The organism is Kutzneria viridogrisea DSM 43870 (assembly GCF_000525635.1).
GTDB classification, from domain to species: Bacteria; Actinomycetota; Actinomycetes; order Mycobacteriales; family Pseudonocardiaceae; genus Kutzneria; species Kutzneria viridogrisea.
Genome location: NZ_CP007155.1, coordinates 1482227 through 1538331, shown reverse-complemented (window position 1 = coordinate 1538331; position 56105 = coordinate 1482227). Strand labels below are relative to the sequence as shown.

General features: G+C 71.5%; 58 protein-coding genes and 1 pseudogene (2 of these 59 running past the window's edge). 22 read left to right on the top strand and 37 right to left on the bottom strand.

Going from position 1 to position 56105, the window contains the following annotated elements; genetic code table 11:
* The 5 genes from KALB_RS07150 to KALB_RS43700 all read left to right on the top strand — a co-directional run.
* On the top strand, positions 1–1848 hold the 3' portion of the coding sequence (locus tag KALB_RS07150) for a putative bifunctional diguanylate cyclase/phosphodiesterase (protein ID WP_025355039.1). 231 nt of this gene lie to the left of the window's left edge; only the last 1848 of its 2079 coding nucleotides appear in the window; its start codon lies beyond the left edge, outside the window; it ends in the stop codon at positions 1846–1848.
* A gap of 117 nt (positions 1849–1965) precedes the next feature.
* The gene (locus KALB_RS07145) at positions 1966–2316 is read left to right on the top strand and encodes a hypothetical protein (protein ID WP_025355038.1); all 351 of its coding nucleotides are present in this window, start codon (positions 1966–1968) and stop codon (positions 2314–2316) included.
* The gene (locus KALB_RS43705; RefSeq protein ID WP_025355037.1) at positions 2313–2846 is read left to right on the top strand and encodes a DUF3558 family protein; all 534 of its coding nucleotides are present in this window, start codon (positions 2313–2315) and stop codon (positions 2844–2846) included. Before KALB_RS07145 ends, KALB_RS43705 begins: the two co-directional genes overlap by 4 nt.
* A gap of 19 nt (positions 2847–2865) precedes the next feature.
* A complete protein-coding gene (locus KALB_RS07135; protein ID WP_025355036.1) occupies positions 2866–4218 on the top strand; it encodes a hypothetical protein in 1353 nt (450 codons plus the stop codon).
* Positions 4219–4932, top strand: a complete 714-nt coding sequence (locus KALB_RS43700; protein WP_025355035.1) for an ESX secretion-associated protein EspG — start codon at positions 4219–4221, stop codon at positions 4930–4932.
* On the opposite strand, the gene KALB_RS07125 is transcribed toward KALB_RS43700, so the two are convergent.
* Both KALB_RS07125 and KALB_RS46330 read right to left on the bottom strand, forming a co-directional pair.
* Positions 4916–6157 (bottom strand): MFS transporter, encoded by a 1242-nt coding sequence (locus tag KALB_RS07125; RefSeq protein WP_052360435.1) that lies wholly within the window; start codon positions 6155–6157, stop codon positions 4916–4918. The two genes, KALB_RS43700 and KALB_RS07125, sit on opposite strands and share 17 nt — an antisense overlap.
* A complete protein-coding gene (locus tag KALB_RS46330) occupies positions 6154–6954 on the bottom strand; it encodes a hypothetical protein (protein ID WP_030108256.1) in 801 nt (266 codons plus the stop codon). Before KALB_RS46330 ends, KALB_RS07125 begins: the two co-directional genes overlap by 4 nt.
* A gap of 93 nt (positions 6955–7047) precedes the next feature.
* Here KALB_RS46330 and KALB_RS07115 point away from each other — a divergent pair, with 93 nt between their 5' ends.
* Positions 7048–7512: an Lrp/AsnC family transcriptional regulator gene (locus KALB_RS07115; RefSeq protein ID WP_030108257.1), complete on the top strand. Its 465-nt coding sequence runs from the start codon at positions 7048–7050 to the stop codon at positions 7510–7512.
* A 27-nt stretch (positions 7513–7539) separates the two neighbouring features.
* Here the strand turns inward: KALB_RS07115 and KALB_RS07110 are convergent, their stop codons facing one another.
* Entirely contained in the window at positions 7540–8442 is a 903-nt protein-coding gene (locus KALB_RS07110) for a CHRD domain-containing protein (RefSeq protein WP_025355033.1), read from the bottom strand.
* Between the two features lie 110 nt (positions 8443–8552).
* Here KALB_RS07110 and KALB_RS07105 point away from each other — a divergent pair, with 110 nt between their 5' ends.
* Together KALB_RS07105 and KALB_RS50035 are read left to right on the top strand one after the other, a co-directional pair.
* A complete protein-coding gene (locus KALB_RS07105; RefSeq protein ID WP_148309381.1) occupies positions 8553–9299 on the top strand; it encodes a hypothetical protein in 747 nt (248 codons plus the stop codon).
* A pseudogene (locus KALB_RS50035) lies at positions 9296–9508 on the top strand (GntR family transcriptional regulator); the annotation flags it as partial. The gene KALB_RS07105 and the pseudogene KALB_RS50035, both read left to right, overlap by 4 nt.
* 10 nt (positions 9509–9518) lie before the next feature.
* On the opposite strand, the gene erm reads toward KALB_RS50035, so the two are convergent.
* The 3 genes from erm to KALB_RS07090 form a co-directional block, all read right to left on the bottom strand.
* On the bottom strand, positions 9519–10403 hold the full coding sequence (gene erm / locus KALB_RS44795) for a 23S ribosomal RNA methyltransferase Erm (RefSeq protein ID WP_025355030.1): 885 nt from the start codon (positions 10401–10403) through the stop codon (positions 9519–9521).
* Between the two features lie 200 nt (positions 10404–10603).
* Positions 10604–11734 carry a hypothetical protein gene (locus KALB_RS07095; RefSeq protein ID WP_025355029.1) on the bottom strand — a complete coding sequence of 377 codons (1131 nt, stop codon included), beginning with the start codon at positions 11732–11734 and terminating at the stop codon, positions 10604–10606.
* Between the two features lie 90 nt (positions 11735–11824).
* The gene (locus tag KALB_RS07090) at positions 11825–13006 is read right to left on the bottom strand and encodes a cytochrome P450 (protein WP_025355028.1); all 1182 of its coding nucleotides are present in this window, start codon (positions 13004–13006) and stop codon (positions 11825–11827) included.
* An 86-nt stretch (positions 13007–13092) separates the two neighbouring features.
* Here KALB_RS07090 and KALB_RS07085 point away from each other — a divergent pair, with 86 nt between their 5' ends.
* Positions 13093–13710 (top strand): TetR/AcrR family transcriptional regulator, encoded by a 618-nt coding sequence (locus KALB_RS07085; protein ID WP_025355027.1) that lies wholly within the window; start codon positions 13093–13095, stop codon positions 13708–13710.
* Positions 13707–14771, top strand: coding sequence for a DUF7847 domain-containing protein (locus KALB_RS07080; protein WP_025355026.1), 1065 nt, complete (start codon positions 13707–13709; stop codon positions 14769–14771). Before KALB_RS07085 ends, KALB_RS07080 begins: the two co-directional genes overlap by 4 nt.
* A gap of 1 nt (position 14772) precedes the next feature.
* Here the strand turns inward: KALB_RS07080 and KALB_RS07075 are convergent, their stop codons facing one another.
* On the bottom strand, positions 14773–15135 hold the full coding sequence (locus KALB_RS07075) for an effector-associated constant component EACC1 (RefSeq protein WP_025355025.1): 363 nt from the start codon (positions 15133–15135) through the stop codon (positions 14773–14775).
* Positions 15136–15306: 171 nt separating this feature from the next.
* Positions 15307–18279 (bottom strand): glycine--tRNA ligase, encoded by a 2973-nt coding sequence (locus KALB_RS07070; RefSeq protein ID WP_042221786.1) that lies wholly within the window; start codon positions 18277–18279, stop codon positions 15307–15309.
* A 384-nt stretch (positions 18280–18663) separates the two neighbouring features.
* On the opposite strand from KALB_RS07070, the gene KALB_RS07065 reads away from it, so the two are divergent.
* Positions 18664–19140, top strand: a complete 477-nt coding sequence (locus KALB_RS07065; RefSeq protein WP_025355023.1) for a hypothetical protein — start codon at positions 18664–18666, stop codon at positions 19138–19140.
* 47 nt (positions 19141–19187) lie between these two features.
* On the opposite strand, the gene KALB_RS07060 is transcribed toward KALB_RS07065, so the two are convergent.
* Positions 19188–19943 (bottom strand): isocitrate lyase/PEP mutase family protein, encoded by a 756-nt coding sequence (locus tag KALB_RS07060; RefSeq protein ID WP_025355022.1) that lies wholly within the window; start codon positions 19941–19943, stop codon positions 19188–19190.
* Positions 19943–20416, bottom strand: a complete 474-nt coding sequence (locus tag KALB_RS07055) for a carboxymuconolactone decarboxylase family protein (protein ID WP_025355021.1) — start codon at positions 20414–20416, stop codon at positions 19943–19945. The genes KALB_RS07060 and KALB_RS07055 overlap by 1 nt, the downstream gene beginning before the upstream one ends.
* 46 nt (positions 20417–20462) lie before the next feature.
* Here KALB_RS07055 and pdxR point away from each other — a divergent pair, with 46 nt between their 5' ends.
* Positions 20463–21860 carry a MocR-like pyridoxine biosynthesis transcription factor PdxR gene (gene pdxR / locus KALB_RS07050; protein WP_025355020.1) on the top strand — a complete coding sequence of 466 codons (1398 nt, stop codon included), beginning with the start codon at positions 20463–20465 and terminating at the stop codon, positions 21858–21860.
* Positions 21861–21871: 11 nt separating this feature from the next.
* Here the strand turns inward: pdxR and KALB_RS46325 are convergent, their stop codons facing one another.
* The 11 genes from KALB_RS46325 to KALB_RS07000 form a co-directional block, all read right to left on the bottom strand.
* The gene (locus tag KALB_RS46325) at positions 21872–22108 is read right to left on the bottom strand and encodes a hypothetical protein (RefSeq protein WP_030108386.1); all 237 of its coding nucleotides are present in this window, start codon (positions 22106–22108) and stop codon (positions 21872–21874) included.
* A 92-nt stretch (positions 22109–22200) separates the two neighbouring features.
* On the bottom strand, positions 22201–22860 hold the full coding sequence (locus tag KALB_RS07045; RefSeq protein ID WP_148309380.1) for a SecDF P1 head subdomain-containing protein: 660 nt from the start codon (positions 22858–22860) through the stop codon (positions 22201–22203).
* Positions 22861–22949: 89 nt separating this feature from the next.
* On the bottom strand, positions 22950–23429 hold the full coding sequence (locus tag KALB_RS07040) for a hypothetical protein (protein WP_030108385.1): 480 nt from the start codon (positions 23427–23429) through the stop codon (positions 22950–22952).
* 22 nt (positions 23430–23451) lie between these two features.
* Positions 23452–24006, bottom strand: coding sequence for an NADPH-dependent FMN reductase (gene ssuE / locus KALB_RS07035; RefSeq protein ID WP_025355017.1), 555 nt, complete (start codon positions 24004–24006; stop codon positions 23452–23454).
* A gap of 163 nt (positions 24007–24169) precedes the next feature.
* Positions 24170–25036 (bottom strand): oxygenase MpaB family protein, encoded by an 867-nt coding sequence (locus tag KALB_RS07030; protein WP_236650195.1) that lies wholly within the window; start codon positions 25034–25036, stop codon positions 24170–24172.
* Positions 25037–25057: 21 nt separating this feature from the next.
* Positions 25058–26407: a carbohydrate-binding protein gene (locus tag KALB_RS07025; protein ID WP_030108384.1), complete on the bottom strand. Its 1350-nt coding sequence runs from the start codon at positions 26405–26407 to the stop codon at positions 25058–25060.
* Positions 26408–26550: 143 nt separating this feature from the next.
* Entirely contained in the window at positions 26551–27255 is a 705-nt protein-coding gene (locus KALB_RS07020; protein WP_025355014.1) for a FadR/GntR family transcriptional regulator, read from the bottom strand.
* Positions 27256–28023, bottom strand: a complete 768-nt coding sequence (locus KALB_RS07015) for a 3-oxoacyl-ACP reductase (RefSeq protein WP_025355013.1) — start codon at positions 28021–28023, stop codon at positions 27256–27258.
* Between the two features lie 4 nt (positions 28024–28027).
* Complete coding sequence (locus KALB_RS07010; RefSeq protein WP_025355012.1) at positions 28028–29389, bottom strand: aldehyde dehydrogenase family protein; 1362 nt, start codon at positions 29387–29389, stop codon at positions 28028–28030.
* Positions 29386–30123, bottom strand: a complete 738-nt coding sequence (locus KALB_RS07005) for a gamma-glutamyl-gamma-aminobutyrate hydrolase family protein (protein WP_025355011.1) — start codon at positions 30121–30123, stop codon at positions 29386–29388. Before KALB_RS07005 ends, KALB_RS07010 begins: the two co-directional genes overlap by 4 nt.
* Positions 30104–31468 (bottom strand): glutamine synthetase family protein, encoded by a 1365-nt coding sequence (locus tag KALB_RS07000; RefSeq protein ID WP_025355010.1) that lies wholly within the window; start codon positions 31466–31468, stop codon positions 30104–30106. The genes KALB_RS07005 and KALB_RS07000 overlap by 20 nt, the downstream gene beginning before the upstream one ends.
* Positions 31469–31746: 278 nt before the next feature.
* On the opposite strand from KALB_RS07000, the gene KALB_RS06995 reads away from it, so the two are divergent.
* On the top strand, positions 31747–32835 hold the full coding sequence (locus KALB_RS06995; protein WP_025355009.1) for a 3-deoxy-7-phosphoheptulonate synthase: 1089 nt from the start codon (positions 31747–31749) through the stop codon (positions 32833–32835).
* Between the two features lie 275 nt (positions 32836–33110).
* Here the strand turns inward: KALB_RS06995 and KALB_RS06990 are convergent, their stop codons facing one another.
* Positions 33111–33692 carry a VOC family protein gene (locus KALB_RS06990; protein ID WP_042220280.1) on the bottom strand — a complete coding sequence of 194 codons (582 nt, stop codon included), beginning with the start codon at positions 33690–33692 and terminating at the stop codon, positions 33111–33113.
* Between the two features lie 56 nt (positions 33693–33748).
* A complete protein-coding gene (locus KALB_RS43695; RefSeq protein ID WP_025355007.1) occupies positions 33749–34249 on the bottom strand; it encodes a hypothetical protein in 501 nt (166 codons plus the stop codon).
* Positions 34250–34374: 125 nt separating this feature from the next.
* Here KALB_RS43695 and KALB_RS06980 point away from each other — a divergent pair, with 125 nt between their 5' ends.
* The gene (locus tag KALB_RS06980; RefSeq protein ID WP_025355006.1) at positions 34375–35460 is read left to right on the top strand and encodes an acyltransferase family protein; all 1086 of its coding nucleotides are present in this window, start codon (positions 34375–34377) and stop codon (positions 35458–35460) included.
* Here KALB_RS06980 and KALB_RS06975 read toward each other — a convergent pair.
* The 3 genes from KALB_RS06975 to KALB_RS06965 all read right to left on the bottom strand — a co-directional run bounded on the left by KALB_RS06975 (position 35439) and on the right by KALB_RS06965 (position 38679).
* On the bottom strand, positions 35439–36425 hold the full coding sequence (locus KALB_RS06975) for a hypothetical protein (RefSeq protein ID WP_025355005.1): 987 nt from the start codon (positions 36423–36425) through the stop codon (positions 35439–35441). The genes KALB_RS06980 and KALB_RS06975 overlap by 22 nt on opposite strands.
* 82 nt (positions 36426–36507) lie before the next feature.
* On the bottom strand, positions 36508–37503 hold the full coding sequence (locus KALB_RS06970) for a 2-hydroxyacid dehydrogenase (protein WP_201771888.1): 996 nt from the start codon (positions 37501–37503) through the stop codon (positions 36508–36510).
* A gap of 12 nt (positions 37504–37515) precedes the next feature.
* On the bottom strand, positions 37516–38679 hold the full coding sequence (locus KALB_RS06965; protein ID WP_025355003.1) for a lactate 2-monooxygenase: 1164 nt from the start codon (positions 38677–38679) through the stop codon (positions 37516–37518).
* Positions 38680–38768: 89 nt separating this feature from the next.
* On the opposite strand from KALB_RS06965, the gene KALB_RS06960 reads away from it, so the two are divergent.
* Positions 38769–39899, top strand: a complete 1131-nt coding sequence (locus KALB_RS06960; protein WP_025355002.1) for a PucR family transcriptional regulator — start codon at positions 38769–38771, stop codon at positions 39897–39899.
* A gap of 146 nt (positions 39900–40045) precedes the next feature.
* Here KALB_RS06960 and KALB_RS06955 read toward each other — a convergent pair whose 3' ends face one another.
* The 4 genes from KALB_RS06955 to KALB_RS06940 all read right to left on the bottom strand — a co-directional run bounded on the left by KALB_RS06955 (position 40046) and on the right by KALB_RS06940 (position 44219).
* On the bottom strand, positions 40046–41380 hold the full coding sequence (locus KALB_RS06955; RefSeq protein ID WP_025355001.1) for a tetratricopeptide repeat protein: 1335 nt from the start codon (positions 41378–41380) through the stop codon (positions 40046–40048).
* Positions 41381–41484: 104 nt separating this feature from the next.
* Positions 41485–42423, bottom strand: coding sequence for a helix-turn-helix transcriptional regulator (locus tag KALB_RS47500; protein WP_025355000.1), 939 nt, complete (start codon positions 42421–42423; stop codon positions 41485–41487).
* Between the two features lie 161 nt (positions 42424–42584).
* Complete coding sequence (locus KALB_RS06945) at positions 42585–43595, bottom strand: tetratricopeptide repeat protein (protein WP_025354999.1); 1011 nt, start codon at positions 43593–43595, stop codon at positions 42585–42587.
* A 114-nt stretch (positions 43596–43709) separates the two neighbouring features.
* A complete protein-coding gene (locus KALB_RS06940) occupies positions 43710–44219 on the bottom strand; it encodes a GNAT family N-acetyltransferase (protein WP_030109674.1) in 510 nt (169 codons plus the stop codon).
* Positions 44220–44484: 265 nt separating this feature from the next.
* Here KALB_RS06940 and KALB_RS06935 point away from each other — a divergent pair, with 265 nt between their 5' ends.
* The 3 genes from KALB_RS06935 (at position 44485) to KALB_RS06925 (ending at position 47064) form a co-directional block, all read left to right on the top strand.
* Positions 44485–44910 carry an SsgA family sporulation/cell division regulator gene (locus KALB_RS06935; RefSeq protein WP_025354997.1) on the top strand — a complete coding sequence of 142 codons (426 nt, stop codon included), beginning with the start codon at positions 44485–44487 and terminating at the stop codon, positions 44908–44910.
* 117 nt (positions 44911–45027) lie between these two features.
* A complete protein-coding gene (locus KALB_RS06930; protein ID WP_236650193.1) occupies positions 45028–46428 on the top strand; it encodes an MDR family MFS transporter in 1401 nt (466 codons plus the stop codon).
* A gap of 9 nt (positions 46429–46437) precedes the next feature.
* Positions 46438–47064, top strand: coding sequence for a hypothetical protein (locus KALB_RS06925; RefSeq protein ID WP_025354995.1), 627 nt, complete (start codon positions 46438–46440; stop codon positions 47062–47064).
* 61 nt (positions 47065–47125) lie between these two features.
* Here KALB_RS06925 and KALB_RS06920 read toward each other — a convergent pair whose 3' ends face one another.
* Both KALB_RS06920 and KALB_RS06915 read right to left on the bottom strand, forming a co-directional pair.
* Complete coding sequence (locus KALB_RS06920; RefSeq protein ID WP_148309378.1) at positions 47126–48178, bottom strand: glycosyltransferase; 1053 nt, start codon at positions 48176–48178, stop codon at positions 47126–47128.
* Between the two features lie 47 nt (positions 48179–48225).
* Entirely contained in the window at positions 48226–49443 is a 1218-nt protein-coding gene (locus KALB_RS06915; RefSeq protein WP_025354993.1) for an NAD(P)/FAD-dependent oxidoreductase, read from the bottom strand.
* Positions 49444–49639: 196 nt separating this feature from the next.
* On the opposite strand from KALB_RS06915, the gene KALB_RS06910 reads away from it, so the two are divergent.
* Both KALB_RS06910 and KALB_RS06905 read left to right on the top strand, forming a co-directional pair.
* Positions 49640–49834: a hypothetical protein gene (locus KALB_RS06910; RefSeq protein WP_025354992.1), complete on the top strand. Its 195-nt coding sequence runs from the start codon at positions 49640–49642 to the stop codon at positions 49832–49834.
* An 11-nt stretch (positions 49835–49845) separates the two neighbouring features.
* Positions 49846–50340, top strand: a complete 495-nt coding sequence (locus tag KALB_RS06905; RefSeq protein ID WP_236650192.1) for a GNAT family N-acetyltransferase — start codon at positions 49846–49848, stop codon at positions 50338–50340.
* Here KALB_RS06905 and KALB_RS06900 read toward each other — a convergent pair.
* Positions 50313–50510 carry a hypothetical protein gene (locus KALB_RS06900; RefSeq protein ID WP_025354990.1) on the bottom strand — a complete coding sequence of 66 codons (198 nt, stop codon included), beginning with the start codon at positions 50508–50510 and terminating at the stop codon, positions 50313–50315. The two genes, KALB_RS06905 and KALB_RS06900, sit on opposite strands and share 28 nt — an antisense overlap.
* 135 nt (positions 50511–50645) lie before the next feature.
* Here KALB_RS06900 and KALB_RS06895 point away from each other — a divergent pair, with 135 nt between their 5' ends.
* Together KALB_RS06895 and KALB_RS06890 are read left to right on the top strand one after the other, a co-directional pair.
* Positions 50646–52541, top strand: coding sequence for an SDR family oxidoreductase (locus tag KALB_RS06895; RefSeq protein WP_025354989.1), 1896 nt, complete (start codon positions 50646–50648; stop codon positions 52539–52541).
* Positions 52538–54097 carry an AMP-binding protein gene (locus tag KALB_RS06890; protein WP_025354988.1) on the top strand — a complete coding sequence of 520 codons (1560 nt, stop codon included), beginning with the start codon at positions 52538–52540 and terminating at the stop codon, positions 54095–54097. Before KALB_RS06895 ends, KALB_RS06890 begins: the two co-directional genes overlap by 4 nt.
* On the opposite strand, the gene KALB_RS06885 is transcribed toward KALB_RS06890, so the two are convergent.
* The 4 genes in view from KALB_RS06885 to KALB_RS06870 are tightly spaced (at most 57 nt apart) and all read right to left on the bottom strand, a layout consistent with a single transcriptional unit that may run on beyond the window.
* The gene (locus tag KALB_RS06885) at positions 54098–54277 is read right to left on the bottom strand and encodes a DNA gyrase inhibitor YacG (protein ID WP_025354987.1); all 180 of its coding nucleotides are present in this window, start codon (positions 54275–54277) and stop codon (positions 54098–54100) included.
* A gap of 57 nt (positions 54278–54334) precedes the next feature.
* Positions 54335–54853: a peptide deformylase gene (gene def, locus KALB_RS06880; RefSeq protein ID WP_025354986.1), complete on the bottom strand. Its 519-nt coding sequence runs from the start codon at positions 54851–54853 to the stop codon at positions 54335–54337.
* Positions 54844–55374 (bottom strand): winged helix-turn-helix domain-containing protein, encoded by a 531-nt coding sequence (locus KALB_RS06875; RefSeq protein ID WP_042220278.1) that lies wholly within the window; start codon positions 55372–55374, stop codon positions 54844–54846. Before KALB_RS06875 ends, def begins: the two co-directional genes overlap by 10 nt.
* Positions 55375–55390: 16 nt before the next feature.
* A protein-coding gene (locus KALB_RS06870) for a helicase HerA-like domain-containing protein (protein ID WP_025354984.1) crosses the window boundary here: on the bottom strand, positions 55391–56105 show its end. 812 nt of this gene lie beyond the right edge of the window; 715 of the gene's 1527 nt are visible here — the last part of the coding sequence; its start codon lies off the right edge, out of view; it ends in the stop codon at positions 55391–55393.

The following is a 56105-nucleotide window of genomic DNA, read 5'->3' as shown; positions in this document are numbered from 1 at the left end:
AGGACCCTGCAACTGCTGGGCAGCTGGCTGATCAGGCCCGACGGGGACACCGACCGGGTGCTGCGCGTGCTGGGCACGCTCAGTTCCGGCTACTCCGAGGCGCTGCGCGAGCGGACCTTCGACGAGCAGGAGGTCATCAAGCAGGCCATGTGGATGGCCACCGACGTGGCCCAGCGGCGCTTGCAGGAGAGCGAGGCGCGCTTCCTCGCGGTGTTCGACTCGGCCGCGATGGGGCTGTCGATCGGGGACTTCGACGCCAACATCCTGGAGTCCAACCAGGCGCTGCAGAACCTGCTCGGCTACACCCGCGAGGAGCTGGGCAGGCTGACCGGCCCGGACATCGTGCACCCGGACGACATCCCCGACCTGCTGATGCGCTACGACCGGCTGTACCGGGGCGAGTTCGCCAGCTTCCGGGTACGCCAGCGGTTGCTGACCAAGGAGGGGGAGGTGCTCTGGGCCAACGTCACCATCTCCGCGATCCGCAACGCCGAGGGCGTGCCCACCTACCAGGTCGCGATGGTGGAGGACGCCACCGAGCTGTACTTCGCCAACCAGGCGATGGCCACGCTGGGCATGCACGACCCGCTGACCGGGCTGCCGACCAGGACCGCGTTCATGGCGAAGCTGGACAGCCTGCTGGGCAAGGTGGACCACCCCTCGCGGGTGGCGCTGTGCGTGTTCGGCATGGACGGCTTCGGCGCCATCACCGACGGGCTGGGCCCCGAGATCGGCGACGAGGTGCTGCTCAAGATCGGCACCAAGCTGAAGTACCACGCCGAGGACAACGGCATGCTCGCCGCGCGGCTGGGTGGGGACGAGTTCGCCCTGCTGGTGCCCGAGTCCGAGGGGACCAGGACGGTGACCCCGGTGGTGGACCAGGCGCTGCGGCTGATCAGCGAGCCGGTCACCGTGCTGGGGCACCGGCTGTCGGTGCACGCCAGCGCGGGCATCGTGGAACGCGCCGTGGGCTCGGAACTGCCCTCCCAGCTGCTGCGCGATGCCACCATGGCGCTGCACTGGGCCAAGCAGGGCGGCAAGGCGCAGTGGGAGCTGTTCGACGAGCAGCGCTGCGAGCAGGACCGCTCGGACCTGCAACTGACGCTCACCCTGCCCATCGCACTGGACAACGAGGAGTTCGTGCTCCAGTACCAGCCCGTCTACACGCTGTCCGGTGACCGGCTGCTGTTCGTCGAGGCGCAACTGCGCTGGGAGCACCCCGAGTTCGGCACGCTGCGGCCCGCCGAGTTCCTGCCGATGGCCGAGCGCACCGGGGTGGTGGTGCGCCTTGCCGAGTGGACCCTGTGGCAGGTGTGCCAGCAGGCCAGGGCCTGGCAGGACCGGTTCGGCGAGCGGGCACCCGTGGTGAGCCTGCGGCTGCCGACCCGGCAGGCCCGCGACCCCGACTTCCTGCCCAACGTGCTGCGCGTACTCACCGAAACGGGACTTCATGCGCGGTTGTTGCAACTGGAGTTCGGTTCCGACGCGCTGTCCACCGAATCCGATGCGCACGCCGACGACGTGGAGGTGCTCGCCGAACACGGCGTGCGATTCGCCGTTGACGGTTTTGACGGACGTGACCCCGGATTCGTCAACAGCATGCCGCTGCACGTACTCAAGAGCGGCAAGCTCATCGTCGAACCTGCCATGGGTGAGCGCGACCCGATCCGGGCGACCGTGGCGTCCAACCTCGTTTCCCTTGCACACCAGATGGATTTGACCGTCATCGCCGAGAATGTGTCCACTGTGGACGACGTGCGCTGGCTGAAGGAGATCGGTGCCGACGGCGGCCAGGGCCCCGCGCTGGGCGAGCCCCGGACGGCGCAGGACTTCGAATCCCTGATTTGAGGGACAACTACTTTTTCCCCCGACTGCGCACTTAAGTGCCGCTTCACCCAAATGCAGGTCCACGCGCCCTACGGCCGGTGCTAGCTTCACATTGAAGCAGCGACCTACGGGGGCATCGTGGCGCAGCAGGGGTTTGGCGACATCATCAGCGGGGGCTTTGCCGTGCACCCCGAGCTGGCACAACAGCTGAAAAACGTGATCACCAAGTCGATCGATCAGCTGGACAGCCAGCACGGCAAGGTCTGGGAGGTCCAGCAGCGGCCGCCACTGGGGACCAGCCCAGCGGGCCTGACAGTCTCCGGACACGACTACGAAGTGCTCGCCGGGCCGCAGTCCTTCCGCGACTACCTCACCGGGTTGCAGCGTGAGCTGTCCGCTCTGCTGCCCGCGCTCGACAAGGCCATGGCCGCCTACCGCGCCGCCGAGGAGCAGGGCACCCAGAACCTGAACCGAGCCGGTGGACGATGAGCCGCAAACTGGTCGCACTGTGCGCGGGCATCGCGGTGACCGCGGCCTCGGCGAGCGGGTGCAGTCAGGTCGTGCCCGGGGCCGCCGAGGCGGCCACACCGGGCAGGACCGCCCCTCCGCCCGCGGGACAGGACAAGGCCCGTGAGCTGACCGGCATCGACCCGTGCGGGCTGCTCACCGCGCAGGAGAGCGCGCAGTTCGGCAGTTCGACCCACGAACGCCAGGACTACGGTGGCGCCCACATCTGCCAGTGGTCCTTCCCCGGCAGTCACGCCCTGGACCTCGGCCTGGACGACCAGCGCGGGGTCAAGCAGCTCATCGTGGGCGAGGGCCGTCCCAGCACGATCACCGTCGGCCGCCACCAGGCCAGGCAGATCGCGGCCAACTTCGGTGACGGCAACTGCGTGGTCTCCCTGGCGATCACCGACTCCTCGCGGGTGGACGTGGTGGCCAACGCGAACGTGGACACTGCCAAGGCATGCGATCTGGCCCTGCGGACAGCCAAGATCGTGGAACCGAAGGTGCCGTGACGGGGATTGGGAACGGCTGATGGACGAGGACTCCAGATACGCCGAGGCGGTCGAGGCCGACTTCGACGCCGACGCACAACTGCCCAGGTGGGGCGGCGAGGAATCACCGCTGGCGCCGGGCCTGCAACGACGGGTGGACGCGGCACTCCGCGCCCAGGCCTACCTCGCGCGCAGGCGGGCGGAACGGGAACGAGACCTGGCGATGCGCACCCCGGTGTCGATGCCGGGGACGAACTACGCCAGCTACGAGCACGAAGACCTCAAGGCCATGGTCACCGAGAACATGGACCCGACGCAGGTCCACCACTTCGGACAGGTGTGCAACGAGGTAGGCGTCGTGTTGACCGACCTGCACGGCGAACTGGCCAAGGCAGTGGCCGCCAGCGCCAACTACTGGCAGGGCGAGGCAGCGGACCGGGCGCGCGCGGCCATCACGCGACTGGCTGACAGTGCACTGGAGAACGGGCACGCCGCGAAGTACGTGAGCGACAAGTTCGCCATGCAGGGCGAGGCCGCCGAGTTGGCGAAGAACGCCATGCCGGAAGTGGTGCAGTACAGCAATGCCGACGCACTGCGGGAGTTGCTGAGGGCGGACCCGTTCGAGATCGGCTCCACCGTGGCGGCCATCGAGCAGCGCTTCACCGCGAAGCAGAACGCCCGGCTGGAGGCGGCGCGGGTCATGTCCACAATGGAGGCCAGCCTGGGCGACAGCGTACGGGCCATGCCGCTGTTCCGGGCTCCCGAGCCCGCAGTGCAGGGCACGGGCGTCGTGGACCATTCCGGAACGACACCTGTTGTGCCGCAACCACAGCCCGTCCAGCCCAAGGTCACCGTGACCACCAGCGGAACAACTGAGCCACCGAGCAAATCCGTGCCCGACAGGTTATCGGAGCCAACGCCGAGCCAATTCCCAGTAACGACAACAGATACGCAAGGCTCCGAGGTTCCCGTCCCACCGGGAACCGCTGGCCTGCCGGGCACAACGGCACCGTCGAGCGCAGGATCCACCGGTCTGCCGACCACGATCGGACTGCCCGGCACGGCGGGCCTGCCCGGCAGCGGGACCGGTCTACCCGGTGCGACGGGCCTGCGCGGCGGCTCGACCGGCCGACCCGGCAGTACGGTCGGCCGACCCGGCGGCACCGGCTTACCGGGCTCGGTGACGGGCCGCCCCGGCGCCACCGCCCGGCCTGGGGCCGCGACCGGACCTGGCGGTGCGGCGGGACGGGACGGACTGCTGCCGCCGGTGGACAAGTCCAAGCGGGAACAGGATGGTGAGCACCGGCAGGCGCAGTTCCTCAAGCAGGAGCACGACGAGTTCTGGTTCGACGGCGTGCCGAGCACCGCGCCCCCGGTGATCGGCGAGGACTGAGTGGAGTCGTTCCGCCTGCACCTGACCGCGGTGGACCTGCTGTGGGAGCAGGCCGGGCTGGGTGCTCACCCGTTCCCGCTGGAGATCCCGTCCGCCGGGGCCGATCTGGCCCAGCGGGCGGTGATCCGCGAGCGGGTGTGGCGCGAGCTGGCCGAGCGCGAACTGCTGGACGGGCGAAGACGGGTCCTGCCCGAACTGGCGGACTCGCTGGCGCTGCTGGCCGGTGGCGAGCTGGCCGTGTCGACGATCGCGCTGCTCGACGTGTCCTCCGGGGAGCAGTTGGCGGCCCGTGCGGTGGCCGGGGCCGGGCGCGCGGTGCACGCGGTGCTGCGGGAGGACTGGCTCGTGCTGGACCAGATCCCGGTCGAGGACCTGGTGGACCGCGCTGTCGCGGCGATCCCGGACAACCGGGCCGCCCCCAACGGGGTGCTGACCGTGTCCCAGTCGGCCGGGCACGAGGACTTCCTGGAACCGGTCTCGGCGCGGTCCCACCGGCACCTGCTGCGCGGGGTCCGCAGCCGGGTCGGGCGGTTCGCGGTGCACGGCAGGCCGGACGGCCGCGGCTGGCGCGGCGGCGGCCCGCTGGGCTGGTTCGACGTGGCCGCGGGCCGCTACCGCTACGAGGTCCGGCACGGGCAGGGCACGGTGTTCACCCCGACCGACAGCGCGGGCATCACCCGGCGGCTGTGCCAGCTGCTCAGCGACCTGCGCTGAGCGAGGGCACCGGCAGCGGGGTGACCGGCGCGGCGGGCACCAGGGAGCGCAGGCTGAACCCAATCGCCAGGCAGCCCAGGGTCAGCGCCGCGGTGAACCCGGTGACGGCGAGCCAGCCGCCGCCGCTGAAGGCCAGGCCGCCGACCGAACCGCCCACGCTGCTGCCCAGGTAGTAGCAGAGCAGGTAGGCGGCGGAGGCCTGCGCGCGGTTGGCCTGCGCCCGCGCACCGACCCAGCCGCTGGCCACGGTGTGCGCGGCGAAGAAGCCCGCGGTGAGCACGAGCAGGCCGATCACCAGCAGCACCAGGTTGTCCGACAGCAGCAGCCCGAGCCCGGCGAGCATCACCACCGTGGTCAGCCAGAACACCTTGCGCCGCCCGAAGCGATCCACCAGCCGGCCCGCGGCCGGTGAGGAGGCGGTGCCCGCCAGGTAGGCCACCGAGATCAGGCCGACCACTGCCTGCGACAGCCAGAACGGGGCGCCCAGCAGTCGGAAGCCGAGGAAGTTGTAGATCGTGACGAAGCAGGCCATCAGCAGGAACCCGATGGTGTACAGCCTGCGCAGCCCGGAGTCGGCGACACTGCCCGCCACGCCACGGGCCAGCGCGCCCAGTCGCAGCGGCGCACGCCGGAAGTTGCCCGAGGCGGGGACCGCCAGCCGGAACAGCACCGCGCAGCCCAGGGAGACCAGTCCGACGGTGGCCAGCGCCCAGCGCCAGCCCGCGACATCGGTGACCAGCCCGGTGATCACCCGGCCGCCCATGCCGCCGATGCTGTTGCCCCCGACGTAGAGGCCCATGGCGAAACCGAGCGAGCCTCGGTGCACCTCCTCGGAGAGATAGGCCATGGCCACCGCGGGCAGCCCGGCCAGCGCGATGCCCTGCAGGCCGCGTGCCACCAGTAGCACGGGGAACGAGGGGCTCAGCGCCACCACGAGTTGCAGCGCCGCGGAGCAGAACAGGGAGGCCGTCATCACCGGGATCCGGCCCCATGCCTCGGACAGCGAGCTGAGCGGCAGGATCGCCAGTGCCAGCGTGCCGGTGCACACCGACACGGCGAGGCTGGCCTCGGCCGGGGTCAGCCGGTAGTCCTGGGCGAACAGCGGGAGCAGGGGTTGGGTGCAGTAGAGCACCATGAACGTGGCGAGCCCGGCGGCGAACAGGGCGAGTGCGATCCGCCGGAATTCCGGGCTGCCACGTCGATGCGCCTGGTCGGACGTGGTCATGAACGGGAAGCTAGTTCCGGCCGGGTCATGCGTCCAATACATGAACCAGCCGCTTTCGATCCACTGGTGAATGGCCCGACCAGCAGGTGAGCGAGCACCGTCACGACCAGCGCGAGCCCGAAGGCCCAGGCCGTGCCGAGTGCGGGCAAGGCGAGCAGCACCGTGAGGAAGAACACCGCCCCGGAGAACGCCGAGGTGACCGCGGCGCGCAGCACACCGAGCGCGGCGCTGGGTCCGACGCCCCGGTGCGTGCAGATCGTGAGCAGGCTGACGAAGACGGGGAACGGCGCGATCAGCCCGGCGACACGCGAACCCAGCAGCGCCGCCGACTCCGTGATCAGCAGCAGGAAGCTGACGGCCACCAGCACCCTGGCGACCAGTTCCCAGGCAGGGCCGGTGGGCAGGGTCTCGTCGGCGGGCACCAGCGGCCAGGCGAGCAGCGCCGTGGACAGACCGAGCGGAACCAGGGCCACGAGCAGGACGAGCGGCAGTTCCACCAGGTGCAGGGCGAGCGCGGTGATCGCGAAGCAGCAGCAGGCCACGCCCAGCGCGAGCGGCCAACCGTGGCGGGCCCCGGTGCGGGCGTAGCCGAGGCAGAACGCGGCCACGCACAGTTGGCCGCCCAGGGTGGCGGTGGCCGTGCGCACTGCGAACTCGGGGCCCTCGTCCAGGGTGAGCGCGAGCAGCAGCGGGGCGGAGGTGAGCGGCAGGCCGACCAGGCCCCAGCGACGCTGCACGAGTGAGGCGAGCACGATCAGGGTGGGGGTCAGCAGGAACTTCAGCAGCAACGAACCCATGACCTCGACCCTCTCAACGAAGCCGCCGAGAGTGGCGCGGAATTCTCAGCAGGCAAGCGCTTGCGGCTGCGCTAATCGCAGTAGAGTGCCGGAATGACCGTGAATCTTGACGCGGTGGACCGGGAGATCCTCACCGTGCTGCTGCACGAGGGCCGGATCACCTACCAGGACCTGGGCCGGTCGGTGCGGCTGAGCTCGAACGCCGCGGCCGACCGGGTACGGCGGATGGCCCGCGAGGGCGTGATCCGCGGCTACCGGGCGGACCTGGACTTCGCCGCGCTGGGCCGCCCGCTGGTGATGCTCAGCGATGTGCGCCTGCGCGACGGGGTGTCCGGGGCCGAGTTCGAGCGCGGGCTGCTGGGCTTCCCGCAGATCTTCTCCGCGGCGCACGTCACCGGGGAGTACGACTACCAGTTGCGCATGGCCTGTGTGGACACCGCCGAGTTCGAGGACCTGATCGACCAGCTCAAGCGCGAGCACGGGGTACGCGAACTGCGCAGCCGCCTGGTGCTGCGACAGATCCCACTGGACCCCGCGCGCGGGCTGGAACTGCCGTGACCGGGCCGCGCACCTGACCCCGTGCTTTCAGAAGCCGGGCAGATCCGAGTCGGCCTCGTCCACGTCGTAGAGCTGTCCGCGCACCGCACCGCCCGGGAACTCCGCGTTGTGCAGGTTCACGTAGTACTGCTCGGGCGAGTTCTCGATGCCGTGCGCGATGGCCTCGGGCACGCCGGTCACCGAGCCCGCCAGCCCGGTGATCGAGCCGGGTAAGCCGTTGGGCGCGGCGAACAGGTCGACCACCACGCCACCGTCGACCCCTGGGCCACCCTTGTGGATGTGCCCCTTGGTGGGCTGCCCGACGCCCGACCAGGTCAGCGAGTAGCGGACCGCGCCGCCCTCGGCGTCGAACTGCGCGGTGGCCCCGCCGTCCGGATCGCCCCCGGCCAGTTCCTGGTCCCCGCCGCCCTGCGCGGCGATCGATCCCACGCGCAGCACCTTGGCGAGGTCCACGGGGTGCTCCAGCCTGCGGAACTGGCCCCGCAGCGCCCCACTCGGGAACTCCGCGGTGTGCAGGTTCGCGTAGTGGCCCGCGGGATCGGTGCGCAGCGAGGTCAGCAGCGCCTTGTCCGGCACGGTGACGTGGCCGAGCACGGCGGTCACCCCGCTGGGGATGCCCGCACCGAAGAACGGCACCTCCACCGCCCCGTTGACCCCCTTGGCGCCCAGGTGCACGTGGCCCGCGGTGGGCGCGGTGACGCCGGTCCACTGGATCGCGTAGGAGACCTGGTCGCCCTGCACGCGCAGCACCGCCACGCCGCGTCCCCGCTTCGCCGCGGCGGGGACCTCGTTGGCGCCGCTGAGCTCGGCGGCCAGGTAGACCGCACCGGTGTCCCGCGGTGGGGTGCCCGCCCGCGCGGCGGTACCGGCCCCCACCACCAGACCGGCGGCCATGACCAGGCTGAACAGCGTCCTCGTGCGCTTCGACATCGTCTGTGGCCTCACTGTCGGTGGACTTGCCTCCCCTGACACGGCCCGGGTGCCGGGCCGGTTCACCTTGACTTTGTACCACGCTTTGTCTTAGATTGGCGACACAGTGCATGACACAAACGGGGGTCACCATGGGATACGCCAAGCAGTTCCGGAACAGGTACGGAGACGGGGACCTTGGCCCGCCCGAACTGCTGGCGAGCAGGCTGCGGGTGCGCCAGTGGACGCAGAACGCCTCGCTCGCGGTGTTCTCCGCGGTCCTGATCGTCTACGTCCTGTTGCGGGTGCCCGGTCGATCCGAACCGGACGATGTCATCTGGATGGCACTGCTCACGGCCGGGCTCGCGCTGCCCGCGTGGCTGGCGCTGATCGTGCAGCGCCTTGCCGAGCGGCGCATCGCGCGCGGCCTGGACCAGCGCGTTGCCCGCGAGACCGCGGTGAGCGTGTCCGCGGTGCTCGGCCGGTGGAGCGTGGCCTGCTGGCTGGCCACCTATCCGCTCGGTGTGGTGCTCGGGGTGCTGGCCGCGGTGTTCGCGCCCACCGCCGCCGACCGGTCGCTGGGCGTGGTGCTGCTGATCGCCGTGCTCGCGCTCGGCGCGCTGAGCGTGGCGGTGGGAGTGGACGTGACCCGGCGCCCCGCGATAGCGGTGGACGCGGGGTCGTTACGCGCTGACGACCTGTTCCGGACCGAGGACCTGCGCATGGCCGCGTTCCCCTACCCGCTGCTGATCGCCGCGGTCGCCGCGGTGAACTCGGCGAACCTGATGCCGCTGCTCGCCTGGTCGGCACTGCTGCTCCTGCTCACGGGCGCGGCCGCGATCAGCTGGCGGACACGGGGTACGGTCCCCCAGCGATGATCCGACTCGACACCACCTCACCCGTGCCGCCCTACGAACAGGTGCGGTCCCAGCTGGCGGCCCAGATCACCGACCGCGTACTGGCCGTGGGCACCCGCCTGCCCACGGTGCGCAAGCTCGCCGCCGACCTCGGGCTGGCCGTGAACACCGTGGCCAGGGCGTACCGGGAACTGGAGGAAGCGGGGCTGGTCCGCACCGAGGGCAGGGCGGGCACCTTCGTCAGCCCGGCGGGCGACCGCGGCCGGGCGCGCGCCGAGCAGGCCGCCCAGGTGTACGCGAGCAAGGCACTGGAACTGGGCCTGTCCCCGGAGGAGGCGCTGGAGATCGTGCGGGCCGCACTGGCCCACCGCTGATCCGCCACAGCCCGGCCCACTGGGCAGCGGTGAGGTCCCTGGGCAGGGCCTGCGGCGGCAGGTGCTCCGCGCGCAGCCAGTCCCGCAGGGCACGGCGCTCGACCCGTCCTGTCCTGGCCAGGACCTCATGCAGACCGCGACCTCGCCCGGTGAACACGGCCCGCACGAACTCCTGGTACGGCGCGCGGTCGGCCACGAGCGAGGTGGGACGCCGGGTCATGGTGAGCAGGCCACCGTCCACTGAGGGCTCAGGCCGGAACGCGCGAGCCGGAACCCGTTGGTGCAGCGCGAACTCGTACCAGGGCCACCAGCTGGCGGTCAGCAGGCTCGCCCCGCCCACACCGGCACGTCGGCGGGCGACCTCCCACTGCACCAACAGGATCGCGGACTGCCAGTGCTCGGCGGCGAGCAGCCGTTTGAGCACGGCGGTGGTGAGGTGGAAGGGCAGGTTGCCCACGACCACGTGCTGGTGGCGCGGAAACCGGTACCGCAACACGTCCTCGGTGAGCACGGTGACGTGCTCCGGTACACGCCGACCGAGGCGTCGCGCGCGCCTCGGGTCGAGTTCGACCGCGGTCAGGGCACGCCCCGAGCGGCTCAGCGGCAGGGTGAGGGCACCGTCTCCGGGGCCGATCTCCACGATCGGTCCGGTGGTGGTGGCGACCAGCGCCTCGATCGCGCCGATCACCGACCGGTCGACGAGGAAGTTCTGGCCGAGTTCGTGAGGTCCACCCGGGAAGGAGGAAGGCATGGCTGTGCTCCGCAAGGAATCGTCGGAGCCGGGCAGCGCGAACAGGCCGCACCGGCACAGGACCGAGATGCGGCGGAGCTGGTACGAGAGGAGGTCAGTCCGCCGCTACGCGCAGCGGAGCCGCACGTAGTACGCAGCGAACATGCAGGAACACATGGGTGGGCACGGTAACAACGAGCATGCCGCCGTGCCAGCGGTTTTCAGCCCGCCCAGGAACCGGCGACGATCGTGCACAACACACTGATCTGCACCGAGGCACCCAACATCAGCGCGGCGACGGTGGCCGGGCGCCAGGAGGGCCTGCGCTCCCACAACACCCCCAGCGCCACGTACATGCCCAGGCAGGGCACCAGGTCGCGGTGCACCGACACCACGTCGCTGTTCACCGCGACCACAACGAAGGAGGCGAGGCCGAACACGGCGAGCGGCACACCGGCGCTGCCCAGCGCACTGATCAGGTACACCGAGGCGACGGCCAGCAGCACCAGCCCGGCCAGGGGCACCACCTCCTCGCCGAAGCCCTGCCAGTGCCCGGCAGCGAACACCTCCCACGCGGAGCCGAGCTGGCGGCCCACCATGCCCAGGGCGTCCCCTGTGGACAGCGCGAGCCAAGCGGCGTATCCGGCGAATCCCAGGAAGCTCACCGGGAACCACAGCAGCCGCCGACTCAACAGGGCACGGGGCCGCCACCCGCACGCACGCCAGAACTCCAGGAAGCACAGGACCACGAACAGGACCGCGGTCAGCCGACAGGCGGTGAGCGGGATCAGGCACAGCGCCATCCGCGCCCACTGCCCGCGCAGGGCGAACAGGTAGGCCCAGAAGCCCAGGGCCACGAACAGCGCCTCGCTGGAGAACATGTGCAGGAAGAACGCACCCGGCACGGTCAGCAGACCGGCCACCACCAGCCACGGGGTGGCGGGCTGGGTGCAGAACCCGCGGGCGATCCGCAGCAGGGCGAGCACCGCGAGCCAGGTCGCCACCGTGTTCAGCAGCCAGGCCGCACCGAGCGCGTCGACCTGCCCCAGGCCCAGCAGGCGCACCAGGTCCACGCACAGCGGGAACAACGGGTAGAACGCCGAGATCCGCGGATCGCCCTGGTAGCCCTGGGTCAGGATGCGGTTGAACCACTCCGAGTCCCCGCGGAAGGTGTGGCCGAGCAGCCCGTCGACCAGCCAGTTGGCCGCGGCGGACCGGCCGGTGCCGGGGTCGAGCAACGCACCGCACAGGGTCATCGCCACCTGCCACAGCAGGACCACGGCCAGCACTTGCAAGTGGTCATCGCGCTGCACCGCGGGGGCCGCCGCGCGGCGGGGAGCCAGGATGTCCACGGCGCCCAGCTTCGCGGCGGCCCAGGTGAGGTCACCTCAGCCTGACGGCCGTTATCCGGCCCGGGTATCAGCCGATCGGCCGATACCGCCTCACCAGGCGACCGGTACCGAGACCAGCCCGCCGCCGAGCCTGCCGGTGCGCAGCTCCAGTTGGTCCACCGGCACGGCCAGCCGCAGGGTGGGGAACCGGCGCAGCAGTGCGGCGAACACCACCTGCAGCTCAATGCGAGCCAGGCTCGCACCGATGCAGTAGCGCGCCCCGTGCCCGAAGGCCAGGTGCTGGTTGCTCGCCCGGCCCGCGTCGAAGCGGGTGGGCTCGGGGAACGCCTGTGCGTCGTGGTTGGCGCCACCGATGCTGAGCAGCACTGCCTCGCCCGCCGCGATGGTCACGTCACCGACCTGGATGTCCTCGCGGGCGTACCGGGGCAGGCCACCGACACCGTTGCTGCTGCGGCGCAGCACCTCCTCCACGGTGGCCGCCAGCTCCGAGTCCCCGCGCAGTGCGGCCTCACGCTGGTCAGGGTTACTCAGCAGCAGCACGGTGCCGAAGTCGATGCGCACCAGGGTGGTCTCGTGCCCGGCGAACAGCAGCCCGGCGCCGAGAGCGGCCAGGTCCCTGTCGGCGACCTTGTCCCCGTGCGCGGCGATCAGGTCGGAGAGCAGGTCGTCACCGGGCTGGGTGCGCTTGCCCGCGATCAGCCCGGCCATGTACTCGACGAGCCCCTGCCAGGCGGTGGCCGAGGACTGGGCGTTGACGGTGTCGGCAGCGGCATCGGACAGCGCGCGGAACTCGGCCCGGTCGGCGTAGGGCACACCGAGCAGTTCGCAGATCACCAGCACGGGCAGCGGCTCGGCCAGTTCGGTGTGCAGGTCCACCGGCGGTTGCTTGGCCTGCATGGCGTCGAGCAGGTCCTCGACCAGGCGCTCGATCAGCGGGCGCATCGCGCGCATCCGGCGCGGGGAGAAGGCGGGCACCAGCATCGCCCGCATCGCGGCGTGGTCGTGGTCCTCGGTGTCGTAGTCCCCGCTGGCCCCGCCCAGGATCGCCGAGTTGGTGACCTTGGCCGCTTTCTCGGGTCGCGGATGCGAGCGCCCCAGCCGTTCGTCGGCGAACAGGGCCTTGACGTCCTCGTACCTGCTGACCAGCCAGGCCTCGTCGCCGGCCATGGTGCGCACCCGGCTGATCGGCGCGTTGTCCTGCAACCGCAACAACTCCGGTGGCAGGTCGAGCACGCCCGTGGTGGCGAACGGCAGGGACGGAAGGTCGGTCATGACTACCCCCTGGAGGTGAACCCCGATTTGTATACGCACGAATATACTCACCCGTGTCAACATGATAAGCCTGATAGGACGTACCCATGACCGAGCCGCACGGGGCGCGCCTGCCAAGGGCACAGCGCAGGGAGCAGATCCTCAGCGCGGCGACCAGGGCCTTCGCCAGAACCGGGTTCGCGGGCACCAGCCTGGACGACGTGGCACGGGAGGCCGGGATCAGCCGGATGATCGTGTACCGGCACTTCGACAGCAAGGCGGAGCTCTACCTGAGCGCGCTGGAACGCGTCGGCGAGCGGCTGCGGGAGGCCACCTACTCCCCCGAGTACACCATGGACAGCCTGCGCGGCCTGCTGCGTGCCGCGGGCGAGGACCCGGACGGGTTCCGGCTGCTGTTCCGGCACGCCGTGCGCGAACCGGAGTTCCGCGAACGGACCGAGCAGGCGCGCACCCGCATGTCCGAGGTGGCGCTGACCGCGGTGGCCGGGGAGATCAGCGACCCGCTGTGGGCCCGCTGGGCGGCCGGGTTCCTGCCGGTGGCGGTGATCGAGGCGGTGCTCGCCTGGCTGGACACCGGCCAGCCCGACCCCGGCGGCATGGCCGATCGCATCGCCACGGTCACAGCCGGGGTGATCGCCGCGGCCCGTCCGGTACCACGTGGCACGATGTGGTTCGACTGCTCAGACGAGGGAGATCAGCGGTGACCGAACCGCAGCCGTTCCAGTTCTACCAGGCGCCGGAGCCGGGCTGGCAGCACCAGCAGGCGGCCAAGCCGGGCACCATCCCGCTGCGCCCGCTGAGCGTCAGTGACATCCTCGGCGGCGCCGTGGCCACGATCCGCGGCAACTGGCAGGTCATGTTCCTGGTGCCGCTCGTGGTCGGCGTGGTCCTGCAGGCCGCGCAGATCCCGATCCTGCTCAGCTTCGCCACGGACTTCCCGAAGTTCGCGCCCACCGGCAACAGCCGCGCGGACAGCGCGCGGGTCGCCGAGCAGCTGGGCAGCTTCCTGTTGTCCTTCCTCGGCAAGATGGGGCTCTCGCTCGGCCTGGCCGCGGTGTTCAACCTGCTGCTGCTCGGCGTGCTGACCGTGACCGCCTGCCGGGCCGTGCTCGGTCAGAAGCTGAGCCTGCCGGAGGCGCTCAAGGCCGCGGGCCCGCGCTACCTGCCGCTGATCGGCCTGCTCGTGGTGATCGGCCTGATGCAGTCACTGGCCTTCGTCGTGCCCACCGGGATCGGCGTGCTGCTCGCCGCCTCCACACACAACCTGGGCGGCATCGCGTTCGTGTTCCTGTTCGCCCTGCTCGGCTTCGGCCTGTGGGCCTGGCTGTACGTGACCTTCGTGTTCGCGCCGACCGCCCTGCTGCTGGAGCCGCAGCCGATCGGTCGCGCCCTGTCGCGCTCCCGCTGGCTGGTGCGCGGGCAGTGGTGGCGGGTGTTCGGCGTCCTCGTGCTGGCCAACCTGATCGCGGGCGCGGTGGGCTACGTCGCCCAGCTGCCGGTGAGCGCGATCCAGGCGCTCACCATGACCACCTCGATCTCCGCGCGGATGAACCCCGACCCCGCAGTGCTCATGCAGCAGGCGATGAACCCGTCGGTGCTGATCGCCAGCGCGATCGTGGGCGCCGTGGTGGTCGCGCTGACCACCCCGTTCGTGATCTCGGTGAACGTGCTGCTCTACCACGACCAGCGCATCCGCAGTGAGCGCTTCGACATCCCGCTCGCGCAGATGACCGGGGTCGCACCGCCCCCGGTGCAGCCCCAGTAGCTCAGTCCTCGCCGGCGGCGCGGAAGAACGCCTCGATCACCTTGGCGTTGTCCGCGTCGTTGGCGCCGATGATCTCCAGGGAGCGCTTGCCCTCGCGCACGGTGATCCGCCGCGTGCTGCCGCGCCGCACCCAGTCCCGCAGCACGCGGCCCAACTGGATCAGCACGGGGGACCCGGTCACCGCGACGATCACCGTGTCGATGCCCGCCGGGTCCACCGCCCGGGTGCCCGCCGGTGCCCCTTCCGGGTCGGCGGCGAACTCCACCCGGTCCACGTCGAGGTGCAGCAGTTCCTCGCGGAGCAGGCGGACCTGCTCGTCCACCTCGTCGGGATCCCCGTGCAAGGTCAGCGAAACAGAGGTCACACCCCGACCCTATCCCCGCGAGTCCCGCCGTGGGGCACGCGAGTCCCGCCCACCAGCGCACGAATCCCGCCCAGCCGCACACGAATCCCGCTCACCGGCGCACGAATCCCGCTCACCGGCGCACGAATCCCGTGTTGCCGGGGACAGTTCGCCCCGGCAACACGGCAGCGACTACAGCGCGCGCCAGTCCAGCACGCCCTCGGCGAGCGAGTCGATCGTGGCCAGCAGACCGAGCCGGGCCCGGCGCAGCTGCTCGTCCTCGGCCATCACCAGCACGGCCTCGAAGAAGGCGTTCACCGGCGCGGCGAGTTCCCCGGCCACGGACAGGAACTCGGCCAGTCCGCCGGTGGCCCCGTCCAGCTGGGAACTGACCTTGCTCAGCACCTCGTGCAGCGCCAGCTCGGCGGGCTCGACCAGCTTGCCGGGGTCGTACTCGGAGTGCGTGCCAGCGGGCACGATGCGGCGCACCCGCTGGAGGGCGGCGGCCAGCTCGACGAATTCCGGGTCCTGCGCGCGACGGGTCAGCTCGGCGAGAGTGGTGTCGGCAGCGGCCGGGGTCTCGGCCAGCGGCAGCACCGCCTGCACGAGCCGGTGCTCGTGGCCGGCGTCGAGCAGGGACTGCTCGTAGCGGCGCACGCTGAACTCCAGCGCGTCGGCCAGCGCCGAGTCGGGCACCTCCACGCCCTGCTCGGTGACCTGCCGCGCCGCGGCGGCCAGGCCGCGGCTGAGCGTGACGGCGCCGAGCGCGGGGAAGGCCCGCAGGATGCCGACCACGCCGAGCGCGGCCCGCCGCAGGCCGAACGGGTCGGAGGAGCCGGTCGGGTTGGCGCCCACCGCGAACAGGCCCGCGAGCAGATCCAGCCGGTCGGCCAGGGCGAGCAGGGCACCCGCCGGGCTGGCGGGCAGCGCGTCCCCGGCGCTGCGGGGCTGCTCCATCTCGGCCAGGGCCTGGGCCACCTCGGGGGTCTCGCCCGCGCGCAGGGCGTACTCGCGCGCCATGGTGCCCGCCAGGCTGGACAGCTCGATGACCATCTTCGTGGCCAGGTCGAACTTGGCCAGGGCGCCCGCGCGGTCCAGGGTGGTGCGGTCGCCGCCGTCCAGGCCCACCACGTCGGCGAGCTCGGCGGCGACACCTGCGATGCGGTGCGCCCGGTCGGCGACCGAGCCGAGCCGCTCCTCGAAGGTGAGCTTGTCCAGGCCCGTCTTGTGCTGCTCGGGGCTGATCTTCAGGTCGGCCCGCCAGAAGAACGCGGCGTCCTCGTAGCGGGCGCGCAGCACGGACTCGTTGCCCGCACGGACCAGGTCCTGGTCGCAGTCCCCGTTGGCCACCGTGACGAAGTGCGGCAGCAGTTGCCCGTCGCGGCGGACCGGCAGGTAGCGCTGGTGCTTGCGCATGACGGTGGTGAGGATCTGCGTGGGCAGCTCCAGGTAGTCGGCGGCGAACCCGCCGAGGATCGCCGTCGGCCGCTCGACCAGGTTGGTGACCTCGTCCAGCAGGGCCGACTCGGCCGCGAAGTCCACGGTGCCGTCCACGCCCGCGGCCAGCTCGGTGGCCGCGGCGATGATCTGCTCGCGGCGCTGGGCGGCGTCGGCGACGATGCCGTGCCCGGCGAGGAACTCCAGGTAGCCGTCGGCGGAGGGCACCTGCACCTCGGGGGCCTGCGCGGTGCGGTACACGCGGGTGACCCGGCCGCTGGACAGCGAGGACACAGCCACCGGCACGACGGTCTCGCCGAGCAGGGCGACCAGCCAGCGCACCGGGCGGGTGAACGACAGCCCCGCGTCGCACCAGCGCATGTTCTTCTCGGCGCGCAGTTCGCCGACCAGCTGGGCGAGCAGCTCGCTGAGCACCTCGACGGCGCCGCGGCCCACATCGGTCTTCACCACGCCGACGTGCTGCACGCCGTCCACCTCGATGCGCAGCAGCTCGGCGGGGTCGACGCCCTGGCCGCGCGCGAAACCCTGCGCGGCCTTGGTCGGCACGCCCTCGGCGTCGAAGGCGGCGGTGACGCGCGGACCGCGCACGGTGCGCTCGGCGTCGGGCTCACGCGGCTGCACCTGGTCCACGACCAGGACGATGCGGCGCGGGGTGGCGTGCACGCTGACCTCGCCGTGCCCGAGCCGGGTGGCGGCCAGCTTGCCGGCGAGGGCCTCGCGCACCGCCTCGGCACTGCGGCTGACCTCGGCGTGCGGCATCTCCTCGACGCCGATCTCGAACAGCAGGGTGGCGGCGGTGTCGACCACCGGCAGTTGCGCGGGCAGCACGGCGGCGGCGGGCGGCTGGGCAACGCCGAGCTGGTGGCCCAGTTCCTCGCGGCGCTCGGTCCAGAGCTGGGCGGCCTGCCTGGTCAGCGTGCGCATCTGCGCGAACGCCTTGGCCCGCTCGGTGGTGCTGATCGCACCGCGCGCGTCGAGCACGTTGAAGGCGTGGCTGCACTTGAGCACGTACACGTACGCGGGCACCGGCAGCCGGGTCTCGATCATCCGGCGGGCCTCGGCGGCGTAGGTGTCGAACAGCAGCTTGTTGGCCTCGATGTCGGCGTCGTCGAGGTAGTACCGGCTCATCTCGTACTCGGACTGGCCGAACACCTCGCCGTAGGTGATTCCCGGGGCGTAGGCGATGTCCTTGAAGTGGGACACGCCCTGCAGGGCCATCAGGATGCGCTCGACCCCGTAGGTGATCTCCACCGAGACCGGGTCCAGGGTCATGCCGCCGACCTGCTGGAAGTAGGTGAACTGGGTGATCTCCAGTCCGTCCAGCCACACCTCCCAGCCCAGGCCCCAGGAGCCCAGCGCGGGCTGCGCCCAGTTGTCCTCCACGAACCGGATGTCGTGGGCGTGGATGTCCACCCCGAGCGCCTCCAGGCTGCCCAGGTACAGCTCCTGCGGGTTGCCCGGGTCCGGCTTGAGGATCACCTGGAACTGGGTGTGCATCTGCAGCCGGTTCGGGTTCTCCCCGTAGCGCGCGTCGTCCGGGCGCACACTGGGCTCCACGTAGCCCACGTGCCACGGCTCCGGACCCAGCACCCGCAGCGTGGTCGCAGGGTTGGCCGTACCGGCCCCGACCTCGGTGTTGAACGGCTGCACGACCATGCAGCCCCGGTCGGTCCAGTACTTCTGCAACGCGAGCAGCGCGTCCTGCATCGTCAACACGGGTGACCCTCTTGCCGTCCGTCACGAGCACTTGAGCTGGCGAAATCCACCACCAGGAGTGACCTCGATCCTAGGCTCCCCACGCGGTCGGACCGCCCTCGGGTGCGGGGGCCAGCACCGCGGCCGACCGGACATCCGGTCATCTCCCCGCCACCACAATTCACAGGTAACGGCTCACACGAACAGCCGTAGCGATCCGAACCCGGGCGGGTATCTAATCTGCACCGGCACGGGCACGTTGTGCAGAAATCCGGAACAATGCGCAATCGCCGACCGGACGTACGTTTCCCCACGTCTCCGGAATCAGCCCACTGCGCATATCGTCCTCGTCGATGTCCGTCGAACAAGGGAATTGATATGACCAGTAGCAGATCCATGGCAGCCCTGGTCGCGCTCATCACCTGCGGCCTGCTGTCGCCGACCGGGGCCGCGGCCTCGGCGACACCCGGGCAAGCCACTGCGCCACCTGCGGGAACGACCTACACGGCACGGGACTTCAGGAGCCAGCTACCGCCGCTGCCCTTCACGCTCGGCGGTGTCGGCGTGGCCAACGCCAACCTCTTCAACGCCGCGAACCAGCGCGTGGGCAACCTGTACCAGCAGTGCACCGTGGTCGAGACGAATCGAAACAGGACGACCTTGTTGTGCTCGATCTACCTGCGACTGCGCGATGGGGACATCGCGACCCAGGAAGTCGCCGACAGCAGCCTGCTGACGCCCGGACCAACCACCGTTGCCACCACCGGAGCAATAATCGGCGGCACCGGCGACAATTACCGGAACCTCCGGGGAGACGTCGCGATCTCGTCCAGCGTGGCGGGCAGCCTCACCCTCGTATTGAATCCGGTCTAGTCGGAACGGGTAGCCGGGGACTGGTTCCCGGCTACCCGCCCGAGTGCTCAGCGCAGCTCCGCCAGCCTGGCCCGCACGGCCTCCTGCGCGGCGCGCATCAGCCCGGTGGCAAGGCTGATCCGTGCCACCCCGAGTTCGGCGAGCTCGGCAGGGGGCGGGGCGATGGCACGCAGCGTGACGTTCACCGGGCAGTCCACGGCGGTCACGAACTCCCCGATCATCGCCCGGTCCGCGAGCAGGATCGGGTACACGCAGTCCGCCCCGGCGTCGCGGTAGCGCTTGGCGCGCTCCACCCCGTCGGTGAACTGCTCCCGGGTCGGGCCGTCCTCGGTCGTGTCGTGGAACACGTCCACCCGTGCGTTGATCACTACCGGCACGCCCGCGGCCTCGGCGGCCTCGCGGATGCCCGCGATGCGCACCGCCTGCGCCGCAGGGTCGCGCAGCCCGCCGTTGCCGTGGTCGGTGTCCTCGAAGTTGAGGCCGACCGCCCCCGCCTCCAGCAGACCGGCCACCAGTTCGTCGGCGGCCAGTCCGTAGCCGGACTCCAGGTCGGCGGTTACCGGCAGGTCCACCGCGCGGGCGATGCGCCGCACCGCGGCGAGCATCTGCACCGCCGGGGTCTGCTCCCCGTCGGCGAATCCCAGGCTCTGCGAGATCGAGTGGCTCGTGGTGGCCACGACCGGGAACCCGGCCTCGGCCACCAGCCGGGCGGTGGCCGCGTCCCAGGCGTTGGGCAGCAGCAGCGGGTCGCCGGGCCGGTGCAGCTCACGCAGGGTCTTGGCGTGGGCGGCGAGCCCGGTCATCAGGCCTCCTCGGCGGGCGGCTGCAGCCGGGTGCTGACCCCGATCCGGTTCCAGGCGTTGATGGTGGCGATCAGCAGCAGCAGGTTGGACAGCTCCTCCGGGGAGAAGTGCTTCTCCGCCTCGGCCCACACCTGGTCGGACACCCCGCCCTGGGAGACCAGGGTGACGGCCTCGGTCAGCTCCAGCGCGGCGCACTCGCGCGCGGTGTAGAAGGAGACCTCGCGGAAGGCGGGCAGCGCGTAGATGCGTCGCTCGGACTCCCCGGCCTTGCGGGCCTCGGTGGTGTGCATGTCGATGCAGAACCCGCAGCTGTTCAGCTGCGACGCACGGATCTTGACCAGTTCGGCCAGCTTGGGGTCCACCCCGTCGTGGACCGTCTTGTTCAGCAGCAGCAACGCCCGGTACGCGGAGGGCGCCTCCTTGGCGACGTTGAGCCGGGGCACGTGGGTCACGATCTGATCTGAGGAACTCACGAGTCGACCGTAGTCAGGATCTGGTCCATTCGTATGATCCAGCTTGATGGCGAATTCGTGGACCAGTGGCGGGCTGGAGCTGCACCTGGACCTGGACCCCGGTCTGGGCCGCCGGGTGGCGCTGGAGCGTGCGCTGCGCGAGGCGATCCGCTCCGGCCGGTTGACCGCGGGCGCGCAGCTGCCCTCCTCCCGGGCGCTGGCCCAGGACCTCGGGCTGGCCAGGGGCACCGTCGTGCAGGCGTACGAGCAGTTGCTCGCCGAGGGCTACCTGCTGAGCACCTCGCGGACCAGCACCGAGGTGGCGCCCGTGCCCGGTACGCCGCCCAGCCCGCCCGAGCCCGGCAAGCAGCGCGGGCAGGCACTGCACAACCTGGAGCCCGGCACGCCCGACGTCAGCGGCTTTCCCCGCACGCAGTGGGCCTCGGCGCTGCGGCACGCCGTGGCCACCGTGCCGGACGAGGACCTGCGCTACGGCGACCCGCGCGGGCACCCGGCACTGCGCCGTGCGCTGGCCGCCTACCTGGCCCGGGTGCGCGGGGTGCGGGTCAGCGAGCAGCAGTTGATCATCTGCTCGGGCTTCGCCCAGGGACTCGGGCTGGTGAGCGGGGCGCTGCGGGCACAGGGCGCGTCCACGATGGCCGTGGAGAACTACGGCCTGCGGTTCCACTACGAGATCGTCGAGGGCACCGGCCTGCGACTGCTGCCGGTGCCGATGGACGCCGACGGGCTCGTGGTCGAGCAGTTGCCCGCGGCCGACGGCGTGCTCGTCACGCCCTCGCACCAGATGCCCTCCGGCACGACCCTGCACCCGGCGCGACGCACGGCCCTGGTCGAGTGGGCGCGGGAACGCGGGGCGCTGGTGATCGAGGACGACTACGACGGAGAGTTCCGCTACGACCGCCAGCCGATCGGCGCCGTGCAGGGCCTCGCGCCGGAACAGGTCGTGTACGCCGGGACCGCCAGCAAGTCACTGGCACCGGCGATCCGGCTGGCCTGGCTGGCGGTGCCACACCGGCTGGTCGAGCCGATCGTGGCCGCGCGCAAGCTCGCCGAGCGGCACTGCCCCACCTTCGACCAGGTGGCGCTCGCGCACCTGCTCGACAGCGGCGGGCTCGACCGGCACCTGCGCCGGATGCGCGCGCACTACCGCAAGCGCCGTGACCTGTTGCTCGACGCACTGCGCGAGCGCGTGCCCCAGGTGCGGCCCACCGGAATCGCCGCCGGGCTGCACGTCACCCTGCTGCTGCCCGAGCAGGGTCCCGACCAGCGCGAGGTGGCTCGAATCCTGGCCGCGCGCGGGGTCGCCACGCACCCGTTGTCGTTCTACTCGCGACAGCCAATGGCCGAGCAGGGCTTGGTCATCGGCTACGCGACGCCCGCGGGCCACGCGTTCCAGCCCGCCGTCCGTGCACTGGTCGACGGCCTGTCCTCGGTCTACGACTGAAACAGCTCAGCTCATTCCGGATCCAGCAAGGTGCTTACGTCGGCTGGGATCTCGGCGAACTCGGCCGCCAGACCCAATTCCTCCAGGAGCTGCTCGAACAGCGGGGTGTCGGCCAGTGGTGCATTGGTAGGTGTGCTCATGGGCCAAGCGTTGCACATACCCCTGACAAGTGCGGTGCGGTTGATCGAGTTCAGTGCCAACCGGTCGCGCTGGGCCGCTGTTTCGGGCAACGACACCAGCGCTGGCACCGAATTCGTCAACGCAGAGTAGAAATGCCGACACCCTCTGGTGGTGTGGCGCGCCCAACCGTGATCGAGCCCAACCGTGATCGAGCAGACAGTCAGTGGTTGTTCAGCGCATCGGCCAGGTCCTGGGCGTCCTGCTCGGTGAAGTTGCCGCTGATCCGGGTCGCGCCGTTGATCCGCCCATTGATCATCGGCGCGGTCAGTACCTGGCCGTCCACAGTGAACGCGACCTGTTCGTTGAGGTGCTTGCCCGTGTACTGGGCCCAGGTCGCGGACGCGGCCGGGGTGAACTCCACCGTGATGACCCACTGGTCGGCCTGCTCGTCCCTGCTGGCCACCGCGGACTGGATCGCCTTGCCGTCCAGGAAGGTGGGGCCGAGCAGGTACTCGTACTTGTGCGTGGTGTCACAGGTGGCCAGTGGCAGGCCGGGATCGTCCTTGCCCGCCAGCGGATCGGGCTTGGCGCAGTCCACGGCGGCGAACGCCTTGGCGGCCAGTCCGGGCTGGGTGGCCAGTGCCGGGTCCTGGCGGATCGCCTTGGCGGCGTTGACATCCGACGGCGCGTCAGGGGCGGCCGACGCGGGAACGGACCGGGGCCCACCGGTCTGCGGGTCGCTCAGCACCGGGCGCATGTGCAACACCACGTGCCGCGTCGAGTGCGGCCGGGTAGTGGTGGGCACCGCAACGGGTGTCCCGGACTGACAACCGGCCACGCAGGCCAGCAGGGCAACGCCGAGGCAGAGACCGATTCTCACCAGTGGACCTTAGGGGTCGGCAGCCGACGTTGTCCTGGGGTTTCAGCAACCCCAGGCCGGGACTCGCGCTCCCCTGAGCGGGACTCGCGTCACCGAGAGCGGGACTCGCGCTTGGTGCGGTACTGGGCGTTGGTGGCGGGCAGCCACTGGAGGACCAGGGCGGCGAGCAGGGCGGCGGCCGAGAGCACGCCGAGGGTCTTGAGCAGGCCGGGGCCGAGGTCGGCGAGGTCGCGCAGGGCCAGCACGATCGCGGCCACGGCGAACACGGCGAGCCCGATCCGGGCCCAGCCCTGCCAGAGCCACACGAGCACGGTGGCGACCAGCGCGAAGCAGCCGAGCCCGAGCCACAACGTGGCGCGGCCGAAGAACAGGGTGTACGCGTCGTTGAGGAAGTCCTCGGGGTTGAGGACCCCGGTGCCGTCCAACTGCACGTCGATGAACTCGGCGATGACCGGGCGCAGCAGCTCCCGGCCGTCGGCGAGCACGAGCACGCCCCAGGCCAGCGCGGCGAGTGAGCCGAGCAGACCCAGGGCGCAGGCGACGGTCAGCAGCACGCCACGGGAAGCCATGGCACCACTGTACGAACCGGGCTCAGGCGGTCCGCTGGAAGGGCCGCGAGGTGATCAACGCGTGCCGGAACTCGTCGACGATCTCGGCGAGCGTGCGCTCGGTCTCGGGCTTGATGGCGAGCACCCCGGTTGGCGCGACCTCCAGGTGCTGGTCGAGCAGGAAGTAGCTCTGGATGACGTGCCGGGGCGCCAGCGACTGGAGCACCGGGCGCAGCCCGTAGTCCAGTGCGAGCACGTGGGCGATGGTGCCGCCGGTGGCGATGGGCAGCACGGTCTTGCCCGCGAGGCCGAACTGGGGCAGCAGGTCCAGGAACACCTTGAGCAGACCGGAGTAGGCGGCCTTGTAGGTGGGCGTGGCCAGCACGACCCCGTCGGCCTCGGCCAGGGCCTCGGTGACCTCGGCGATGCCGGGGTGCGCGGTGTCGGCGGCGAGCAGGGCCTCGGCGGGCAGTTCGCGCAGCCGGACGTGGCTGGCGCGCACCCCGCCGACACCGAGCCGGTCGACGATGTGGTCGCCGACGCGGGCGGTCTTGGAGGAACGGGACGGACTTCCGGACAGGACGAGCACGCTGGACACGGCTGACTCCCTGGCTAGGACTCGGGTGTGGTGGGGGCCGGGTCAGTCGGGACAGAGCGCGCTGGACATGTGGCAAAGGTCCACGTGCTGCCTCGTGCAGAGCAGATCCGCTTGCGCCATGTGATCGACGCTAGGCGAGGGCACCTGGACCGACAAGGCCGTCTCAGCACTCGGGCAGCAACCGGGCAGAGGGCCGCGCGTCCGGGCCGAGCCGGCGGATGGCCCGGGGCAGGTAGCCGGTGGGCGAGCGCCAGCGGATCGAGGCGGGGATCAGCAGGGCACCGGTGCGGGCGGCCCGCAGCATGGCGCTGGCGACCACCGGCGGGTAGGCGGGCTCGCCGTAGAGCCGGATCGCCCACGAGGGCAGCAGTGAGTACGCGAGGTGTGCCACGGCGGGCTCGTACACGGGCAGGCCGTGGCGCAGCGGGCCCTGCAACGGCGGCCGGTGCAGGAACCGGTACACCACGGCGGAGTTCTCGCCGTGTTTCAGCTCGGGCCTGGCCCGCCGGAAGTACCGGCTCATCTCCTCGGTGCTGCCCGGCACGTCCTCGGGGTGCAGGCCCACCAGGGCCGCCGAGGCGCGCTGCTCGCGCAGGTAACGGTCGGCCTGCGGCTTGCTCAGCCGCAACCCCGCGCGGTGCACCACGGTGAGGAAGGTCGACACCTCGGCGCAGTGCACCCACAGCAGCAGCTCGGGCTCGTCCACGCGGAACACCCGGCCGGTCTCCGGATCCTTGCCGCGCAGGGTCCGGTGCAGTGCGCGGACCCGCTCGGCGGCCTTGTGCACGTCCTGGGTGGGACCGTAGGTGCTCAGGCCGACGAACCGCGCGGTGCGCTCCAGCCTGCCCAGCGGGTCCTCGCGGAAGTTCGAGTTCTGCACCACGCCCGCGGCGGCCAGCGGGTGCAGGGCCTGTAGGAACAGGCTGGTGATCCCGGCCAGCCACATCGCCGGGTCGGCGTGCAGCTGCCAGGTCACCGAGCGCGGGCCGACCAGGCCCTGGTCGGCCACGCGCTGTTCGGTGGTGCTCACGCAGAAGAAGGTACGCCCGGATCAGTGCCCGAAGCCGAACGAATTGAGACTCACGAACGGGGCAGGCTGCCCGCTGGTGAAGGTGAGGTACACGTCGTGCACCCCGGTCACCGAGCTGATGTTGGCCGGGATCGTGCGCCAACTGTCCCAGCCCCCGGTGCTGGCTATGGCGAAACTGCCGATCGGCGCGTTGTCCCGGCTGTCCAGGCGCACCTCGACCAGGCCGCTGACCCCGCTGGCCGCGCCGGAGGCCGCCTGCGCGCGGAACTGGGTCGCCGGGGTGCTGCCGAAGTCCAGCGCCGGGTACTTGGCCCACGCCCCGTTGCCGAGCCGGTTCAGGTCCAGCCCGCCGCTGGCGTCGGCGTGCGCGCTGGCGGCGATCGTGTTGTACGCGGTGGAGCCGCCCGGCTGGCTGGTCGGCGGGTTCGTGGTGCCGCCGCTGCCGCCCTTGGTGGACACGGTCACGTAGTCGACCAGCATCGGCTCGCCGGACACGGTGGACCCGTTGGGGCCGCCGCCGAAGGCCGCCGGGAAGTCCCCGCCGATGGCCACGTTGAGGATGACGAAGAACCCGTGCTGGGTGGCGTTGTTCCAGGTGGTCGCGTCCACCTGGTTGGCGTTGATGGTGAAGAAGTTGTTGCCGTCCAGGTAGTAGCGCAGCTGCTGCGGGCTGGTGCCGTAGTCCAGTTCCACGGCGTAGGTGTGGAACCCGGTCTGGCAGCCGCCGCAGGGCCGCTCACCGCTGCCGAGGCCGGTGAACTCGTTGCAGGGCCCGCCGGGCGCGACCCCGCAGTGCAGGGTGGAGAACTCCGAGCTGCGCCCGTTGATGTCCTCCATGATGTCCAGCTCGCCGATGCCGGGCCAGTTCGTGTAGACCCCTCGGAACGGCGCGCCGAGCATCCAGAACGCGGGCCAGTACCCGGCTCCGTTGCCGGTGTTCACGTTGGGCTGTCGCAGGGAGCCCTCCACCCGCAGCACCCCGCCGGGCGGCGGCTGGAAGTCGGTGCGCTGGGTCTCGATGCGGCCGGAGGTCCAGTTGCCGTTGCCGTCGCGGATCGGCTTGATCGCCAGGTGACCGGCACCGTCCAGGTAGACGTTGCTGGTGGAGTCGGTCATCGTCTCGATCTCGTGGGTGCCCCACTGGGCGGCACCGCCGGGATAGCTGGTTCCGGTGTCGTACAGCCAGTTGGCGCCGTTGACCCGGGACCCGGCCTCGCCGCTGAAGTCCTCGGTCCACACCGTGGTGAAGCCTGGTGGTGGCGCGGGTGCGGCGGAGGCGGTCTGCTGGGCGGAGACGGTGATGGCCACGGCGGCGGGGAGCATGGCCAGGAAGGCGGCCGCGGCGGCGAGCAGGCGTGCACGGGCAGTCATCGGTGACCTCCTTGTCACGGCAGGGACCGCCGCCCCCGTCAAGGGGCCAGCGGCGGTGACCCCTTGATGAGAGCGCTTCCACCGGGGCCCGTCAACGCTTCCCGCGAGCAACGCGACTCGCCCGTTCGGCCCAGCAAAGCCTCTCAGCTGAGGAAGCCGCGCAGCAGGGCCGCCGTGCCGTCCAGGTGCTCGGTCATCGCCGAGCGCGCCGCGGCCGGGTCCCCGTCCAGCACCGCGGCCACGATCACCGCGTGCTGCTGGTTGGAGTGCTCGATGTTGCGGGGCAGCAACGGGATGCCGTCCAGCAGCTCGTTCAGCCGCATCCGCACGTCGGCCACCGCGGAGGTCAGCGAGGCCGAACCGGTCACCTCGGCGATGGCCAGGTGCAGCCGCGAGTCCTTGCGCCGGTAGTCGGTCAGCTCGGCCGACTCGCACTCGGCGAGGCGGGCGCGCAGGTGGTCCCGGTCGTAGCCGGACAGGACGCGCGCCGCCGCGGCCTCGGCGGCCCCGGCCTCCAGCGCGGTGCGCAGGGTCAGCGCGTCCTCCAGCGAGCCCACCGAGGGCGGCGGCACGGGACCGCCGCCCACCGGCAGGCTCGCGCTGATGAAGGTCCCGCCGTAGCGACCGCGGCGGGACTCCACGAAACCGGCCTCCTGCAACGCGTGCAGGGCCTCGCGCAGGGTGACGCGGCTGACCCCGAGGCGGGCGGCCAGCTCCCGTTCGGCGGGCAGCCGCTCCCCCGGCGGCACGACACCCAGCCGGATCGCCTGGAGCAGCCGTTCCACCGTCTCCTCGAACGCGTTGCCCGTCCGCACCGGGCGGAACAGCGCGTCACCCGCGGTGTCCACCTACAGCGGGGTGACGTACGCGCCGGAGATGCCGCCGTCGACCAGGAACTGCGAGGCGGTGATGAAGGAGGAGTCGTCGCTGGCCAGGAACGCCACGGCGCCCGCGATCTCCTCCGGCTCGGCGAACCGGCCCAGCGGCACGTGCACCAGGCGGCGCGCGGCCCGCTCCGGGTCCTTGGCGAACAACTCCTTGAGCAGCGGGGTGTTCACCGGGCCGGGGCACAGCGCGTTGACCCGGATGCCCTCGCGGGCGAACTGCACACCCAGCTCGCGGCTCATCGCCAGCACCCCGCCCTTGGAGGCGGTGTAGGAGATCTGCGAGGTGGCCGCGCCCATCACGGCCACGAACGAGGCCGTGTTGATGATCGAGCCCTTGCCCTGCCGCCGCATGTGCGGCAGCGCGTACTTGCAGCACAGGTACACCGAGGTCAGGTTGACCTGCTGCACCCGCTGCCACGCCTCGATGCCGGTGGTCAGGATCGAGTCGTCCTCGGGCGGGGAGATCCCGGCGTTGTTGAACGCGATGTCCAGCGAGCCGTAGCTGTCCACCGCCTTGTCGAACAGGGCCTGCACCTCGGCCTCGTCGGTGACGTCCACCTGCACGAACAGGCCGTCCACCTCCTTGGCCGCCGCCGAGCCGGACACCGCGTCGATGTCGGCGACCACGACCCGCGCCCCCTCTGCGGCCAGCCGCCGCACGGAGGCCAACCCGATGCCGCTGCCGCCGCCGGTGACGACGGCGACCCGACCGGCCAAACGCTCAGCCATATCCTCATTCCTCCGTGGAGATGAACACGTTCTTGGTCTCGGTGAAGGCCGCGACCGCGTCTGGACCGAGCTCGCGACCGAGCCCGGACTGCTTGAACCCGCCGAAGGGCGTCCAGTAGCGCACCGAGGAGTGCGAGTTGACCGACAGGTTCCCGGCCTCCACCCCGCGCGAGACGCGCAGAGCCCTCGCCACGTCACGGGTCCAGATCGAACCGGACAGCCCGTACTCGCTGTCGTTGGCGATGCGCACCGCGTCCGCCTCATCCTCGAACGGCAGCACCACGACCACCGGCCCGAAGATCTCCTCGACCACCGATCGGTCCTGTGTGGACGACGGGGTCAACACCGTTGGCGGGAACCAGAAGCCGGGGCCGTCCGGGGCGGTTCCCCGGAAGGCCACCGGCGCGTCCTCGGGCACGTAGGAGGCGACCTTCTCCTTGTGCGCGGCGGAGATCAGCGGTCCCATCTCGGAGTCCTCGCTGCCGGGATCGCCCACCTTGACGCCCTTGACCGCGGGCTCCAGCAGTTCCATGAACCGGTCGTACACGCTGCGCTGCACCAGGATCCGGGACCGCGCGCAGCAGTCCTGCCCCGCGTTGTCGAACACCCCGTACGGCGCGGTGGCGGCGGCCTTCTCCAGGTCCGCGTCGGCGAACACCAGGTTGGCGCTCTTGCCGCCCAGCTCCAGGGTCACCCGCTTCACCTGGTCCGCGCAGCCGGACATGATCTGCTTGCCCACGGTGGTGGACCCGGTGAACACTACCTTGCGCACCGCGGGGTGCGTCACGAAGCGCTGTCCCACAACGGATCCCTTACCGGGCAGCACCTGGAACACGTCCTCGGGAATGCCCGCCTGCCTGGCCAGCTCGGCCAGTCGCAACGCGGTCAGCGGGGTCAGCTCGGCGGGCTTGACCAGCACCGTGTTGCCCGCCGCCAGCGCCGGGGCGAAACCCCAGGCGGCGATGGGCATCGGGAAGTTCCACGGCACGATGACCCCGACCACGCCCAGCGGCTCGCTGAAGGTCACGTTGACCCCGCCCGCGACCGGGATCTGCCTGCCGAACAGGCGTTCCGGGGCCGCCGCGTAGTACTGCACCACGTCGCGCGCGTTGCCCGCCTCCCAGCGGGCGTTGCCGATGGTGTGCCCGGAGTTGGTGACCTCCAACTGGGCGAGGTGCTCGCGGTCGGCGTCAATGGCCTCGGCGAAGCGCCGCAGCAGGCGGGCCCGGTCCCCCGGCGCGACCGCACGCCACGCGGGCAGCGCGGCCTGGGCGCGGGCGATGGCCGCGTCGGTCTCGGCCAGCGTCGCCAGCTCGACGGTCCGGACCAACTCCTCGGTCGCGGGGTTGATCACGTCGAAACTCACCGGTCACTCCTCCTGGTGTTGTCCACCAAAGCCTTGAACAGCCGCACTTCCGCGTCCTGCTCGGGATGCCACTGCACGCCGAGCACGAAGTCCGCTGTGGACAGTTCCACCGCCTCGATCGTGCCGTCGGCCGCGGTGGCCGCCACGGTCAGGCCCGCGCCGAGCCGGTCGATCGCCTGGTGATGCGAGCAGGACACGACCGCGCTCGGCCCCAGGATCTCGGCGAGCCTGCTGCCGGGCACCAGCGACACGGGATTGTTCGCGAACTGGCCCACCGCTGGCTGGTGCGTGGTCGCGCCGGTCACGTCCGGCACGTGCTGCACGAGCGTGCCGCCGAGCACGGCGTTGAGCACCTGCATGCCACGGCACACCCCGATCATCGGCAGGCCCACCTCCAGCGCGGCCCGCGCCAGCGCGAACTCCGCCGCGTCGCGGTCCGGCCGCAGGTTACCGGTGCGCGGGTGCGGCCGCTGGCCGTAGCGGGCCGGGTCCACGTCGGCGCCACCGGCCAGCACCAGGCCGTCCAGGAAGGCCACGCTCTCGGCCTGCCAGTCGTCCAGCGGCGGCAGCAGCACGGGGTTGCCGCCCGCCGCGGCGACCACGTCCACGTAGGTGCGGGCCAGCACCGCGGCCTCGACATCCCAAGCGCCGTAACGGGTTCGCTCCAGATACGTGGTGACGCCGATGACCGGCCTGCGCCCGGAGCCGCTCGAATCAGAGCCGTTCGAAGCCACGGACCCGCTCCCAGTCGGTGACGGCGGACTCGAAGGCGGCCAGCTCCACCCGTGCCGCGTTGCCGTAGTGGGCGACCACGTCCTCGCCGAAGGCCGTGCGGGCCAACTCGCTGGCGGAGAACAGGTCGGCGGCCTCACGCAGGGTCGAGGGCACGGTCGGCGCCCCGGAGGTGTAGGCGTTGCCGGTCAGCTCCGGCTGGAGCTCCAGCTCGTTGTCGATGCCGTGCAGACCGGCCGCGATCAGTGCCGCCACCGCCAGGTAGGGGTTGACGTCCCCGCCGGGCACGCGGTTCTCCACGCGCAGGCCCGCCCCGTGGCCGACCAGTCGCAGGGCGCAGGTCCGGTTGTCCCGGCCCCAGGCCACGGCCGTCGGCGCGAAGCTTCCCGGCACGAAACGCTTGTACGAGTTGACGTTCGGCGCGAACAGCAGGGTCAGCTCGCGCAGGCAGGCGAGCTGCCCGGCGATGAACCGCTGCGCCTGCACGGACATGCCGTGCGGACCGTCCCCGGCGAAGGTCAGCTCCCCGTCGGTGCCGCGCAGGCTGAGGTGGATGTGGCAGGAGTTGCCCTCGCGCTCGTTGTACTTGGCCATGAAGGTCAGCGCGCGGCCCTCCTGCGCGGCGATCTCCTTGGCCCCGTTCTTGTAGAGGCTGTGACCGTCGCAGGTGGACAGTGCCTCGTCGTAGCGGAAGACGATCTCGTGCTGGCCGAGGTTGCACTCGCCCTTGGCCGACTCCACGACCATGCCCGCGCCCGCCATCTCGTTGCGGATGCGGCGCAGCAGCGGCTCGATGCGCGAGGTGCCCAGCAGGGAGTAGTCCACGTTGTACTGGTTGGCCGGGCGCAGGTCCCGGTAGCCCAGGTCGTGTGCCTGCTCGTAGCTGTCGTCGAAGACGATGAACTCCAGCTCGGTACCCACGAAGGCGGCCAGCCCGCGCTCGGCGAGCCGGTCGAGCTGGCGGCGCAGCACCTGGCGCGGCGAGACGGTGACCGGGCTGCCGTCCTCCCACTCCACGTCGCACATGACCAGGGCGGTGCCCGGCAGCCACGGGGTCAGCCGCAGGGTGGACAGGTCGGGGCGCATCACGAAGTCCCCGTAACCACGCTCCCAGGAGGACACCTGGTAGCCGCTGACGGTGTTCATCTCCACGTCCACCGCGAGCAGGTAGTTGCAGCCCTCGGTGGCGTGTTCCAGCACCGTGTCCAGGAAGTACTTCGCGGCGCAACGCTTGCCCTGCAACCTGCCCTGCATGTCGGCGATGGCCACCAGCACGGTGTCGACTGTGCCGTCGGCGACCAGCTCGCGCAGTTCGTCGACGGTGAGCAGACCTTCGCTTCGCGACATCCGGCCAGCCTTCCGCATCGGGGGTCCCGCTTCAATGGACTGATACTGACCCATTAAACCGGGGTCGTCAACATCGGGTATGCTCCACCTCGTGCGTCGTTATCCGTGGTTTAGCGAGCCGGCCCTGGGTGGGCCCGGCGGTGCGACCACGCGCTGACCGCGACAAGCCATCCAGAGCCGGCTCAGGCAGGGGTCCCACGACCTCTGCCTTTTTGTTTGCCCAGATACAGGCAGACCGGCGACGGAGTGGATCGGTCTGCGAGACGAGGAGCAGCACCGTGTCCAGTACCGACCAGGTCCACAACCAGCGCATCGCCGGGGTTCGCCCGATGGTGTCCCCCGCCCTGCTGCGCGACGAACTACCGCTTACCGACGCGGGCCGTGCCGTGGTGGTGCAGAGCCGCACCGCGGTCACCCGCGTGCTCGACGGCGCCGATGACCGACTACTCGTGGTGGTGGGCCCGTGCTCCGTGCACGATCCCGCCGCGGGCCTGGAGTACGCCCGCAGGCTCGCCGCGCTGTCCGCCGAGCTGTCCGAGGACCTGTGCGTGGTGATGCGGGTCTACTTCGAGAAGCCGCGCACCACCCTGGGCTGGAAGGGTTTGATCAACGACCCGAACCTGGACGGCAGCTTCGACGTCAACCACGGGCTGCGCGCCGCACGCGCCCTGCTGCTGGACATCCTCGCGCTGGGCCTGCCGGTGGGCTGCGAGTTCCTCGACCCGATCACCCCGCAGTACATCGCCGACACCGTCAGCTGGGGCTCCATCGGCGCCCGCACCGCGCAGAGCCAGGTGCACCGCCAGCTGTGCAGCGGGCTGTCCATGCCCATCGGTATCAAGAACTCCACCGAGGGCGACGTGCAGGCCGCCGTGGACGCCGTCAAGGCCGCCGCCAGCAGCCACGTGTTCCCCGGCGTCACCGACGACGGGCTCGCCGCGATCTTCTCCACCAGCGGCAACCCCGACTGCCACGTCATCCTGCGCGGCAGCTCCGCGGGCCCCAACTACGACCGGGCCAGCGTCGAGCACACCCTGGCACGGCTCGACTCCGCCGGGCTGCCCGGCCGGGTCATCGTCGACGGCAGCCACGGCAACAGCGGCAAGGACCACCTGCGCCAGCCCACCGTCGCCGCCGACATCGCCGCGCGCCTGGCCGCCGGGGAACGGGGCGTCGTCGGCCTCATGCTGGAGAGCTTCCTCGTGCCGGGCCGCCAGGAGCTCACCCTCGGCGAGGCCGCCTCGCTGACCTACGGGCAGAGCGTCACCGACGCGTGCATGGGTTGGGACGTCACGGTTTCCGTGCTGCGCGACCTGGCCGCCGCCGTGGCCTCGCGGCGCGCGGACTCGCTGAGCGGCGCCCGCTGACGGGGTGCCAATGCCATGAAGGTGCCCTTTGAGACGTTGGGTGTCGCAAAGGGCACCTTCGCGGCGGTGGGGCACGGGTCGCCGCCACACCTCGCACGCCATGAAGGTGCCGTTCAGGACACCCAACGTCGTCAAGGGCACCTTCGTGACACGACAGGACGGCTGCGTCGCGCGGCGGCTCGCTCGCCCCGCCGTCACATAGGTGCCCTTTGAGACGTTGACCGTCATGAAGGGCACCTAGGTGACGCGGCTGCGTCGCGAGCCGGCACACCCCCTCAGCGCAGTTCGACCTCACCCGAGGGCGTGGCGATCACGGCGGCCAGCCAGGGCTCGTCGGCGCGGACCAGGTCCAGGTCGGCGCCGACCTCGGTCAGGCGCGCGCGGACGAACTCCGGCTCGGGGTGGCCGCCGTGCAACCTGAGCAGGCGTGCGCCCGGCGCGGCCGTGGCGGAGGGGTGTTCGCTGGCGCCCCAGTCGATCAGGAACGGCACGAGCCCGTGCAGGCTGTCCTGCGGGAAGGCGAGCCGCCACGACAGGGTGACGCCGTCGGGCCGCTGGCGGGACATCGCGACGGGGTGGGCGGCGAGGCGGTCCAGGTCGGGCACGCGCACGGCCCAGGTCGCCAGGCGCGGGGCGGTCAGCTCGGCGATGCCGAAGGTCAGCGGCGGCCCGTCCTGCTCGGGGTCGGGGCCGATCACCTCCAGGTAGCGCCCTTCGCCGAGATCGGCGAGGTGGTTGCGGGTGCCCAGACCGGTGTGCGGCCCACCGGGGCTCAGTCGCAGCCCGCGCGCGGCCAGCTCGCGCAGGGTGCCGTCCAGGTCTGGGGTGGCGTACACGAGGTGGTCCACGGGGTTCACCGCCCGACCTTACCCGCGCGGGTGAGGGGCGCCCGGCGGACGCCCCTCACCACAGGTCAACCCGCCGCGCAGTCGTGCGCGTCGACCGACTGCAGCGCGAAGCCGACGACCTTGCCGTCGCGCAGGCCGAAGACGTACCGGTTGTCCGGGTTCTGCGGGGTGGGCGTTATGAACACCTCAACCCCGTTGCTCGCACTGGTGGTGGCCTTCGGGTATGCCGTGCGCACCTGCTCGGTGGTCGACCCGACCCGCACGCCCTCCGGGGTGTGGGCGTCCGGGGCCGAGCCGGCGACGGAGTACACGCCGAACTTGGCCGAGATGATCAACATCGGCCCCTCGGAGTAGGTCCAGTTGTAGCCGCGGCACAACTCGTTGCCACCGACCGCGTCGCGGACCTTGCCCGTGGCCTTGGCGTCGGCCAGGCTCATGCCGACCTTGAGCGGGCCGAAGCCGTCCGGGCCGATCACGGTGTCGTCATCGGCCGCCGAGGCGGGCCCGGCGACGGCGGTCAGTGCGAGTGCGGCGGCCGCGGCCGCACGCACCAGGGTGATGTGCATTCTCGTTCTCCCTGAAGTGGATCACTTCCGGCCGGGGAGACTCCGCATGGGCCTCACCGGTTGCCCAACGGTCACGGGCGCTAGCCTTCCCGGACCCGGGCCGGTCGGCAGCAAGGATGAACGACGTGGGCACAATTTCTGCGGCACTGCGGCACGGCAACGCGTTCGACCTGCTCCGACTGGTCGCGGCGCTGCTGGTGGTGTTCGGCCACAGCTGGGTGCTCACCGGGCACACCGACCCGCTGACCGCGCTGAGCGGCACCGATGCCGGGGCCGCGGGTGTCGGGGTGTTCTTCCTGCTCAGCGGCTACCTGGTGGCGGGCAGCTGGCTCAGCGACCCGTCCCCGCGCCGGTTCGCCGGGCGCCGCTTCCTGCGGATCTACCCCGCGTACGTGCTGGTGATCCTGGTGCTCGCGCTGGTGCTCGGCCCGCTGTGCACCCAGCTGAGCCTGCGCGACTACCTCGCCAACCCGGGGACGTGGAAGTTCCTGGGCGGCAACCTGTTGATCATCCCCATGCAGTACGACCTGCCGGGAGTGTTCGCGGGCAACCCGTTCCCCGGCGCGGTGGACGGTTCACTGTGGACGATCCGCGTCGAGGTGCTCTGCTACGTGGCGGTGGTCGTGCTCGGGCTGCTCGGGGCGCTGCGCCGCCGCTGGGTGCTCGCCACGATCGCGGTGGCCGCCTGTGTGGTCGCCACGGCCATCGAGGCCACCGGCTACACCGGCCCGCTGGTGCCCTTCCTGCTCGGCTGGGACACCGCGGTGCCGATCGCGTACTTCGCGCTGGGCATGGCCTTCCGGGCGTTCCGCGGCACGACCCCGCCGCCGTGGTGGGCGCTGGCCGCCGCGGCCGTGGTCTGGGCGGCGCTGTGGGTGACCCCGGCCGCCGTGCTCGGCTCGATCCTGTTCATCGCGGTGGCGACCTTCACCGTGGCCTTCCGCGCGCCTGCCGCCCTGCACCAGCCCACCAAGGGCTACGACCTGTCCTACGGCACCTACCTGCTCGGTTTCCCCGTGCAGCAGATCCTCGCCCAGGCGGGGCTGCTCAACCCGTGGCTCAACGCCCTGCTGACGGCCGTGATCGTGCTGGCGCTGGCGGCGGCGAGCTGGCGCTGGGTGGAGAAGCCCGCGCTGCGCCACAAGCCTGTCAAGCCGATCAAGCCTGCCGAACCGGTCGCCGCGGTGCGTCAGAACCCGGCGGCCTTGTAAGCGGAGAAGTCGGCGGGCGGGGCCACGTCCACCTGGTCGCACTGGGTGACGTTGGCCCGGGTCTTGGGCCACTGGGTGAGGTAGTAGATCTGCCGCCCGGTCTGCTTGCTGGCCTTGGCGAAGCCCTCGGCGGCGGCCTTGTCGTTGTAGAAGGACTCGCCGACGATGATCGGCTGAGTGGTGTAGCCCGCCTGCCGCAGGGCCGTGTCGGCGGCCAGGAACCGCTCGTACTCCTGGTCGTAGACGTGGATGTCGAACAGGGGCGGCGGGGTCGTCCCGTAGATCTGGCCCACGGAGCCGACCTGGTTGGGATCGTTGCTGTTGACCGAGAAGCCCACCGAGTCGTTGCGGCCGAACTTGGCCGTGTAGTCCTTCCAGAGCTGCTGGTCGTACTGGAGCACGACCTTCTGCCCCGCCGAGGCGGTCAGCTCGTTGCCCAGGTCCACGCGGTAGGGCAGGCCCGCGCCCGCGATCACCGGGTGCAGGTCCTGGATGAGCTGCCAGTTCTCCTGGTACAGGTCGGGCTGCCAGGACGACCACCCGCTGGGGCTGTTCGGGGACAGGCTGTTGAAGGCCACCGCGACCTCGGCGAAGCCCGCCTGCTTGACCGCGGCGAGCAGGTCGGTGAGGTTCCTGCGGTTCTGGTCGGACAGCTTGCCGCCGGTGGAGTCCATGATCGTGCCGGAGTCGGGGCCCCGGTGGTGGAAGATGCCGATGGTCAGCCTGCTCTGCCCGGCCTTGCGCATCTCCCCCAGCTGGTACCGGATGATGTCCGGCGCCCTGTTGAAGCCGTTGACCACGTGGTACGGCTCGCGGTAGCAGCCCTGGAGGTAGTAGAAGTCGTAGTTGGAACCGCCTGGCAGCGGCACGGGTGGCGGCGCCGGATCGGCCGCGGCCCCCGTCCCGCTCACGCCGAGCAACAGCACGGCAAGTACCAGGACCCGGCCCAGTCGCGTGGTGTGCACCGCGGTGACCTCCTGTCCGGTCCATCCCCCGCTCTGAGCGTGACACCGCAGCGGCGGGCGGACCGCACAAGATCAGCCTTTTTCACCGCTTTGGGTGGGTTTTCGCAGGTTGAACCCGCTGCACCGGGCTGTTCACCACATCCAGTGGCGGCTCACCCCCGGCGAAACGCCGCACGTTGACCAGCGCCGCGTTGGCGATGCGCAGGGTGGTCTCCCTGGTGACGCCCGCGGTGTGCGGGGACAGCGCCACGTTCGGCGCGCGCAGCAGGGCCAGGTCGGCCCCGGGCGGCTCCGGGTCGAACACGTCCAGGCCCGCGCCGCCGAGCCTGCCCTCGGTCAGCGCCTGGGCCAGCGCGTCCTGGTCGATCAGCCCGCCGCGCGCGGTGTTCACCACGATGGCGGTCGGCTTCATCAGCGCGATCCGCCGGGCGTCGAGGATGTGTCGGGTCCGCTCGGTCAGCGGCAGGTGCAGCGACACGTAGTCGGCCTGGGCGAGCAGTTCGTCCAGTTCCAGCCGCTGGGCCCCGTACGGGTTGGCCACGTCCTTGGTGTCGGTGTAGACCAGCTTCATGTCGAAGGCCGCGGCGCGGCGGGCCAACTGCTGACCGATGGCGCCGAAGCCCACGACGCCCAGGGTCTTGCCGAACAGCTCCGTGATGCCGGGCATGAGCGCGGGCAGGATCCAGTTGCCCTCGCGCAACGCGTTGTGCCCGGGGATGAGCTGTTTGGCCAGCGCCAGGATCAGGCAGAGCGCGTGCTCGGCCACGTCCTGCGCCTCGGCGTCGGTGGAGCCGATGTTGCTCACGCTGATGCCGCGTTCGGCGGCGGCGTCCAGATCCACGTGGTCGAAGCCGTGGCTGGCGCACTGCACGAAGCGCAGCTTCTCCGCCTGCGCCAGGTGTTCGGCGGTGACCGGGGCCAGCGCCGTGACGATCACCTCCGCCTCGCGCAGGGCCCGCGGGTCGTCCCCCGCCGCCTCCACCGCCGTGGTCTCGAACTCCTCGCCCAGCCCGGCCGCCACCGCACCGGCCAACTTGATCCCGCCCACGTGCGCGGGCAGCACGACCAAAGCCCTCACCGTCACGACCTCTCAGATCCGCTGCAGACAGTCGGCGCCCAGCTCGGCCACGCTGCGGTGACCGGCCAGCCCCAGGGTCAGGTCCAGGTCGGCCAGCAGGCTGCGCAGCACGTGCCGCACCCCGGCCTCCCCGTCCAGCGCCAGCCCGTAGACGTACGGCCTGGCCAGCAGCACCGCCTTGGCGCCCAGCGCGATCGCCTTGATCACGTCGGCGCCGGTGCGGATGCCGGAGTCGAACAGCACGGTCAGCTGGTCCCCGACGGCCCCGGCCACCGCGGGCAGCGCGTCCAGCGCGGCGATCGCGCCGTCCACCTGCCGACCGCCGTGGTTGGACACCACGATGCCGTCCATGCCCGCGTCCACCGCGCGGCGCGCGTCAGCCACGTCCTGGATGCCCTTGAGCACGATCGGGCCGTCCCAGTTCTCGCGCAGCAGGGACAGCTGCTCCCAGGTGTGCGAGCGGCCGTTGAACATGGGCAGCCAGCGCAGGATCGCGGCGGGCAGGTCCTCGGCGGGCGGCTTGGCCAGCCCCGCGAGGAAGGCCGGGTCGCCGAACGGGATGGCCAGGCCGGTGCCCTTGAGGAAGGGCAGGTACGCGTTGTCCAGGTCGTGCGGGCGCCAGGCCAGGGTCCAGGTGTCCAGGGTGACCACCAGCGCGGTGAACCCGGCGCGCTTGGCCCGGTCGAGCAGGGACAGGGTCACCTCGTCATCGTGCGGCCAGTACAGCTGGTACCAGCGGTGGCCGTCCCCGTTGGCCTCGGCGACCTCCGCCATACCGGTCGAGGAGGCGGTGGACAGGATCATCGGCACGTCCAGCGCGGCGGCGGCCCGTGCGGTGGCCAGCTCGCCGTCGGGGTGCACGATGCCCTGCACGCCGACCGGCGCCAGCAGCACCGGGGAGGCCAGCCGCGTGCCGAACAGAGTCGTGCTCAGGTCGCGCTCGCTGACCTCGCGCAGCATGCGCGGCACGAGCCGCCAGCGGTCGAACGCCTCGCGGTTGGCACGCATCGTCGCGCCCGAGCCCGCGCCGCCGGCGACGTACCAGAACGGCTCCGGCTCCAGCTTGCCCCGCGCCGCCTCCTCCAGCCGGGTGGCGTCGGTGCTGAACGCGGGCCGGGTGCCGCCCATGCCCTGGAGGTAGATCTCGTTCTGGTACCCGCCGAAAGCCTGCGTCATGGTGTCGATCCTGCTCCGGTGCCGCGCCCGACGCCATGGCTGCACTGACACCGTTGACACTCGCCCGTTGTGCACGTGCACAATCAGCTGTGCACACGGACCCGCCCGATCCGCTGCTCGTGGAGCTCGCCGACAGCATGCTGGAGCGGCTGCCCGAGCTCGCGCGCGAGCTCGCCGAGATCGTCAGCGCCGCCGAACCGGTGCTGGGCGACAGCGCCGTGGTTGCCGCCGAGGACCTGTACCTGACCTGCCGAGACAACCTCGCGCAGGCCTTCCGCGGGCTGGCCGCGCGCGAGCCGTTCGACGACACGGCCCCGCGCGAGAACGGCCGCCGACGCGCTGAGCAGGGAGTTCCGCTGGCGACCCTGTTGCACAGCTACCGGGTTGGCGCCCGGTTCATCTGGAACGCGCTGCGCGGGGCCGCCGACGAGCGGGGCCCGCGCACCCGTGAGGCGCTGCTCAACCACGCCGAGACCCTGTGGCTGGGGCTCGACCAGTTCTCCGAGGTCGTGCAGGGCGCGTACCGGGACGTCGTGGCAGATCAGACCCTGCGCACGGAGCGCGAGCACAACGAGCTGGTGGACGCGCTGTTGAGCACCGGCACAACGGTCTGGGCGAGCGCCGACGCGCTGGGCCTGCCCCGGCAGGGCTGGTTCTGCGTGCTGGCCGCCGAGCCGGGTGCCCTGCCGGGCGAGCTGGCCGAGGCGCTCGGCGGACCCGTGGTGTGGCGGCGCACGGCCGGTGAGGAGCTCGGTGTGCTCTCGGTGGGCCGACCCGTCATCCCCGAGTTCGACACCCGGGGCCGGGTGGGGGTGAGCCAGCCCTACGACCGGATCGACCGCACCGCGGACGCGGCTCGCCAGGCCCGGCTCGCGCTGGCCGCGATCGAGCCCGGCAGCAGGCAGTGGGCCGCCTACGGGGACCGGCCGCTGGCCACGATGATCGCCGGGGCCGGTGGCACGGCGCTGCACCTGGCGCACCTGGTGCTCGCGCCGTTGCGGGCACTGCCCGAGCGGGACCGGGCGCTGCTGCTGGACACGGCCTGGGCCTGGTGCGAGTCGGGCGGGTCCACCGGGGACACGGCGGCGGCCCTGTACTGCCACCGCAACACGGTGCGGCACCGGCTGAACCGGATCAGCGAGCTGACCGGCCTGAGCTGGGACCACCCGATCCAGGTGGCCGAACTGGTCGCCGCGATGCGGGCGATCCGCCTGAACTGACCCCAAGCCCCCGCGTGTCGGCGCTTCGCGCACCGCGTGTCCGTACTTGGCGGCCGGTTTCCCAGCTGCCGGGAACTCGTACCGGAAGCGCGAACACACCGTCCCGGCAGCGCCGACACGCCGTACCGGGACGTCCGACACGCGCTTCAGGGTTGGCGCAGCTGGCGGAGCTTCAGCTGGTTGTACGGGCTGTCGGGGCGCAGGCTGACCCGCTCGCCGACCAGCACCCGCGCCTGCTCGGTGCGCCCGGACCGCAGCGCGGCCTCGACCAGGGTGCGCTGCACGACGTCGCGCTGGGCGTGGCTGCCGCCGAACTCGTGCACCCGGCGGCGCACCGGCCAGAGCAGGTCCACGGCCTCGGCGTAGCGTTCGCGGCCGAACGCCAGCAGCGCCTCGCACACCGGCAGCCCGACCCGTGCGGTCATCGCCGCGTTGGTGACGCTGCCGGAGACCTGCCCGAGGTAGCGCCTGCGGTCGGCGATCAGCTCCTCGGCGGCGCGCTCGTCCCCCGCGCCGACGTAGCACATCACCGCGTGCATGTCATTGAACGCGGAGAACGGGGTGGACATGCGCGCGGGCCAGGTCGCGGCCAGCGCGGGCCAGCGGTCGGCCACCGGGAGGTCCGCCAGGCGCATCCGCCACAGCAGGCTCGCCCCGTTGAGCACCTCCAGCAGGCCCTCCGACCCGCTGGGCGCCAGCTCCGCGTCGTAGATCGCCAGCGCGCGGTCCGGGTCACCGGCTTCGAGCAGGAACAGGCAGTAGTGCCACCAGATGTGCACGCGCATCAGGTTGGCCCCGTCCCAGTCCTCGCGGCGCTGGTCGAACAGGGTGATGCCCTCGGCGTGGCGCCCGCGCATCTCGTGGGTGTGCCCGACGGCGTGGATGCTCCACACGTCGGCGGCGTCCATGGCCATCGCGCGCAGCCCGGTCTGCTCGGCCTCCGCCCAGTGCCCGCACTCCTCCAGGCCGAAGGCGTACATGCCGAGCAGGTTCGCGAAGTGCGGGTCGGCGACGCTCCACGAGGGCAGCACGGCGCCGATCCGGTCGCGCAGCGCCCCGGCCGCACCGAGCAGGAAGTCCAGCTGGTGGCCGATCGCCAGCGCGAGGGCGTCTCGGGGCTGCCGCGCGCTGACCTCGGTCAGCAGCTCGGCGGCACCGGTCAGGTCGCCCTGTAGCAGGCGGCCCGCCGCGCCCAGGTGCAGCCGCTCGGTCTCGGTCATCGCGGCCGGGTCGGCCAGGCTGGTGAACTTGGCGAACTCGTCGGTGGTGGCCACCACGAGCTGCGGGTCGGTGCTCAGCACGGACAGGTACACGCGCAGCGCGTTGCCCATCGGCAGCAGCGGGTCCTCGGCCACGGCCCGCTCGGCCAGGTCGCCGACATCGGCGCGCAGGTGCAGCAGGGAGTCCACAGCGCGGTCGAACTCCGCCACGGCGGTGGGGGTCGCCGCCGTCAGCGGCACGCCGTGCTGATCATGACGCATCTGCCGAACGATACGGGCAGAACGGGGATCGCGGGCACCGCCGTAGTGATCATTCGTCGGAACCGGCAGTGCCACGTTCGGCGGAGGGCTCCACAGTGGACGGGCTAGAGCAGGCCGAGCTGGGCCGCCCGCACCCCCGCCTGGAAGCGGCTGCGTGCGTCCAGGCTGACCATCGCCGCGGCCATGTCGTTGCGCACCGTGCGCACGCTGACCCCCACCTGGCGGGCGATCGCGTCGTCGGTCAGCCCCTCGGCGAGCAACCGCAGCACCCTGCGGTGCCGGGGCGCCTGCCCCGCGGGCTGCGGGGTGGCCCCGCCGTAGACCGTGGTGCCCCGCGCCCACAGCTGGTCGGCCAGCGCGCACAGCGGGGCAACCGTGGCCGCAGTGCGGTTGACCACGGCCCCGCGTTCCCGCAGCACCACGGCGACGCTGCGGTCCACGAGCACGGCGTTGATCGGCAGCGTGGGCACCACCCTGGGCTGCGCACCGCGGGCGCGCAGCCAGTTGGCGTAGGCCGCGAGGCTGTGCTGGCGCACCAGCTCCGTACGCCACAGGCAGCGCAGCACGGCGCCACGGCGCAGCACGGCCTCGGCGATCAGCGTGGAGAACTCGAACGAGCCGGGACGGTGCAGCGGGCTGAGCAGCACCACCTCGTGCCGCGCCCCGGCGATCAGCCGCTCCACCAGGGAGCCGATCGCGTCCAGGCCGCCCGACTCGGGTTCGGCGGCGGCGGACTGCTCGTGCTGGGCGATGAACCGGGCGATGGCCGCCGCCTGCGGGCGGGTCACGCCCGCGCTGAGCCCCCACACCCGGCTCGCGGCCAGCGCGGGCAGCGCCAGACAGGGCTCCACCGCGCGTACCGAGGCGGCCTGTTCGGCGGAGGTGACGAGCAGCCCGTCGGCACGCAGCCGCTCCACCACCGTGCCGACCGCGGGCTCGGGCCGGTCCAGGTAGCGGGCCAGCTCGGCCACCCGCCAGCGCGGCCTGCGCAGCGCGGCCTGGTAGACGGCCTCTGCGTCCTCGTCCAGCCCCAGCCCGGTCATGCGCACACCTCGCCGACGCTCGGCGCGCGCACTCCCGAGGGCGCGGTGCTCGATGATTCGCTCGCAAGCTCGCTCACGGCCCCACCTCCGCGTCGGCATGATCAAGTGTGAGCATGCCGTGCGCGGCTGACGCGCCGCTTGTCCCGCGCTTGTGCGGTCGGTCAGCTCTCCTTGGCGAAGCACAGTGCGGCGGCGCCCACCGCACAGGCGGTGGCCAGCAGCAGGACCTCCACCGAGGTGGAGCCCAGCCGCACCTGGAAGGCCCACAACAGGGTCAGGCCCAGGCTCGCGCCGACCAGGGCGCAGGTCACCAGCATGGCGGGGTTGCGGCACGGGGCGGTGAGCATCGCCCACCGGCCGCCCGAGGGGGTGCGCACCAGCACGACCAGCGCCGCCAGCAGGACGACCACCGGCAGCGCGAGCCCGAACCAGGCCAGCGGCTGGGTCGGCCGGGGCAGGCCGGAGATCAACAGCATCAGCGCGGAGATCACGGCGGTACTGGACACCTGCCGACCGGCGTGCCAGAACAACCGCTCGGCACCTGCCCTGCCGACCGGATCGCGCCTGGGCCGGGTGGGCGTCACGGGCGGTTCGGGACGGGCGCCACCGGAGCGGGCCTGGCGCAGCCTGGTGAGCTGCGCGCGAATGCGAGCATCCCCCGGCTTGTGCCGCAGCGCGGCGCGGTAGGCCCGCTCGGCCGTGGTCCACTGGCGCAGGCGCGTCGCCGCGTCGCCCAGCACGAGGTAGCAGCGGATCTGGGCCGGGTCCAACTCGACCGCCCGCCTGGCGGCCGACAGGGCCTCGTCCCAGCGGTCGGCGGACCCGAGCGCCTCGGCCAGCGCCAACTGGCAGCGCCCGTCCGAGGGAGCCTCACGCAGCGCGTGCCGTGCCGCGGAGACCGCCTCCTCGTGCCGGTCCATCCTGCTCAGCGCGCGGCTGGCCAGCCGGTGCGCCCAGGCCCGGTCCCCGGTCAGCCGCAGCGCCCTGCGCACCGCGTCCAGCGCGGCGCCGGGATCGCCCCGGTCCAGGTGGGCGGCGGCCAGCCGGCACCACACCTCCTGCTGCCGGGGGTGCGCGACCGCCACCGGCCGGAGCAGGGCCACCGCCTTGCGCCCCTTGCCGTTGGCGGTCAGTTCCGCGGCCCGGTGCAACACCGTGCTGATGTCGGCCATCGCTTGAGTCCTCCCGCACGCCGGACCACAGGCAACCGGGTCCAGTGTGTCAGCAAGATCACCAAATGACCGTTTTCCGCCTTACCGGCGTGTCACGCCACGCGGTACCGCCGTTCAGCCCAACCGATGCTCGAACAGGACGGTGTCCCAGGTGCGGCCGAACTTGTGGCCAACCTCGGTCAGCCTGCCGACCTCGCGGAAGCCCAGCCTGGTGTGCAACCGCAGCGAGGAGGGGTCACCCGAGTCGGCGACCACGCCGATCACCCGGTGCGCACCCCATTCGCGGCAGGCCTCGAGCAGGTCGGTGTAGAGCTGACCGCCCAGACCACGTCCGCGCGCGGCCCCCGACAGGTAGATGGTGCTCTCCACGCTGCGGCGGTAGGCGGGCCGCGTGCGCCAGGGCGAGCAGTAGGCGTAACCGAGCACGACCCCGTCCGCCTCGGCGACCAGGAACGGCAGACCGGCGTTTACAACGTTGTCGAAACGCGCGCGCCACTGCTGCGAGGTGGGCGCTTCCTGCTCGAATGAGATAGCGGTGGACTCCACGTACGGGCGATAGATCTCCGCCACCGCGGCCAGATCCTCAATGGTTGCGGAACGCACTTTGCAGCCGGTGTCAGCCATCTGGTCATCATGCGCCCGAGTCACCGAAGGGCCGACACATGACCCCGGTCACAATCACCACCCCTTGCCGTTCCCCTGAATAGGTCATCTCGGCGCACTTTCGTACGGTGAATCACCGTTCCCCCTGGACCCACCCCCAGATGAGTGACAGATTGGAGCAGCAAAGCCGCCTGGGGGCGACATTGAGTGAACGTGGACAGGATCTGGAGACGACGGTGCCACTCTTGGCCGCGTGCAGGTGTCGGGAAGCTGAGGGGTGAACACGATGCGTAACGACCACATGACGCTCCGCTCGATGGCGGTGCTGGACCTCCTGGTGCCCGATGCACCTTCGGTCCCCGTCGAGGTCGAACTCCGCTACGACACCCGTGACCCGTACGCGGTGACAGCCGCCTTCCGCTCCGGCCCCACCGGCTGGGTGGAGTGGTGCTTCGCCCGCGACCTGCTGGCCGACGGCCTGATCGCCGAGGCGGGCACCGGGGACGTGCGCATCCGCCCCGCCGTGGACGACGTCGAGCTGGTCGTGGTCGTGGTGAGCTCCCCGGCCGGCCTGGCCATGTTCGAGGCCTCCGCGCAGGAGCTGGCCGACTTCCTGGACCGCACCTACGACGTGGTGCTGCCGGGCACGGAGAACAGCTGGGTCAGCGTGGACGACGCGCTGACCACCCTCATGCCGCACGACCTGGCCTGATCCCCGAACCGGGAATACCCGGTTGCCTCCTCTGGTTGAATGTTTTGTTGCTACAACCAAACGTTCTGCCAGGGGGTCCCCGCCGTGCCCGCACGCCGTCTGAGTCCGAAGATCGTCGTGAGTGTCGTCTTCGTGGCGGCCATGTTCCTGAACATCCTCGACACCACGATCATCAACGTCGCCCTGCCCACCATCAGCGCCCAGTTCGGCGTCGCACCCACCGAGACCGGCACGATCGTGGTCGGCTACCTGCTCAGCCTGGCCATGGTGATCCCGGCCTCCGGCTGGCTGGGTGACCGGCTGGGCACCAAGCGGGTCTTCCTGTTCGCGCTGGCCGTGTTCACCCTGGCCTCCGCCCTGTCCGGGCTCGCGCAGAACCTGCCGCAGCTGGTCGCGTTCCGCATCCTTCAGGGCGTCGGTGGCGGCATGCTCGCCCCGGTCGGCATGGCGATGCTGTTCCGGGTGTTCGCCCTGCACGAGCGGATGCGCGCGATGCGCGTGCTGATCCTGCCCACCGCCGTGGCCCCAGCGCTGGGGCCGGTGCTGGGCGGGCTGTTGGTGGACACCCTGTCCTGGCGCTGGGTGTTCTACGTCAACGTGCCGATCGGCATCGCCGCCTTCGTGTTCGGCCTGCTGCTGCTCACCGAGTACCGCGAGCCCACCGCGGGCCGGTTCGACCTGGCCGGTTTCCTGCTGTCCGGCTCCGGTTTCGCGCTGCTGATGTACGCGCTGACCGAGGGCGCCTCGCAGGGCTGGACCTCCCCGGTCATCCTGGCCACCGGCCTGAGCGGGCTGGTGCTGCTGGCCGTGATGGTCGTGGTGGAACTGCGCGTGCCCGAGCCGATGCTGGACCTGCGCCTGTTCGCCGACCGGATGTTCCGCACCATCAACGTGATGACCCTGATCTCCACGGCGGCCTTCCTCGGCGTGCTGTTCGTGTTCCCGCTGATGTACCAGGACGGGATCGGCGCCTCCGCGCTGGACACCGGCCTGAACACCTTTCCCGAGGCCGTCGGTGTGATGCTCGGCACGCAGGTCGCCAGCCGGATCTACACCCGGTTCGGCCCGCGCAGGCATATCGCGATCGCACTGGTGAACACCGCGGCGAGCATGGCCCTGCTGGCCACGATCGGCCCGGACAGCCCGCGCTGGGTGGCCATGCTGATCATGTTCTACCTGGGCGTGTCCATCTCCAACCAGTTCAACCCCGGCCAGACCGCCGCCTTCGCCACGCTGCCCGCGCACAAGACCGGTGGGGCCTCCACCCTGTTCAACTCGGGCAGGCAGGCCGGTGCCGCGATCGGCGTCGCGGTGCTGGGCAGCGTGCTGGCCGCGGTCGGCACCCCGGCGCACGCCGCGGGCGGCACCCCGGACCTGACCGCCTACCACGTGGCCTTCCTGGTCGCCGCCGCGCTGTCGCTGGCGGCCGCGGGCTACGCGCTGCTGATCCGGGACAAGGACGCCGCCTCCACCATGACGGCCGCCGCCCAGACCGCCGCCGAACCCGTGGCGGCATGATTCTGGTTCGTGAGCGAGCTTGCGAGCGAACCAACCAGCACTGCCCGCCGGGTCCTCGCCCGGCTGGCCACTGAAGTACTCGCGCCCTGGGTCTGGGTGTGCGCGCTGCCGATCGCCATCGCGTGGCACGCCACCCAGGCCCTGCTGCCCACCGTGCTGTGGGGCGCGCTGATCGCGCTGACCGGGTCGCTGATCCCGATGGCGATCATCGTGCGCGGGGCGCGCGGCGGCCGCTGGGACGGCCACCACGTGACCAACCGCGAGGGCCGCTGGGTCCCGCTGCTGGCGTGCATCGCCTCGCTGGCCACCGGCTGGGTGCTGCTGCTGGTGTTCGGCGCCCCGCGCGAGCTGATCGCGCTGACCGCCGCGATGCTGGGGACCCTGATGATCAGCCTGGCGATCACCTTCGGCGCCCGGTTCAAGATCTCGATCCACGCCGCGGTGTCCGCGGGCGCCGTGGTGATGCTGGCCATCGCGTACGGCCCGTGGCTGCTGCTGGCGGGCCTGCTCGCCGTGCTGGTCGCCTGGTCACGGGTGGAGTTGGCCGACCACACCACCGCGCAGGTCCTCAGCGGCGCCGCCCTCGGCGTGATCGCGGGCGGCCTGGTCTACTTCGGCGTCATGGCCCTCCCCTGACCGACATGTCATGAAAGTGCCGTTCGAGACACTGGATGTCTCGAACGGCACTTTCATGACATCAGCGGGGGCCGACCGGCAGCTCGGGCATGCCGAAGGCCCGCAGGAAGTTGCGCATGATGCCCGCGCCGAGCTCGGGGTCGGACAGGTTCATCGGGTGCACGGCGGTGCAGGCCGCACCGGGCTGGGCCATGGCCTCGTCCACGGCGGTCCGCAGTGCCTTGGTCGCGGTCTGCGCGGTGTACCGCTGCGCGACCCAGTCCCGCGCGGCCGCGCGCACCCCGTCCTCGTCCGGCAGCCCGTCCACGACCATGGACAGCGCGGCGTCGGCGAGCATGGTGGGCCGCTGGTCGGGCAGCTGCCAGGTGCCGGGGGCCTCGAACAGCTCCTGCCCGCCGCCGGCCGCGTAGCCGAGGACCAGGCAGCCCGAGGCGAGCGCCTCGGCGATGGGCAGGCCGAAGCCCTCGTACAGGCCGAGCGCGAGGAACACCGAGGACTCGCCGAGGATCCTGGCCACCTCGGTCTCCGGCAGGCCCTGCAACGCGACCAGCTCGACCCCGGCGCTGCGCGGGTCGGCGCGCAGCGCGCGTTCGAGCAGCTTGGCCTCCAGCGGGCGCTTGCGCGGCATCCAGGCGATGCGCCGCACCCGTTGGGCCGCGGGCCGGAACAGGTCCAGGTCCAGCGGGTTCGGGATGAGCGAGCAGGGCAGCTCGGGCTCGGTGGCGGCGAGCACCTCGGCGCTCTCCTGGGAGACGACCCAGACCCCCGGTGCGGGCTGCCAGCCGGGATAGGGCTGGTCGGGCTCGAAGTTGAGGTAGCTCAGGAAGTGGTTCTGGTTGAAGATCACCTTGCGGGCGCCCGGCGCCGGGTCAACCCCGGGCCGCACACCGCCCTCCGGCACGACGAGCAGGTCGTGCTCGGTCAGCGCCAGTTCGGCCCCGTACAGGCGGGGTGCGGGGCTGTCGAACCACCCGTAGCGGTAGCCCTCGGTGGGCAGCCACACGAAGGCGTCCACCCCGGCCTCGACGAGCAGTTCGACGTGCCGGTGCAGGACGCGGACCCCGCCCATCGGCGAGGGGAACTCAGGAACCGGATAGACGACACGACTGCGCACGACCAACCCCCAAGAATTTCAACAATCGGTGAGTTGATCGTAGCGATCTAGTCCAGGGCATTGAGCTCCGCGGAAACCAGCTGACCGAGGTCCACCACGGCCTGCCGGTCCACGAGGGCCGAAAGGGCGTCCCCGTCGTCCCACATGTTCACGTTCATGGCCGCACGGACCCGCCCCCCGCGCAGCCAGAAGGCGATGAACTCGCGGGCGGCCAGATCCCCGCGCACCACCAGCTGATCCCGCTCGAGATCGGCCAGCCCCCGGTACTCCAGGCCCAGGTCGTACTGGTCGGAGAAGAAGTACGGGCTGGACGCGTAGGTGGCGCAACCGCCGACCAGGTTCGCCGCGACCAGCGCGCCCTGGTCCTTGGCGTTGGCCCAGTGCTCGACCCGGACCCACTGCCCGTAGCGCGGGTGCTGGTGCGCGGCGATGTCGCCGACGGCGAACACGTCCGGGGCGGAGGTGCGCAGCATTGCGTCCACCGCGACCCCGCCCGCGGCCAGCTCCAGCCCCGCGGCGCGCGCCAGCTCCACCCGGGGCGCCGCGCCCACGCCCAGCACCACCAGGTCGGCGGCCAGCTCGGTGCCGTCGGCCAGGCGCACCGCCCGCACCCCGTCCCGGTCGCCGACCAGCCCCGCCACCTCGGCGCCCAGCCGCCAGTTCACCCCGTGTGCGGCGTGCAGGTCGCGGAACACGGCGGCCACGGTCGGCCCGAGCGCGCGCAGCAGGGGCAGCGGCTGCGAGTCGACCACGATGACCTCCGCGTCGTGGGCCCGCGCGGCGGCCGCGACCTCACAGCCGATCCAGCCCGCGCCCACGATCACCACGCGGGCCCCGGCGACCAGTCCGTCGCGGATGGCCAGCGCGTCCTCCACCGTGCGCAGCACGTGCACCCCCGACACGCCGTGTACCGGCACGGGCGGGGTTCTCGGCCGCGAGCCGGTGGCCAGCAGCAGCCGGTCGTAGCGGTGCGGCACCCCGCCCGCGACCACCACCCGTTCGCGTGGCCGGATCTGGCTGACCTCCGTGGACGGCAACAGGTCCACGTGCTTGTCCCGGTAGAAGTCGGGAGTGCGCACCAGGTCGGGGCGCTCGGCACTGCCCAGCAGCACCCCCTTGGACAGCGCGGGCAGTTCATAGGGTTGGTGCTTTTCCTGGCCGATGAGCAGGACCTGACCGCCGAAACCGTTTTCCCTGAGCGTGGCGGCGGCGGTGGCGCCCCCCAGACCCGATCCCACGATGACAATGCGTTGCAATTCGATCATCTTCATCCTCTCGAGTGACAGTTGTGACCCCATTCGTGCGAGGCTTGCGGGTGGTGTGGCCCGTCCGGCAGGTCGCCTTCGATTGAAGCGCGAAACCCGCGTCACGTCGTCGGCCGAAGCGCGTCACACCGCAGCGAGCGCCCGCGCGAGTGGTCCGGGAACTGCACTGACGCAGACTGACTGGAGGTCGGAGGACATGGACCGCAAGGAGTGGTTGGTGACCTGCCGAGACGTGGCTGGCCGACGCCGGGATCTCACGGTGTTCGTCAGCCAGGGACACGTTGTGGTCGTCGCGCCGCCGGGCGAGACGGCGGTGCTGGCCCCGCTGGAGGTCGGCCGCCTGCGCGCGGCACTGCGCGACGCCGTGGTCAACGCATCGGACGCCCCCTGAGCCCCGAACTGGTGATCCGCCCCGGCGGCCCGGCCGACAGCCAGGCCGTGCTGGGCCTGCTGGACGAGGCCGTGCGCTGGCTGGTCGCCCAGGGCCGCACCGGGCAGTGGGGCACCGAACCGTTCTCCACCAACCCGACGCGGGTGGCGACCGTGCGGGGCTGGATGAACGGGCAGTCCTGGATCGCCGAGGCGGACGGCCGGGTCGCCGGCGCGCTCGCCGTCGGCGAGGCCCTGTCCTACGTGCCGCCCGCCGACGTGCCCGAGCTGTACATCCGGGGCCTGGTCGGCGGCCAGTTCCCCGCCGCCCGCGGAGCCGGGCGCCTGCTGCTGGCCCAGGTCGAGGCCGAGGGGCGCAGGCTCGGCGTCACCCGGCTGCGGGTGGACTGCTACGCCGGGGACGACCGCGCGCTGGTCGCGTTCTACGAGTCGGCGGGCTTCACCGCCACCGACCCCTTCACCGTGGGTGACTGGCCCGGTCAGGTGCTGGAGCGCCGCCTGCGCTGACGCCGCAGGGCCGCGCCGACGAAGCCCAGCCACACCAGACCCGCCAGCCCGATCGTGATCCAGCCCACGCGCAGCGGCGTGTCCTCCACCGAACTCGCGCTGATCACCGCGCAGACGACCGCCAGCAGACCGAACAGCAGGTGCACGGGCTTGGCCTGGAACTCCTTCACGGGGCGATGGTACGGGCCGGGGGTGCCATGAAAGTGCCGTTGCTGGCGTTGAGCGCAGTGAACGGCACTTTCATGGCATGCCCAGGCTTCCTACTCGCGGGTAGGTAGTGGCATTATCTGAACCAGGGAGGTGTCATGAGCAGCTACTTCGTCACCGGCGGCACCGGGTTCATCGGCAGGCGCCTGATCGGGCGCCTGCTGGCCCGCCCCGGGTGCGACACCGTGTACGTGCTGGTCCGGCCCGGGTCGAGGGGGCGCATCGCGGAGATCGCCTCGGCCTGGCCCGCCGCGGAGAAGGTGGTGCCGGTGCCGGGGGACCTGACGGCCCCGGGCCTGGGCATCGCCGAGACCGACCTGCCCGACCGGGTCGACCACGTGATCCACCTGGGCGCGGTGTACGACATGCGCACCGGGGACGAGCTCAACGAGGCGGTCAACGTGCGGGGCACGGCACACGTGATCGAGTTCGCGGCTCGTGTCGGCGCGGGCTACCTGCACCACGTGTCCTCGGTGGCGGTGGCCGGTGAGCACGAGGGCCCGTTCCGGGAGACCGACTTCGACCTGGGCCAGCGGCTGCCCTCGCCCTACCACCGCACGAAGTTCGAGTCGGAGAAGCTGGTTCGCGAGCAGGACTCGGTTCCCTGGCGGGTGTACCGCCCGGCCGCGGTGGTCGGCGACTCGCGCACCGGCGAGATGGACAAGATCGACGGGCCGTACTACTTCTTCCCGGCGCTGACCGGGGTCGCCAAGCTGCCCGGCTTCCTGCCGCTGGTCGGCGCCGACCTGGGCGCCACCAACCTGGTTCCGGTGGACTACGTGGTCGAGGCGCTGGACCGGCTCCTGCACGCCGAGCACCCCAGCGGCAGCACCTTCCACCTGACGGCCCCGCGCCCGCAGTCCCTGGTGGCGGTCTACAACGCGCTGGCCAAGGCCACCGGCGCACCCAGGATCGTGGCCAGCGCGCCCTCCCGGCTGCCCACCGCGAAGGCCACCCGCAGGCTGACGGGTTCGGTGGCGCGCAGTGCACGGCGGGTGCCGGGACTGCGCTCGGTGTTCGGGATTCCGCCGGAAGTGTTGCCACACCTGACTTTCACGGCGGAGTTCGACTCCACGGCGACCCGTGCGGCGCTGGGCGATCTCGAAGTACCGGAGTTCGACTCCTACGCCAAGGTGCTGCTCGACTACTGGTCGCGGCACCTGGACCCGCTGCGCGCCCGCAGGCCGGGGCCACGCGGTCCACTGGACGGCAAGCGCATCGTGATCACCGGCGCCTCCTCGGGCATCGGCCGCGCCACCGCCTTCGCCGTGGCCGGGCTGGGCGCGATCCCACTGCTGGTGGCCCGGCGCACCGAGGAACTGGAGCAGGTCCGCGCGGAGATCACCGGACGCGGCGGCTCGGCCTTCGTGTACCCCTGCGACCTGACCGACACCGAGTCGGTGCGCACCCTGGTCAAGCGCATCCTGGACGAGCAGCCCGCGGTGGACATGCTGGTGAACAACGCGGGCCGCTCGATCCGGCGCTCGCTGTCGCGCTCGCTGGACCGCCAGCACGACTTCGAGCGCACGATGGCCATCAACTACTTCGCCCCGGTGCGGCTGATCCTCGCCCTGCTGCCGCACTTCAAGCAGCGCAGGTTCGGCCACATCGTGAACATCTCCTCCATGGGCGTGCAGACCAACACCCCGCGCTTCTCCGCCTACCTGGCGTCCAAGGCGGCGCTGGACGAGTTCAGCGCGGTCGCCGCCACCGAGACGCTGGGCCACGGCATCACCTTCACCACGGTGCACATGCCGCTGGTGCGCACCCCGATGATCGGTCCCACCAAGGTGTACGACCGGTTCCCCGCCGCCAGTCCCGAGCAGGCCGCGGCGCTGGTGGTCCGCGCGCTGGTCAAGCGGCCCAAGGCGGTGAACAAGCCGTTCGGGGTGTTCGCGGCGCTGGGCTACGCGCTGGCGCCCAAGCTGGCCGACCGCCTGCTCAACGTGGTGTACCGCGTGGTCCCCGAAGGTCGGCAGCGGGACGCCTCGTGAACGCGGTGCGCGAACTGGTCACGTTGGTACGCGCGGGAATCGTGCGCCCGATGCGGCCGGACCGCCTGCTCGGCGTGGTCGGCGGCTACCTGCGCTGGGACCTCACCCTGCCCTTCGGCTACGCCGTGGGCGCGGCACGGCACCCGGACCGGATCGCGATCATCGACGAACTGGGCAGCCTGAGCTATCGCGAGGTCGAGGAGCGTACGACCCGGCTCGCGCACGGGCTCACCGGCCGGGGCGTGCGCGCGGGCAGCACCGTGGGTCTGTTGTGCCGCAACCACCGCGGGTTCATCGAGGCCGCGATGGCCTGCGCGAAGCTGGGCGCGAACACCGTGCTGCTCAACACCGGGCTGGCCGCGGCGCAGTTGCGCGCGGTGCTGAGCGACCAGCAGGTCACCACGCTGATCGCGGACGAGGAGTTCGCGGGGGATTTCCCCGGCGTGACAACGGTTGTCGCGTGGACGGACGGACCGCCCGACCAGGGCACCCTGCAAGGGCTGATCGACTCCTCGGCGGCCACCCCGTTGCCAAGGCGCCCACCGCGCGGGCGGCTGATCGTGCTGACCTCCGGCACCACCGGCACGCCGAAGGGCGCCCGCCGACCCGAACCGGCCAGCCTGTCCCCCGCCGCCGCACTGCTGTCCCGGATCCCCTTGCACAGCGGTGAGGTCTCACTGATCAGCGCCCCGCTGTTCCACACCTGGGGGCTCGCGGCGTTCCAGATCGGTGTGGTGCTGGGCGCCACGTTGGTGCTGCACCGCAGGTTCGACCCCAAGTCCACTGTGGATTCCTTGGCCAGCAACAAGTGCACGTCACTCTTTGCGGTACCGGTGATGCTGCAACGGATCCTGGACCTGCACGGGGCGCCACGTCCCCTGCCGGCGCTGCGCGTCGTGGCCTCCAGCGGTTCGGCCCTGCCCGCCCCGGTGGCCCAGCAGTTCCAGCGCGAGTTCGGGCCCGTGCTCTACAACCTGTACGGCTCCACCGAGGTCTCCTGGGCGACGATCGCCACCCCGGAGGACCTGCACGCGGCCCCGTCCACCGCGGGCAGGCCCCCGCTGGGCACCCGCCTGGCGATCCTGGACGAGGTGGGGGCACCTGTGCCGCAGGGCGGTGTGGGCCGCATCTTCGTGGGCAACGACATGCTGTTCGAGGGCTACACCAACGGCTCGGGCAAGGAGGTCCGCGAGGGCCTGATGTCCACCGGGGACCTGGGGCACCTGGACGCCGAGGGCAGGCTGTTCGTGGTCGGCAGGGACGACGAGATGATCGTCTCCGGTGGGGAGAACGTGTACCCGCGCGCCACCGAGGACGCCATCGCCGCGCTGCCACAGGTGCGTGAGGTCGCGGTGGTCGGGGTGCCCGACGCCGAGTTCGGCCAGCGGCTGGCGGCCTTCGTCGTACTGACCGAGGGCGCCGAATTGACCGCCGAGTCAGTTCGGGACCACGTGCGCGGCAGGCTGGCGCGCTACTGCGTGCCGCGTGAGGTGACCTTCCTGGACGAGCTGCCGCGCAACTCGACCGGGAAGGTGCTCAAGCGCCTGCTGCGCTGATCACGCCGCGCGCCAACTGGCCGCCGCACGCACCATGTGCGTGGGCAGCCAGGTGCCCAGGTCGGTGACCAACGGGTCCACCTGCCTGCCGTGCCACTCGCGCTGGCACTGGTCGGAGCAGAAGAAGTCGGACGGGGACTGGGCTCGGTCGGCACCGCAGATGGTGCAGGGCGTTGACATCCGGATTGCCTCCCCACGGGGTCGTATGTCCACCATGGACACTAGGACCCCTTTGGGTCAGCCGTGTTTCACGCGCGTGTCGACTCCGAACCAGTCCGACTCCCGCACCTGGCGCAGCGCCTGCCGCCGGGTGGCCTTGTCCAGCCGGTCCAGGTACAGCATGCCGTTGAGGTGGTCGGTCTCGTGTTGCAGGCAGCGGGCCATCAGCCCCTCGCCGCTGACCTCCACCGGCTCGTTGTCCGCGTTCACCCCGCGCACCACCGCGTACATCGCGCGCTCGGTGGGAAAACCCAGGCCAGGCACGGACAAGCAGGCCTCCGGCCCGTCCTGCCGCTGTTCGGAGAGCTCCACGACCTCCGGGTTGAGCACGTAGCCGATCTTGCCATCCACGTTGTAGCTGAACGCCCGCAGGCCGACCCCGATCTGCGGTGCGGCCAGCCCCGCGCGGCCCGGCCTGCGCACGGTGTCCAGCAGGTCCTCGACCAGCGCGCGCAGCGACTTGTCGAACCTGGTCACCGGATCTGACGGGCTGGTCAGCACCGGGTCGCCGAAGTAGCGGAGGTCTTTCACGGACATGGCTTCTCGTTCTCCAGGGGCAGTGGGACCGGGAGCAGTGGGAACAGTCGGACGACACCGGCCACCGGGCCGGTGCCTGGACGGGGCGAGGCGTACCGGGCGAGCACCGCGCGGATCTCCGCCGCCACCTGCGGAAGCTGATCGGGGCTCAGGTGCAGCACGGCGCTGAACGCCTCGTCCTGACGCCACTGCTCAGGCGCGTTCGCACGGCCCTGCTGCCAGCGCCGGAAGCCCTCGTCCTCCAGTTCCCTGGCCAGCCGGTCGAACTGCTCGGCTGCCACTGCCGCCCGCTCGCGCAGCCGCCACGGGCGGACCCGGCCGCGGGCGCCCGCGACCTCCTCCAGGTAGCCGTGCTTGGCCAGTTGGCGCAGGTGGAAGGAACACAGGCCGGAGCTCTCGCCCAGCTCGCGCGCGGCCTCGGTGGAGGTCAGCGTGCCGCGCTCGGCCAGCAGCGCCAGCAGCGCGGCCCGCACCGGGTGCCCGGACAGCTCCTCCTCGTCCACGTTTGCAAAGCCTGCCACTTTGCAAACGTCTGCGTCAACGCCGTTTGCCGGTGCCGAACAGGCCGCGGGTGATCTCCCGGCCCAGCGCGCTGCCCGCGGAGCGCAGGAAGGACTTCACCGCCGGGCTGCCCAGCACCTGGCCGAACAGGCCCGGCTCGTCCCTGTCCTGCTTGCGGGGCTGCTCCGGCTCAGGTGCCGACTCCGGCTCCTGCTGTGCGGGCGGGGTCACCTTGGCCAGCAACTTCTCGTACGCCGACTCCCGGTCGATGGTCTCCGCGTACTTGGCCGCCAGCGGGGAGGCCCCGGCCGCCTGCTTGATCGCGTCCGCGCCGATGGAGGCCATCAGCGACCTCGGCGGGCGCAGCCTGGTCCAGGCCACCGGCGTGGGCGCGCCCTGCTCGCTGAGCACGGTGACCACGGCCTCGCCGATGCCCAGCGAGGTCAGCGCCTTGCTCAGGTCGTAGTGCGGCGTGGTCGGGTAGGTCTTCACGGTCTGCGCCAACGCCTTCTGGTCGTCCGGGGTGAAGGCCCGCAGCGCGTGCTGCACCCTGGCGCCGAGCTGGGACAGCACCGCGTTGGGGATGTCGGTGGGCAGTTGCGTGCAGAAGAAGACGCCCACCCCCTTCGAGCGGATCAGCTTCACCGTCTGCACGATCTGCTCCAGGAACGCCTTCGAGGCGTCGGCGAACAGCAGGTGCGCCTCGTCGAAGAAGAACACCAGCTTCGGCTTGTCCAGGTCACCCTCCTCG

Excerpts from the sequence above, each read along its gene's own strand:
- KALB_RS07070 (WP_042221786.1), bottom strand. The coding sequence starts at position 18,279 with ATGCAGGACGCGCTGCTCGCGTTGCAGAAGTACTGGACCGACCGGGGC.
- KALB_RS06940 (WP_030109674.1), bottom strand. The coding sequence starts at position 44,219 with ATGGCTGACACCGGCTGCAAAGTGCGTTCCGCAACCATTGAGGATCTG.
- KALB_RS07060 (WP_025355022.1), bottom strand. The coding sequence starts at position 19,943 with ATGACCGGGCTCGCCGCCCACGCCAAGACCCTGCGTGAGCTGCACCGG.
- pdxR (WP_025355020.1), top strand. The coding sequence starts at position 20,463 with ATGGCGAATTCGTGGACCAGTGGCGGGCTGGAGCTGCACCTGGACCTG.
- KALB_RS07105 (WP_148309381.1), top strand. The coding sequence starts at position 8,553 with ATGACACAAACGGGGGTCACCATGGGATACGCCAAGCAGTTCCGGAAC.
- KALB_RS07015 (WP_025355013.1), bottom strand. The coding sequence starts at position 28,023 with ATGGCTGAGCGTTTGGCCGGTCGGGTCGCCGTCGTCACCGGCGGCGGC.
- KALB_RS07115 (WP_030108257.1), top strand. The coding sequence starts at position 7,048 with ATGACCGTGAATCTTGACGCGGTGGACCGGGAGATCCTCACCGTGCTG.
- KALB_RS07085 (WP_025355027.1), top strand. The coding sequence starts at position 13,093 with ATGACCGAGCCGCACGGGGCGCGCCTGCCAAGGGCACAGCGCAGGGAG.
- KALB_RS43695 (WP_025355007.1), bottom strand. The coding sequence starts at position 34,249 with ATGCACATCACCCTGGTGCGTGCGGCCGCGGCCGCCGCACTCGCACTG.
- KALB_RS07040 (WP_030108385.1), bottom strand. The coding sequence starts at position 23,429 with ATGGCTTCCCGTGGCGTGCTGCTGACCGTCGCCTGCGCCCTGGGTCTG.
- erm (WP_025355030.1), bottom strand. The coding sequence starts at position 10,403 with ATGCCTTCCTCCTTCCCGGGTGGACCTCACGAACTCGGCCAGAACTTC.
- KALB_RS07065 (WP_025355023.1), top strand. The coding sequence starts at position 18,664 with ATGGCAGCCCTGGTCGCGCTCATCACCTGCGGCCTGCTGTCGCCGACC.
- KALB_RS06955 (WP_025355001.1), bottom strand. The coding sequence starts at position 41,380 with ATGCGTCATGATCAGCACGGCGTGCCGCTGACGGCGGCGACCCCCACC.
- KALB_RS07025 (WP_030108384.1), bottom strand. The coding sequence starts at position 26,407 with ATGACTGCCCGTGCACGCCTGCTCGCCGCCGCGGCCGCCTTCCTGGCC.
- KALB_RS07000 (WP_025355010.1), bottom strand. The coding sequence starts at position 31,468 with ATGTCGCGAAGCGAAGGTCTGCTCACCGTCGACGAACTGCGCGAGCTG.
- KALB_RS07090 (WP_025355028.1), bottom strand. The coding sequence starts at position 13,006 with ATGACCGACCTTCCGTCCCTGCCGTTCGCCACCACGGGCGTGCTCGAC.
- def (WP_025354986.1), bottom strand. The coding sequence starts at position 54,853 with ATGTCCGTGAAAGACCTCCGCTACTTCGGCGACCCGGTGCTGACCAGC.
- KALB_RS47500 (WP_025355000.1), bottom strand. The coding sequence starts at position 42,423 with ATGACCGGGCTGGGGCTGGACGAGGACGCAGAGGCCGTCTACCAGGCC.
- KALB_RS06910 (WP_025354992.1), top strand. The coding sequence starts at position 49,640 with ATGGACCGCAAGGAGTGGTTGGTGACCTGCCGAGACGTGGCTGGCCGA.
- KALB_RS07135 (WP_025355036.1), top strand. The coding sequence starts at position 2,866 with ATGGACGAGGACTCCAGATACGCCGAGGCGGTCGAGGCCGACTTCGAC.
- KALB_RS06885 (WP_025354987.1), bottom strand. The coding sequence starts at position 54,277 with ATGTCAACGCCCTGCACCATCTGCGGTGCCGACCGAGCCCAGTCCCCG.
- KALB_RS06935 (WP_025354997.1), top strand. The coding sequence starts at position 44,485 with ATGCGTAACGACCACATGACGCTCCGCTCGATGGCGGTGCTGGACCTC.
- KALB_RS06945 (WP_025354999.1), bottom strand. The coding sequence starts at position 43,595 with ATGGCCGACATCAGCACGGTGTTGCACCGGGCCGCGGAACTGACCGCC.
- KALB_RS06895 (WP_025354989.1), top strand. The coding sequence starts at position 50,646 with ATGAGCAGCTACTTCGTCACCGGCGGCACCGGGTTCATCGGCAGGCGC.
- KALB_RS46330 (WP_030108256.1), bottom strand. The coding sequence starts at position 6,954 with ATGGGTTCGTTGCTGCTGAAGTTCCTGCTGACCCCCACCCTGATCGTG.
- KALB_RS07125 (WP_052360435.1), bottom strand. The coding sequence starts at position 6,157 with ATGACCACGTCCGACCAGGCGCATCGACGTGGCAGCCCGGAATTCCGG.
- KALB_RS06965 (WP_025355003.1), bottom strand. The coding sequence starts at position 38,679 with ATGACGCAGGCTTTCGGCGGGTACCAGAACGAGATCTACCTCCAGGGC.
- KALB_RS07110 (WP_025355033.1), bottom strand. The coding sequence starts at position 8,442 with ATGTCGAAGCGCACGAGGACGCTGTTCAGCCTGGTCATGGCCGCCGGT.
- KALB_RS06915 (WP_025354993.1), bottom strand. The coding sequence starts at position 49,443 with ATGATCGAATTGCAACGCATTGTCATCGTGGGATCGGGTCTGGGGGGC.
- KALB_RS43705 (WP_025355037.1), top strand. The coding sequence starts at position 2,313 with ATGAGCCGCAAACTGGTCGCACTGTGCGCGGGCATCGCGGTGACCGCG.